The sequence below is a fragment of the Shewanella sp. 10N.286.51.B7 genome, assembly GCF_002873615.1.
Lineage (GTDB): Bacteria > Pseudomonadota > Gammaproteobacteria > Enterobacterales > Shewanellaceae > Shewanella > Shewanella electrodiphila.
Genome location: NZ_MCUF01000030.1, coordinates 1 through 57671, shown reverse-complemented (window position 1 = coordinate 57671; position 57671 = coordinate 1). Strand labels below are relative to the sequence as shown.

The 57671-nt window shown below is 40.6% G+C and carries 52 protein-coding genes; 25 read left to right on the top strand and 27 right to left on the bottom strand.

Annotation, left to right across the window (positions count from 1 at the left end; genetic code table 11):
- Positions 1-25 precede the first annotated feature (25 nt).
- Positions 26-1405, top strand: a complete 1380-nt coding sequence (locus tag BCU84_RS09045; RefSeq protein ID WP_102527759.1) for a sodium:alanine symporter family protein — start codon at positions 26-28, stop codon at positions 1403-1405.
- 49 nt (positions 1406-1454) lie between these two features.
- Here BCU84_RS09045 and BCU84_RS09040 read toward each other — a convergent pair whose 3' ends face one another.
- A complete protein-coding gene (locus BCU84_RS09040) occupies positions 1455-2195 on the bottom strand; it encodes a transporter substrate-binding domain-containing protein (protein ID WP_241906399.1) in 741 nt (246 codons plus the stop codon).
- 315 nt (positions 2196-2510) lie between these two features.
- Here BCU84_RS09040 and BCU84_RS09035 point away from each other — a divergent pair, with 315 nt between their 5' ends.
- On the top strand, positions 2511-3998 hold the full coding sequence (locus BCU84_RS09035; RefSeq protein ID WP_157936211.1) for a BCCT family transporter: 1488 nt from the start codon (positions 2511-2513) through the stop codon (positions 3996-3998).
- A gap of 73 nt (positions 3999-4071) precedes the next feature.
- Here BCU84_RS09035 and BCU84_RS09030 read toward each other — a convergent pair whose 3' ends face one another.
- The 3 genes from BCU84_RS09030 to BCU84_RS20705 all read right to left on the bottom strand — a co-directional run bounded on the left by BCU84_RS09030 (position 4072) and on the right by BCU84_RS20705 (position 7235).
- A complete protein-coding gene (locus tag BCU84_RS09030; RefSeq protein ID WP_102527757.1) occupies positions 4072-4980 on the bottom strand; it encodes a cation transporter in 909 nt (302 codons plus the stop codon).
- A gap of 385 nt (positions 4981-5365) precedes the next feature.
- The gene (locus tag BCU84_RS09025) at positions 5366-6244 is read right to left on the bottom strand and encodes a LysR family transcriptional regulator (RefSeq protein WP_102527756.1); all 879 of its coding nucleotides are present in this window, start codon (positions 6242-6244) and stop codon (positions 5366-5368) included.
- A 91-nt stretch (positions 6245-6335) separates the two neighbouring features.
- Positions 6336-7235, bottom strand: a complete 900-nt coding sequence (locus BCU84_RS20705) for a hypothetical protein (protein ID WP_157936210.1) — start codon at positions 7233-7235, stop codon at positions 6336-6338.
- 405 nt (positions 7236-7640) lie between these two features.
- Here BCU84_RS20705 and BCU84_RS09015 point away from each other — a divergent pair, with 405 nt between their 5' ends.
- Entirely contained in the window at positions 7641-8003 is a 363-nt protein-coding gene (locus BCU84_RS09015) for a response regulator (RefSeq protein ID WP_102527754.1), read from the top strand.
- Positions 8004-8235: 232 nt separating this feature from the next.
- Complete coding sequence (locus BCU84_RS09010) at positions 8236-8835, top strand: GNAT family protein (RefSeq protein ID WP_102527784.1); 600 nt, start codon at positions 8236-8238, stop codon at positions 8833-8835.
- A gap of 131 nt (positions 8836-8966) precedes the next feature.
- On the opposite strand, the gene BCU84_RS09005 is transcribed toward BCU84_RS09010, so the two are convergent.
- From BCU84_RS09005 to BCU84_RS08975, 7 genes are all read right to left on the bottom strand, one after another.
- Positions 8967-11033 (bottom strand): S9 family peptidase, encoded by a 2067-nt coding sequence (locus tag BCU84_RS09005; RefSeq protein WP_102527753.1) that lies wholly within the window; start codon positions 11031-11033, stop codon positions 8967-8969.
- 245 nt (positions 11034-11278) lie between these two features.
- A complete protein-coding gene (locus tag BCU84_RS09000) occupies positions 11279-11794 on the bottom strand; it encodes a hypothetical protein (RefSeq protein WP_102527752.1) in 516 nt (171 codons plus the stop codon).
- Positions 11795-12031: 237 nt separating this feature from the next.
- Positions 12032-13120 (bottom strand): hypothetical protein, encoded by a 1089-nt coding sequence (locus BCU84_RS08995; protein ID WP_102527751.1) that lies wholly within the window; start codon positions 13118-13120, stop codon positions 12032-12034.
- Between the two features lie 433 nt (positions 13121-13553).
- Complete coding sequence (locus BCU84_RS08990; protein WP_102527750.1) at positions 13554-15041, bottom strand: PQQ-binding-like beta-propeller repeat protein; 1488 nt, start codon at positions 15039-15041, stop codon at positions 13554-13556.
- On the bottom strand, positions 15041-15790 hold the full coding sequence (locus BCU84_RS08985) for a GDYXXLXY domain-containing protein (RefSeq protein WP_133146631.1): 750 nt from the start codon (positions 15788-15790) through the stop codon (positions 15041-15043). Before BCU84_RS08985 ends, BCU84_RS08990 begins: the two co-directional genes overlap by 1 nt.
- The gene (locus BCU84_RS08980; protein ID WP_102527749.1) at positions 15783-16940 is read right to left on the bottom strand and encodes a DUF4401 domain-containing protein; all 1158 of its coding nucleotides are present in this window, start codon (positions 16938-16940) and stop codon (positions 15783-15785) included. Before BCU84_RS08980 ends, BCU84_RS08985 begins: the two co-directional genes overlap by 8 nt.
- Positions 16937-18010, bottom strand: coding sequence for a DUF2157 domain-containing protein (locus tag BCU84_RS08975; RefSeq protein WP_102527748.1), 1074 nt, complete (start codon positions 18008-18010; stop codon positions 16937-16939). The genes BCU84_RS08980 and BCU84_RS08975 overlap by 4 nt, the downstream gene beginning before the upstream one ends.
- A 393-nt stretch (positions 18011-18403) precedes the next feature.
- Here BCU84_RS08975 and BCU84_RS08970 point away from each other — a divergent pair, with 393 nt between their 5' ends.
- Both BCU84_RS08970 and BCU84_RS08965 read left to right on the top strand, forming a co-directional pair.
- Entirely contained in the window at positions 18404-20404 is a 2001-nt protein-coding gene (locus BCU84_RS08970; RefSeq protein ID WP_133146630.1) for a hypothetical protein, read from the top strand.
- A gap of 407 nt (positions 20405-20811) precedes the next feature.
- Positions 20812-21063: a DUF2999 family protein gene (locus BCU84_RS08965; RefSeq protein ID WP_102527746.1), complete on the top strand. Its 252-nt coding sequence runs from the start codon at positions 20812-20814 to the stop codon at positions 21061-21063.
- 69 nt (positions 21064-21132) lie between these two features.
- Here BCU84_RS08965 and BCU84_RS08960 read toward each other — a convergent pair whose 3' ends face one another.
- Positions 21133-21267 (bottom strand): helix-turn-helix domain-containing protein, encoded by a 135-nt coding sequence (locus BCU84_RS08960; protein ID WP_267869180.1) that lies wholly within the window; start codon positions 21265-21267, stop codon positions 21133-21135.
- Positions 21268-21276: 9 nt separating this feature from the next.
- Between BCU84_RS08960 and BCU84_RS20985 the strand changes: the two genes are divergently transcribed.
- From BCU84_RS20985 to BCU84_RS08945, 4 genes are all read left to right on the top strand, one after another.
- Positions 21277-21447: an SDR family NAD(P)-dependent oxidoreductase gene (locus tag BCU84_RS20985; RefSeq protein WP_241906403.1), complete on the top strand. Its 171-nt coding sequence runs from the start codon at positions 21277-21279 to the stop codon at positions 21445-21447.
- 30 nt (positions 21448-21477) lie between these two features.
- On the top strand, positions 21478-21687 hold the full coding sequence (locus BCU84_RS20980; protein ID WP_241906398.1) for a hypothetical protein: 210 nt from the start codon (positions 21478-21480) through the stop codon (positions 21685-21687).
- A gap of 37 nt (positions 21688-21724) precedes the next feature.
- Positions 21725-22744 carry an alpha/beta hydrolase gene (locus BCU84_RS08950; RefSeq protein ID WP_102527744.1) on the top strand — a complete coding sequence of 340 codons (1020 nt, stop codon included), beginning with the start codon at positions 21725-21727 and terminating at the stop codon, positions 22742-22744.
- Positions 22745-22943: 199 nt separating this feature from the next.
- Entirely contained in the window at positions 22944-23984 is a 1041-nt protein-coding gene (locus BCU84_RS08945; RefSeq protein ID WP_102527743.1) for a polysaccharide lyase family 7 protein, read from the top strand.
- A gap of 74 nt (positions 23985-24058) precedes the next feature.
- Here BCU84_RS08945 and BCU84_RS08940 read toward each other — a convergent pair whose 3' ends face one another.
- Positions 24059-25219 carry an MFS transporter gene (locus BCU84_RS08940; protein WP_102527782.1) on the bottom strand — a complete coding sequence of 387 codons (1161 nt, stop codon included), beginning with the start codon at positions 25217-25219 and terminating at the stop codon, positions 24059-24061.
- 402 nt (positions 25220-25621) lie between these two features.
- Positions 25622-26332: a hypothetical protein gene (locus tag BCU84_RS08935; RefSeq protein ID WP_102527742.1), complete on the bottom strand. Its 711-nt coding sequence runs from the start codon at positions 26330-26332 to the stop codon at positions 25622-25624.
- A 307-nt stretch (positions 26333-26639) separates the two neighbouring features.
- On the opposite strand from BCU84_RS08935, the gene BCU84_RS08930 reads away from it, so the two are divergent.
- Positions 26640-27848, top strand: coding sequence for a conjugal transfer protein TraF (locus tag BCU84_RS08930; RefSeq protein WP_157936209.1), 1209 nt, complete (start codon positions 26640-26642; stop codon positions 27846-27848).
- Between the two features lie 80 nt (positions 27849-27928).
- Here BCU84_RS08930 and BCU84_RS08925 read toward each other — a convergent pair whose 3' ends face one another.
- The 3 genes from BCU84_RS08925 to BCU84_RS08915 form a co-directional block, all read right to left on the bottom strand.
- Positions 27929-28747 carry a hypothetical protein gene (locus BCU84_RS08925; RefSeq protein WP_241906397.1) on the bottom strand — a complete coding sequence of 273 codons (819 nt, stop codon included), beginning with the start codon at positions 28745-28747 and terminating at the stop codon, positions 27929-27931.
- Positions 28747-29913, bottom strand: coding sequence for a BamA/TamA family outer membrane protein (locus BCU84_RS08920; protein ID WP_102527740.1), 1167 nt, complete (start codon positions 29911-29913; stop codon positions 28747-28749). Before BCU84_RS08920 ends, BCU84_RS08925 begins: the two co-directional genes overlap by 1 nt.
- A gap of 155 nt (positions 29914-30068) precedes the next feature.
- On the bottom strand, positions 30069-31751 hold the full coding sequence (locus BCU84_RS08915; protein WP_198589553.1) for a diguanylate cyclase: 1683 nt from the start codon (positions 31749-31751) through the stop codon (positions 30069-30071).
- Between the two features lie 374 nt (positions 31752-32125).
- Between BCU84_RS08915 and BCU84_RS08910 the strand changes: the two genes are divergently transcribed.
- Positions 32126-32653 carry a thioredoxin fold domain-containing protein gene (locus tag BCU84_RS08910; RefSeq protein WP_102527738.1) on the top strand — a complete coding sequence of 176 codons (528 nt, stop codon included), beginning with the start codon at positions 32126-32128 and terminating at the stop codon, positions 32651-32653.
- Between the two features lie 147 nt (positions 32654-32800).
- Positions 32801-33247, top strand: a complete 447-nt coding sequence (locus BCU84_RS08905) for a YHS domain-containing (seleno)protein (protein WP_102527737.1) — start codon at positions 32801-32803, stop codon at positions 33245-33247.
- A gap of 200 nt (positions 33248-33447) precedes the next feature.
- Here BCU84_RS08905 and BCU84_RS08900 read toward each other — a convergent pair whose 3' ends face one another.
- Positions 33448-33852, bottom strand: coding sequence for a hypothetical protein (locus BCU84_RS08900; RefSeq protein ID WP_102527736.1), 405 nt, complete (start codon positions 33850-33852; stop codon positions 33448-33450).
- A gap of 427 nt (positions 33853-34279) precedes the next feature.
- Here BCU84_RS08900 and BCU84_RS08895 point away from each other — a divergent pair, with 427 nt between their 5' ends.
- Positions 34280-35953: a SulP family inorganic anion transporter gene (locus BCU84_RS08895; protein WP_102527735.1), complete on the top strand. Its 1674-nt coding sequence runs from the start codon at positions 34280-34282 to the stop codon at positions 35951-35953.
- A 310-nt stretch (positions 35954-36263) separates the two neighbouring features.
- A complete protein-coding gene (locus BCU84_RS08890; protein WP_102527734.1) occupies positions 36264-36755 on the top strand; it encodes a TIGR00645 family protein in 492 nt (163 codons plus the stop codon).
- A 183-nt stretch (positions 36756-36938) separates the two neighbouring features.
- Here BCU84_RS08890 and BCU84_RS08885 read toward each other — a convergent pair whose 3' ends face one another.
- Both BCU84_RS08885 and BCU84_RS08880 read right to left on the bottom strand, forming a co-directional pair.
- A complete protein-coding gene (locus tag BCU84_RS08885; RefSeq protein ID WP_102527733.1) occupies positions 36939-38240 on the bottom strand; it encodes an anaerobic C4-dicarboxylate transporter in 1302 nt (433 codons plus the stop codon).
- A gap of 460 nt (positions 38241-38700) precedes the next feature.
- Positions 38701-39681, bottom strand: a complete 981-nt coding sequence (locus tag BCU84_RS08880) for a helix-turn-helix transcriptional regulator (protein WP_102527732.1) — start codon at positions 39679-39681, stop codon at positions 38701-38703.
- A gap of 594 nt (positions 39682-40275) precedes the next feature.
- On the opposite strand from BCU84_RS08880, the gene BCU84_RS08875 reads away from it, so the two are divergent.
- Together BCU84_RS08875 and BCU84_RS08870 are read left to right on the top strand one after the other, a co-directional pair.
- Positions 40276-41253, top strand: coding sequence for a DUF1852 domain-containing protein (locus BCU84_RS08875; protein WP_102527780.1), 978 nt, complete (start codon positions 40276-40278; stop codon positions 41251-41253).
- A 162-nt stretch (positions 41254-41415) separates the two neighbouring features.
- The gene (locus tag BCU84_RS08870; protein ID WP_102527779.1) at positions 41416-42453 is read left to right on the top strand and encodes a methionine synthase; all 1038 of its coding nucleotides are present in this window, start codon (positions 41416-41418) and stop codon (positions 42451-42453) included.
- A gap of 103 nt (positions 42454-42556) precedes the next feature.
- Here the strand turns inward: BCU84_RS08870 and BCU84_RS08865 are convergent, their stop codons facing one another.
- From BCU84_RS08865 to BCU84_RS08845, 4 genes are all read right to left on the bottom strand, one after another.
- A complete protein-coding gene (locus BCU84_RS08865; RefSeq protein ID WP_102527731.1) occupies positions 42557-43387 on the bottom strand; it encodes a sulfite exporter TauE/SafE family protein in 831 nt (276 codons plus the stop codon).
- 312 nt (positions 43388-43699) lie between these two features.
- Positions 43700-44302, bottom strand: coding sequence for a DUF1240 domain-containing protein (locus BCU84_RS08860; RefSeq protein WP_241906396.1), 603 nt, complete (start codon positions 44300-44302; stop codon positions 43700-43702).
- Positions 44303-44307: 5 nt separating this feature from the next.
- Positions 44308-45231, bottom strand: a complete 924-nt coding sequence (locus BCU84_RS08855) for a hypothetical protein (protein ID WP_102527730.1) — start codon at positions 45229-45231, stop codon at positions 44308-44310.
- A gap of 261 nt (positions 45232-45492) precedes the next feature.
- Positions 45493-46257, bottom strand: coding sequence for a zinc metallopeptidase (locus tag BCU84_RS08845; protein WP_241906395.1), 765 nt, complete (start codon positions 46255-46257; stop codon positions 45493-45495).
- A gap of 159 nt (positions 46258-46416) precedes the next feature.
- Here BCU84_RS08845 and BCU84_RS08840 point away from each other — a divergent pair, with 159 nt between their 5' ends.
- From BCU84_RS08840 to BCU84_RS08825, 4 genes are all read left to right on the top strand, one after another.
- Positions 46417-47427 (top strand): nuclease-related domain-containing protein, encoded by a 1011-nt coding sequence (locus BCU84_RS08840; protein WP_102527727.1) that lies wholly within the window; start codon positions 46417-46419, stop codon positions 47425-47427.
- A gap of 87 nt (positions 47428-47514) precedes the next feature.
- Positions 47515-47760, top strand: a complete 246-nt coding sequence (locus tag BCU84_RS08835) for a GntR family transcriptional regulator (protein ID WP_241906394.1) — start codon at positions 47515-47517, stop codon at positions 47758-47760.
- Between the two features lie 417 nt (positions 47761-48177).
- Positions 48178-48420: a hypothetical protein gene (locus tag BCU84_RS08830; protein ID WP_102527726.1), complete on the top strand. Its 243-nt coding sequence runs from the start codon at positions 48178-48180 to the stop codon at positions 48418-48420.
- 59 nt (positions 48421-48479) lie between these two features.
- Positions 48480-49850 carry a hypothetical protein gene (locus tag BCU84_RS08825; protein WP_102527725.1) on the top strand — a complete coding sequence of 457 codons (1371 nt, stop codon included), beginning with the start codon at positions 48480-48482 and terminating at the stop codon, positions 49848-49850.
- Between the two features lie 243 nt (positions 49851-50093).
- Here the strand turns inward: BCU84_RS08825 and groL are convergent, their stop codons facing one another.
- Together groL and BCU84_RS08815 are read right to left on the bottom strand one after the other, a co-directional pair.
- Positions 50094-51737 (bottom strand): chaperonin GroEL, encoded by a 1644-nt coding sequence (gene groL / locus BCU84_RS08820; protein WP_102527724.1) that lies wholly within the window; start codon positions 51735-51737, stop codon positions 50094-50096.
- A 49-nt stretch (positions 51738-51786) separates the two neighbouring features.
- Positions 51787-52077 carry a co-chaperone GroES gene (locus tag BCU84_RS08815; RefSeq protein ID WP_055022857.1) on the bottom strand — a complete coding sequence of 97 codons (291 nt, stop codon included), beginning with the start codon at positions 52075-52077 and terminating at the stop codon, positions 51787-51789.
- 224 nt (positions 52078-52301) lie between these two features.
- Between BCU84_RS08815 and BCU84_RS08810 the strand changes: the two genes are divergently transcribed.
- Both BCU84_RS08810 and BCU84_RS08805 read left to right on the top strand, forming a co-directional pair.
- The gene (locus tag BCU84_RS08810) at positions 52302-53693 is read left to right on the top strand and encodes an MATE family efflux transporter (RefSeq protein ID WP_102527723.1); all 1392 of its coding nucleotides are present in this window, start codon (positions 52302-52304) and stop codon (positions 53691-53693) included.
- Between the two features lie 158 nt (positions 53694-53851).
- Positions 53852-54214, top strand: coding sequence for a hypothetical protein (locus tag BCU84_RS08805; protein WP_102527722.1), 363 nt, complete (start codon positions 53852-53854; stop codon positions 54212-54214).
- A gap of 212 nt (positions 54215-54426) precedes the next feature.
- Here BCU84_RS08805 and BCU84_RS08800 read toward each other — a convergent pair whose 3' ends face one another.
- On the bottom strand, positions 54427-55050 hold the full coding sequence (locus BCU84_RS08800; RefSeq protein ID WP_102527721.1) for an FxsA family protein: 624 nt from the start codon (positions 55048-55050) through the stop codon (positions 54427-54429).
- 369 nt (positions 55051-55419) lie between these two features.
- On the opposite strand from BCU84_RS08800, the gene cutA reads away from it, so the two are divergent.
- Together cutA and BCU84_RS08790 are read left to right on the top strand one after the other, a co-directional pair.
- Positions 55420-55743 (top strand): divalent-cation tolerance protein CutA, encoded by a 324-nt coding sequence (gene cutA / locus BCU84_RS08795; protein ID WP_102527720.1) that lies wholly within the window; start codon positions 55420-55422, stop codon positions 55741-55743.
- Positions 55740-57602, top strand: a complete 1863-nt coding sequence (locus BCU84_RS08790; RefSeq protein ID WP_102527719.1) for a protein-disulfide reductase DsbD — start codon at positions 55740-55742, stop codon at positions 57600-57602. The genes cutA and BCU84_RS08790 overlap by 4 nt, the downstream gene beginning before the upstream one ends.
- The last annotated feature ends 69 nt before the right edge of the window (positions 57603-57671 follow it).

Here is a 57671-nt window from a genome sequence, read left to right as displayed (position 1 = left end):
TGTTGTTTAATATTCGAGGAATATCATGAATTTTCACGCGCTTTTAGCCGATATCAATGCCATTGTTTGGGGCCCTATTACCCTTTGCTTACTTGTTGGTACAGGTCTTTATCTCACTATTCGCCTTAAACTTTTGCAAGTTTTCCAGCTGCCTTTTGCCCTTAGTTTGTTATTCAAACCCGCTACTGGTAAAGGCGATTTATCGTCTTTTGCAGCCCTATGTACAGCCCTATCCGCCACTATCGGTACAGGTAATATTGTTGGAGTTGCAACCGCCATTAAAATTGGTGGCCCAGGCGCATTGTTTTGGATGTGGTTAGCCGCCTTTTTTGGCATGGCCACTAAATATGCTGAATGTATGCTCGCAGTTAAATACCGCACCACAGATGCTAAAGGTAATATTGCTGGCGGGCCAATGTATTACATTGAGCGTGGTTTAGGCCTCAAGTGGTTAGCCAAGATCTTTGCTGTATTTGGTGTTGGTGTGGCCTTTTTTGGTATTGGTACTTTTGCACAAGTTAATGCCATTAGCGATGCCATGACCATCGCCTTTAATGTGCCAACCTGGGTCACAGCGTTAATACTAACTACCATGGTTGCTGCGGTAACATTAGGCGGGGTAAAACGTATTGCTAACGTTGCTCAAAAGTTAGTACCTACTATGGCCCTAGGTTATGTGCTTGCGTGCATTTGGATTTTATTTAGCTTTTCAGAGCAAATCATTCCCGCTCTCGAATTAGTCATTCACTCAGCCTTTACTCCTATTTCTGCTGCGGGCGGATTTTTAGGTGCGACCGTTGCCCAAGCGATTCAAATTGGTATTGCCCGCGGGGTGTTTTCAAATGAATCGGGCCTAGGCAGTGCGCCAATTGCGGCTGCGGCAGCCAAAACCAACGAGCCCGTGGAGCAAGGGCTTGTGAGCATGACAGGTACCTTTTTCGATACTATTTTAATTTGTACCATGACAGGTTTAGTGTTGATCATTACTGGCGTGTGGAATGGTGATACTGCCGGTGCAGCAATGACCAGTGCCGCTTTCGCCTCAGGCGGCTCTGTGATTGTCGGTCAATACATTGTGACTATTGCGCTAGTGTGTTTTGCCTTTACCACCATTTTAGGTTGGCACTATTATGGCGAACGTTGCTGGAATTATCTGACTAATCAGCGCTTAGGTGACAAAGGAATTAAGATTTACCAACTGACTTTTTTAGGGTTAATTGCGGTAGGCGCTTTCATTCAATTAGATTTAATTTGGATGCTGGCTGATACCGTCAATGGCCTGATGGCAATTCCTAACTTAATTGCACTTATCGGCTTAAGACATGTAATTCTGACGGAAACAAATCACTACTTTGAAAACAAAAAACGTCAAGTTTCTCAACCTCAAACAGCTAATAGCAACTAAACGCACACAATAGATTTATTCGTTTTCATTACCGATGTGCAATATCAGTTTATTGCTGATATTGCTCATTTTTAGTGTATTTATCCACAATAGCTTGAATGGTGCCATCATTTTGCAACTGGGCAATAGCCATATTAATTCTCGGCATCACGCTACTGTGTTCTTTACGCAAGCGCATCACTAACACCCCACTTGAATGTACCGCAGCAAGCGCTATGGGTAATTGCAATTGCTTCGCCCAATACAATGCAGGTAAATCACCTGATATCGCCGCGCTAACGCGATCTTTATGTAACGCTTTGATGAGCTGTTTTTCAGATGCGAAATCGACCCGAGTAAATATGTCATCATCATGGTAAAGGTAGCCGCGCACCGTTCCAATAGACTTGCCTGTTATCTTGTCTATGTCAGACCACTGAGACTGGTTTTTTTCAAGCGTGATGATGTTTTCTTGAATAGATAAGATCGCGGAAGATTGAATAAACTGATCTCCCATATCACCTTTAGGAAACCAACTAGGACTAACAAAATCAAAATCCAGCAGGCCTTTTTCTAGCGCTTGATTAGTGCGCTTAGGCGGAAAGTTATGTTTTTCGACTTCAACTTCGGCAATGGATAAAATTTTAGGGACCAGTTCACCCAAAATCCCCGAGTTTTCAACTTTATTAGGAATATAATACGGCACCCAACTGCTTGAACCATTCACATTATATTTAAGAGTAGTCGCTATACTTATTGAAGAATAAAACAATACAAAAGCCGTCACGGCAATAAGTCTGATTTTGTTCAAATAATTATCCCCCATACAGTACAACAACAAATAAAAACCAATCATTTATTCTTTTATCAATAATTTACACTAGAACAATTTATTAACATAGTTAAGCTTTTATTCGTTTATGATGCTAAAAACATCTTCCTTATATAGCGACAAATTGATTCGTCACTCAGGTTTAGTCCTTTAAATCCCCCTCAGATCCAGCTATGACGCATCAAAAAACAGCTTAAGCTAATACTAAAGTTCTGTTTAAGACTTTAAACTGATAACTAATTCAGTCATAGTGAAAAAACTGAATATAGCTTCGAATACTGGATAGCGACTAGATTGGAATCACGTAATACAAGCCCACGTGCAAAGTCTGAAACACCGCCATTGCTGACGCCTAAACTCAGCTTTTATATACCCGTCATAATCATTGCGGGCTTGTTGTTGACCTTCCCTCACAAAACGTTGGCAACATTCAGCTTATTTACTCAGTTTTTTCTTGAACATTTTGACTCTCAATTCATTCAGCTTTCGAGTTTATTACTTATTTTTGCTACAGCAATATGCTTCAGTCCTATTGGCAAAATACGTATTGGCGGAGAAAAAGTGCAAACCGAGTTCAGCTTTACCAGTTGGATAGCCATGCTATTTACTGCAGGCATGGGATCGGGGCTCATTTTTTGGGGCGTTGCAGAACCTGTATATCACTATGTTAACCCACCTGCATTTTTACAAGATGACTTCTCATCGGTATCTGGCGCGTTAGCGATTACCTACTTCCACTGGGGTTTGCATGCTTGGGCGATATACGCCATGGCTGGCTTAGTCATGGCATGGTTTGCATATAATCGTAATCGCAGCCTGAGGATCAGTGCCAGTTTTAGCGCAGAAAAACCTAAATGGCTTAGCGTATTAGATTTACTTGCGGTCATTGCGATTATTTTTGGCATGGCTGGCACCTTTGCCAATACTGTCGCCTTAATTCAAACAGGGATTGAGCAAGCGATTGGACTTGATGTGGCCAGTGTCGGCTTTAGAATTGGGCTAATTTTGTTTATTGCAGTGCTATTCACCTTGTCATCCATTGCTGGATTAAATCAGGGAATTAAACGATTAAGCCAGTTTAATACCTTTTTTATGGTGGCTATTTTGGTCACGGTTATTGCTTTAGTTGATCCCTTCAACAGTCTACAGCTCATGTTTGAGTCAAGCGTGAGTTATTTGCAGTTACTGCCAAAAGTCTCTTTTAGTGTCGGAGACCCCGCTAATTGGAGCCAAGGCTGGAGCGTCATTTATTTGATTTGGTGGATTGCTTGGGCGCCTTTCGTTGGGCCGTTTATCGCTCGAATTAGTAAAGGCCGTAGCATCAGGCAATTTTTAGCATGTACCATTTTACTGCCAACACTCACTTCAATTATCTGGTTTTCTGGCTTTGCTGGTAGCGTGTTAACTCAACCCTTTGCTGCTGAGGTTATGGCTGCGGTCAATCAAGAATACACCTTAGGCTTGTTTAGCTTTTTTAATCAGTTAACCCCAAATGGTTTCCCCTTGGGCAGCATTTTATCGGTTGCCGCAATACTACTGTTAATCACTTTTCTTATCACCAGTGCAGATTCCTCCATTTACATTACCAGCATGCTCACTGGCAGTGAAAGTCACATTGCCAAAATGCTCTGGAGTCTTATTTTAATTGCGATAACAATTGCACTAGTGACCATTAACGACGTGGATTTAAACAAGCAAATTGCGATTGTTGGCGCCATTCCATTTACCTTGGTCATGTGCGCTCAAATAGCTTTTTGGATTAAGGATGTACTGAAAAGATAAGCAGGTCATTAGTCTTAGATAAGCATATCGAGAGTCAAATCAATGAGGCACTCGATTTAGGATTAACACATTGTTATTTAACGTCAGTAGCGATATCGAGATTCAACTTCACATTCAGCGATAAACGCGCAAGTTTACGGTTCAATAATTCACGAATATGTTGAACATCAGCCAATAATTGATGTGATTTTTTAGGATCGACATTAATGTTAACCATCAATTCAGGTCCTACTTTGGCAATGCCGGTTAACTTAAGGTTTTGCGGTGATATACCGTTAGCTTCAGAAACACTTTCACGCACAAGTGAACATATTTCTTGATCAGGTTTCATCATTAACAGCTCGCGTAATGCATTGGTTAACATAACAAAAGGCACTTTTAGGAAGTACAAACCAATACACAACATCATTAGAGAATCAGCATACACCGCGTAATGAAACAAGGGCGTCATCTCAAGAATCACGGCAATAATTAAGCCGCCACATACCGCTGCGCTCAGTACCGTATCCATTTGCCATTGCTTTTCTTCAGCGGCCAATAAGCCACTTTGTTGCTTTTTAGACTGGTTTTTATGTTGCAGCCAACGCCACACTCCCCAACAACCAACTAAATTGATAAAACCAAAAATAGCTGCAAACGAAGTATCAATTGCTTGACCACCATTGATAAACACATGAAAAGCACTGAATAAGCTGTAACCCAGTAACATCAAAATCACTAAGCCTTTAATCGCAACAACTAACGGTTCCATCATGGCTTTACCAAAAGCGAAGTGAGAACGTGAAGAACCATGCATATAGCCAGAAGCAGCAAGAGATAACATTGTCAGTAATAAGCTAATGAGTGAGTAAACACCGTCAAAAAGAATGACAATAGATCCACTTAACAGGCCAACGATGACCCCGAGGATTGCAAAGCTAAAAGCAGCGACTGCTGACAGCTTAAGTAATTGTTTATCTTGTTTGTTGCTCTTTGCACACATTCATTATCACCTGTTAAAACCTAAGAAAAGTATGGCGTTAACAGCGAAAAACCTCAATGTCGTTAAGGTGTACATAAAGTGAACTTAGATGGGGAATATATGATTACATCATTATTTCAATGAGTTACCAACCTTCTATAGCGTCAACTAATTTGACGCTCAGTGATTGTGATATACAAGCCCATATTTGAAGAGTTCAAATATAACGAGCGCTAACATGAAAGGCTTTAATATGAAGAACTTTAATATGAGAGGCTTAAGTTGAAGAGCTTTAATATGAAGTACTCTAATATGAAGTGCTCTAATATGAAGTGCTCTAATATGAAGCCTACGAGTTAGGCTTAGCAAATAACAAGTGCCAATTAATTAATCAAAGTCAGCACCTTTAAAACTTAAACAAATAGTCGCTCACTTGATCTGATAACCAAGAAATCGGTGCTGGTATTGCATTACCGGGAGCTGAAAATAAACAATAATCTTGATGGGTTAATCCATAAGTATGCTTAATAACAGCCAATTGCTGTTGGCGTAAATGCTGCCTAATCAATGGTTCAGGTAACACACCCCAGGCTTTTTCAGACAATATTGTGTTGAGCATATATTCAAAGCTCGTAAAGCCAATATGGGTTAATGAAAAAGGCTGCAACTCAGGATTATCTTTATCATTGAGATACACCATCACCGCTTGCATAGATTCACGCAGTTGAATATCTGACACACGGCGAAGACTGGCTAACGGGTGGGTATGTTCACACACCGACATCATTCTTATGCGCCCGAGTGGCAAATAGTCAGTATTGGCATCATCCACTCGCTCAAAGTCGACCCCAAAAGCAAAATCAACTTGCTTGGTATTCACCAAGTTAGCTAAGTCGCCACTGGATGCCAGCACGGTGTTCACTGTGGTTGCCTTAAAATTATTATTCAGTTGATGAATGAAATCTTGCCAAACCTCATCAGGAAAGGAGTCGTCACGCGCGAGCCAAATCTCTGAACGAAATTTCTCTGACGTTTGTTCGCAGGTTTGCTTTATTCGCTCGCAGGTAGACACCACGCTTTCACAATCTTTATAAATAGACTTACCGACTTCAGATAACTCTAGGCTATTACCAGAACGGACAAATAATGTCGCCTGCAAATTCGACTCAAGCGCCTTAATCGCCATGCTTAGCTGGGTGCGATTACTGTTAAGTTGCTTAGCGGCTGCAGTAACAGAACCCGTATCCGCTACGGCGCAAAAAATCTCTAATTGCTTTAGATTCATAGATTATCCATTGTGATAACTCACCCAGCTATCCTTCAGTATAAGTAGACTTTTATAACAGGCTTTTAATAACAGGCTGCTAATAATAGGTTTACTGCTGGCGCTGCCTTAACTCAAATTGTTCTTTCGCCAACTCATTGTATTGGGCTAATAAACTTAATTCATCAACGTTAGCTAACAAGGTATTTAAGTCGATTTTTAATTGCCCTTGATTATCAAACTGACTCGCAAACGTGCCCATATTAATCATATCAATCTGCCAATCAGTGAGTTGCCCAATAACATAATTACCATATTGGAAAGCCTCAAACTCATTCAACAACGTAAGGAAGTCACTAAATCCAAACCCCTTGAGTTGTTTTTGCGCCTTAAAAGCGGCTAAATACCCAGCGGATATCGCTACAATTTCACTGTCACTGTCACTGTCACTGTCACTGTCACTGTCATTAGCATTAGCATTGGCATTAGCATTTAATGCTTGCTGGAATTGGTAAGAGTGCCGAGTCTCATGAATCAAAAAAGCCAGCGAAGCATAAGCCTCTTCTTCGGCTAATTTATCTGGATTTAAGTACACAATTCCATTGCCACCCGCTTCAATATCAAAGTCAAAATACACCATTTTGTTGGCATAGCTATGATTATCAATAATCAGTTGCGGCGCCTTAGTACCAAAGCTTCGCACTTCTAACGCAAACACTTTTTTAAGCCATGGTATTTGTTGCTCAATAGTCATCTCAGGCCATTGCTGAATTGCGTTAGTCAGCGCTTTATCTTCTGCGATTAAGCCTAATAAACGATCGCCATCTTTTATTGTTAATGCATAAGCTGACACTAAGAAGTCGTGAGCTTCAGGCTGCAATGCAAATGCATCAGGTGCCTGTCGCTGCAAAGTTTCATTCGCATAAAAACCATCGGTTAGGCTTGGAAGTGATAACCCCATAGCCAGTGATAAAAACGCTCTGGCGGCGAAAGTCTGAAAACGAAATGTCATGATGCGAATGTCCTTTAAAAGAGGATTATTTTTGTTGTTATCTCACACTATTATCGCAGCACTTTATCACTTATCGTGACGCCCTTCACGTAAAGCTGAGCTAGAATATAAGCGTATCATTTCATTCTTCTCGCGCTTTAACACACGAACCACAATGGCAGGCTATGTAAAAACATTAAACGGGCTTGGATAGAAACGGAGTGATTGAAAAGTATCGTCAATATAAAATCTAGAAGTGGTGAACTAAACCACAACACAATAGTCGAAATTGTTTGTAGTTATTAATAATTAGCACGACGACAACCGAGTCACCTCCCAAGGACTCAACTTGATTAATACGCTATAAGCCATTAAGGTTATCGTTAGTATAATAGTAGTAATATCCACACCTTAAGTGAGGTAACAATGGACAAGTCCAAAATATTAGTGATTGATGATGACCCAGTTTGCACCAGTATGCTGCTCGCTATTCTTGGTGATGACTACTTGGTTATGACCGCTAATTCTGGCGACGGTGCAATTGAACTATTGTCTTCTGTAGAACCTGATTTAATCTTCCTTGATATCACCATGCCGGATGTAAACGGTTACCAAGTGATAAAATACGTCAAGAAGCATAGCCTGAACCAGCAAGTGCCGATTGTTGTGGTCAGTTCTTTGATTGAGGAGTCGGATCAAGATTTCGCGTTAAAGCTCGGTGCTGACGATTACTTAACCAAACCAATTTTGCCGAATAATGTTCAGAAAATGGTAGATAAATACCTTTAATCGCTTAAGTAGTCATCGATGAAAACATCAGTAGTTAAAGTCGATAGTTAACATCGATAGCAAACACTGATTTTGAGTTCACACCGATGGTTATGCCATCAACATAATGCCTGCAACTGCAGGCATTATTTGATCTTACTCATATGAAACCATCACATTGTCGTAAATGTTCAATCCTGAGCAAGCACTATTGGCTATGATTTACCTGAACTCACATGACAGGTCACAAGCAATGCCTTTTAATTTTAATGCCTTAAAATCTGGTCAATCAATTCCTTTGACGACCACACTTACCATTTCCTTGATCAAGCAAGCTGATTTGATTGATATTATTCAGATGTTCGATAACCCCAATGTGACTCAATATCTATTTTTTGCCCCTGCGCCAGTTGAAGTTTATCAAGATTTCTTTACCCCGATTATCGACAATACCCAATCAGCAATTGATGCCGAAAAATGGCCAGATAATCCAACCATCATCATCAGAGATCACAATGGTCGCTTTATGGGCATGGCTGGTTTACCTGCTGTGATGTTTTTAGAAGGTAATTATGAAGTCGGTTATCAATTGCCTGAATACGCCTGGGGACAAGGTATTGCGAGCGCTGCTTGCCAGCTGCTGACTCACCTTGCTTTCACTGAACTTGGCGCGCATAAAATCACCGCAGATTGTTATCGCAGTAATATAGGATCATACAAGACCATGGAGAAATGTGGCTTTGTATTAGAAGGAACCCAGCAAGATTATTTTAAACTGGGCAACAAGTTCGACGATCGCGTTTTTTATGGGATCACTAAAACACAGTTTCTAACCATGTCATCATGCGATTAGAGCCTATTCGGCAATATTTAGGCAGCAATGAATGATTAACCGTTAACAACAAAAATGCCGAGCAATCAGATTGCTCGGCATTACTTCTCACCATCAAGTTAATGAGTATTTTAACCAAAAACTAAGCGAGTTTACTTCGCCCCTGGCTCAGCATGTTGGTTCATCCACTTTTCAACTTCGTTGTACCAATAAATTGAATTGTTTGGCTTCATGATCCAATGGTTTTCATCAGGGAAGTAAATCATCCGCGATTCGATCCCTTTAGTTTGCAAGGTGCGGAACAGCTCAAACCCTTGACCCACTGGCACGCGGTAATCTAATTGACCGTGTACCACTAGGGTTGGAGTGTCAAAGTTTTCAGCGCCGTAATGTGGAGAGATCGATTTGTAGATCTCTGGGTTATCCCAGTAATCGCCAAAGCGAGTGCTGTGGACCGAGAAATCAGCGGCCATTTGCGAATACATGTTATACACAGCAGCATGGATAAACAGCGCATTAAACGGCTGATCTTTTTGACCGAGAATAATCGACGATAAGTAGCCACCGTAGCTTGCACCGCCAGCCACTAAACGCTCGTTATCAATCCAATCTTTAGCTTTAAACCAATCGGTTGCTTTAAACACATCCTCTAATGATTTGTTTTTCCAATCTGGGTTAATGCTGTCAGTATAATCTTGACCAAAACTGTTTGAACCATGGAAGTTAGGCCAAGCCGTTACATAGCCCCAAGAGGCAAATGTTTGCGCATTCCAGCGGTAATGGAAACCGTCAGAAATCGCACTGTGTGGGCCACCGTGAATAAGCATCATTAACGGATATTTTTTGCTTTTATCAAATCCTGGCGGGTAATGTACCCACATTTGCACATCTTCATCGTTGTAACCTTTATAAGTTACTGACTCATAAGTGCCCATGTCGACGTCTGCTAAAACATCATCGTTAAAGCTATCTAAACGAGTGGTTTTGCCATTCTTAGGATTAATTTTCACTAAACGTGCAGGGTACAAAAAGCTATCATTTGCCGCAACGATAGTACCGTCATTAGCAATCGCTGGTGCGCCAAAGTTGGTTTGCTTAGTGATCGGTTTTACTTTGCCATTTTTAGCACTGATATGGAAAATACGGCGGGTTGCAGCATCATCAATAGCGGCGTAAAAACCTTTGTTATTTACAGTCCAGCTAAAGCGAGCCACTGAGCGATCCCAGTCAGTTGTGATCACTTTTTCAGAACGTTTTTTCACATCTAGCAGTACTAGGTTCGCTGTGTCAGCGTAAAAACCATGAATAAGCTGACGCGTAAACGCTAAAGTTTTACCATCAGGGCTAAAGGTTGGATTGGTATCTGGCGCTTCATTTTTAGCCGTTAAGTTTTCCACTTTACCACTGCCAATTGTTGCCATAAAAATATCAATTTTAGGGTCAACTTGGTTATCCCAGCCATTACTATTAAACGCAATTAACTTACCGTCTGGCGAAATATCGTAGTTGCCACTACTTTGCGATGAACGTGGTAACTGCTTGTTTAATGGCTGAGTAATAGCCGCAATGTCACCGCCTTTAGCAGGAATACTAAATACGTGTGCTTCACGGTCTTCGTCAATCCAATGATCAAAGCTTGAGAATGGTAATGCATTCCATTGGTGTGCAGAGACTTTAGTATCTTTGTTGGCTTTTAATTGAACCGACATTTCGTCCCAGTTTTTATTTGGGAACACATTACTAATAAAGTAAATATTGTCGCCAACCCACTTAATGCCTTTTACACCACCAGACACTTCAGTTACGCGCTGCGCCTCACCTGCTTTGTCCATTGGTAATAAATACACTTGGCCAGCTTCGTCTTTATCACGCTTGCTAACAAAGGCTAATGTCTTACCGTCAGGTGAAAACGTCGGTTCGCTCGCTCTCAGCCCTTTAGCTGTTATAGGGCGTTGGCCTTTACCGTCTTTATCAAACAACCATAGTTGAGTGGCACCTTTATCTTCAGGCACATCGTATTGGGTTACTGGCGCAATAATAAACTCACCGTTTGGTGAAATAATTGGATTGCCGATTCGGCTTAGTTTCCACAACACATCCACTGATAATGTGGTGTTTTGCGCTGCTTTTTGAACTGATTGTGTTGATTTGATTTGCTCTGCAGCCATTGACGCTGCTGGCATCAACAAGCACATAAGCACTATCCCGACTTTCTTCACGAGAGGTCTCCTTGATCTAGTTATTGTTATTTTTATTCCGCTGCCATCATTAGTAAATTGCGGCAGTAAGTTAAGCTAGCGATGAATGTTAATCGAATTAACACCGAGAGAACGGAACAACCATCACCCTTGTTACATCAACATAAATCCATTGTCATGGTTAACAATTAAATAAAGCTTAATGAATGCTAGCTAAAGGCAGTAAAGGGATAATTAAATAGCAATAAAGACAAGCCTTGAAGTAATTACAGTTTTGCCCTCAATTCATTTAATGCAGCAACTGAAAAACCTTGGTCATAAAAGTAGATGATTTTTCCTTCTGCATTTAACAATACCACCCGAGTATTATTCGGGTTTTCATTACCGGTAAAGGCTTGCACTTGTTCGCCATCTTCATAAATGGTTACCACGCCTTTCCACAATGGTTTTGGAATACCCGCGCGCATACCATTATCGATTAAGGTACTGAACATTCTTGGAAACATGCCTTGAATCGTCGGCAACTCATACACCGCAACTTGGGTTTGAGTCATGTCCAAACCAATCAGCCAACGGTCAATATCAAACTGTGAGTCTTGCTTGTAGCCAATTAACAATAGAGTCACTTGGCCACTCACATCCTCAGGAAAGTTCATCGCAGTTTGCGCTAAACTCTCACCTGACACCGACGGAAACACCTGCCCCGTCACCTGCTGATTTGGATAAGTGGTACTGCATGCACTCAGCAGCAATACCACCACTAACATTAATATGGCTCGCATTTTACAATCCTTTAATTATTTCATTCGCTAAATCAATAATTAACCATACGTAGCCCAGAGGAATATAGATTGGAATTTTGAAGGTATTTTTATCACAAACAAAAATGCCTTACTTATCTCACTTAAACAGTGTGATAGTAAGGCATATCTTGCAGCTAAAGAGTGCTTTATTCCTATTTATCCATTTCCTGTATTTACCAAATTCAGGCCTTAGACTATAGGCTCACAAATGGCTGTTTACTGTCTATCTTCAATTGTAAAACCATGCGGTATTTGGAACTGGCTATCATGTACTAATTCTTCAGATACTGAAGTAATTTCATATAAGTAACGAACTCGGGCATCTTTTTGCCATTCTGCAACCACCTTATCAACGGCCTTATCAGCTTCATCTTTGATAATATTACCAAAGAAACTAGTCGCTGCATTACCTAGCCCTTCAGAGAAATCAAGGTTGTTATCTGAACGCTTTTTCTTAGCTGAAGGGCAAGCTTCATTTTTTTGAAACCATTCCATTTTTATCGATAATGGATAACCTTTAATAACTGATAATTTTTGGCTAATCATATTTTTCTGCTGACTATCACTGCTCTCAACATCGCCACTAAAGCCTTGAATAGCTTTAAAACCGTCTTCACCTAACAAGCGTACTAAAGCATTTTTATCACCGACCTTACTTAAATAGTTTTCAGTCGATTTCTTATGCACTTTCCAAGCAGCAGTCATTTCTTCATTTGGAGTCGTAGTCCAAAATACAAATTGAATTAAATTAAGGTCCACTTTACCATTTTCATCTTTGAACTCAGTGGTCCAAGTTGCTTTAAATTCTTCAGAAAGTAAGCCACTGATACGACGCTGTTGATTCGTAGCAGCAATCGTAAAATCATTTTTAACTAATTCGACATTACAGCTTTTATCTGCATAAGTTTCATACTCTTCTTCATCATCAGAAGACTCTTGTGCTTTTGCCATAAACTCATCAAAGCCGGTTGTACATCCGCTTAACGGACATTCACGATATTTTTCTTTATCGTTATCGATTTGCCACAATAAATTGTCTTCAATTCTAAAAACTGTGGTGTAATCGAAATTTGCCCATCGCATGTAAAAGCTATCAAATTCAGCAGTTTGATCAATCGCACGCATGTTCTCACGAGTATAAATGGTTTGTGTACCCTTATTATCAGGCATATATAATCCATTTAACGTCGTTTTGGCAGTTACAACGGTGGTAAGATTTTTTGGTGAATTATCTACAGGGGTAGAAGAACAAGCAGAAAGTATTGCAGCAACGGCAACAGCCGACACTTTACGAACAAGATTCATTTATATTTCCCTTATTAATGAATTAAGTTTTATTTTTATAGGTGAGTTAAGCTACAAACAAAAAGTCCAAAAGTGCTTATATTAACCAAGCCTTACAAACTCATCTATGCTTTATCAGTAACTTAGCTAGCATTAGCGCTAACCCGTGGACATACTACTTAGGTATTTACACAGATGCACGCTTGATTTCTTCCTTTCCAGTTAGTTTCTCATTAATAATCAATATAATGCCCCGTCATTAATCTTATCATGACTATATTGGTTAAGGTTTTAGCCTGTTTCAAGTGAGACTTGTTGTAAATGGCTAAAGCACCAGTGCTACTCTTCTGCTGCTATTTGAGGTTCAAGCTTATTCAGTTCAGCATCAAACATATTGGTTAATAGCACTTCACCCTGTTGATTGACTCTGAACTCACCGCCTCAGCCACTTCGCTTAAGCGTTAAATTTAGTAATCAATTGCACGGGTTTAAATTTATCTGTGCAGGCATACATCCCTTTGCCTAAAATCTCGTGTTCATTCCAATGGGTAAAGCGCTTTTCCATCATTGCTAATCTTTCTAAAACAAGGCCTTGATCTTCATTACAACCACTGAGAATAAATCGAATAACACCATTGAATGTAGGAGTCGGTTGGCGAGTTCCATATGTTCTGCCGCCATGATTGAACCCGTGATGACTTGCTGAATCACGAGTATAGATTTCACCAAAACGTAGTGCGTCATCTAAACTTGAAGAATGCATATTAATAACGATTTCATGCTCTAATTCGTCACTTGCAGTCGCAACTAATTCAATTGTTTTTTCGGGCTCTTTTTCAAATTCAATTTGGGTACTTAAATTTAAAGGGTCAACTTCAAGACTTGGAAAATCTGCAACATCTTGAGTGCGATTATCCAAGGTAAAATAGTGTTTTCCTGTATTGGGATCAGTAAATTGATGTCCCTTAATACGGTAACCTGTTGGCATTGGGACGGTATAAAGCAGCGCATAGCTGTTGAGGTCATATATCAATAACAGCTCGTCTTCTGCATGGGTAAAATAGATGTAGCTGTCATCAACAAATATATGTGCAGCACTCACTCTGTAGCCTGGTAGTGAGGTCTTGGTGGCAATACTTGCTACTACATCACCGCTTTGGGGATCGACAATGAGTATTTTGTCATAGATGGCGACATAAATTTTACCGTGATACAGGCCTATATCATCTATCGCTTCTGGTATGGGAAGTTGCCATATTATATCGCCGTTATCATCGTTGAACCCTGTGAGTGTTCCACCGCTTTGTTTATATTTACTTATGGTATTTTCCATATAAAATTGTGATATTTCAGGGCCAATAAAACTAACCACGGTATTATGAGATTTAATATTCGAAATAGCCGAAGTTGCAGAAGTAATGACTTCTTGCTCCCAAACTTTATTAAGTTTTATATCACGCTTGATATAGCAATGTTTTTTATCATCGTAGCCATAAATAAAGCCATCCATTAGTTTAGAATAATATTTATCTAAACTTTCTGATATCACATTATTGTCTAAGCAATTAAACACTATTGTATTCAACTTCCAATCTGAATTAAAATCTCTAAAAACATATACATCCTGACGTTTCGGATAGCCATAATTAAAAGAAAGGGACATTTTTTTTATAAAACGTTGAGGCAGTATTAACTCCTCTCCTTGACCATTTATTAATAAATAGGTTATCTCATCACCTGAACTTATTTCTATCCGCCGATAAGTTTTACCGCCTATACAAAAAAAACGCCCTAATGTTCTGTTCACTTCATAATTTTCAAAGCTTAATTTTCCATTATCAAAAAATAAACTGTTCCCCTCGCTACTATTAACGTAGATTTTATTGTCATCCAGTGATTTTTTATGGAGCACGCATCTATCAGCAGTTTTGTATATTTTCATTACTTTGAAATCCCTTCAACATTTGTAGTATCACCAGCAGCTTGATATTCAAGCTTATTAAGTTCAGCATCAAACATATTGGTTAATAGCACTTCACCCTGTTGATTGACTCTGAACTCACCGTACTTTGCAGCTTCATAGACACTGGCGTGACCTTCTTGAAAGAAAAATGCATTGGTGGCAAATTTGATCCTGCCATCTCTGACTCGATACTGTAAGCGCATTTCATCTGCTGCTAGCTCCTGCCCATCATATAAGGCTTTATAAGTCGCGATATTGCGTAAATCGAAACTCACCACCACGTAGCCGTCACTATTAGCCAATTTTCGCCATTGTCGGTCAGTTTCAGCTTGTTCATTGGTTGCAGAGCTAGTGCTTCGGTTAGCACTTGAATTATCATTTGAATTAGCAGTTGATTCCGCTTCAGCAAGGTTCTGCTCTGTTTGAATCTGTTCTTCTTGAACCCGTTCTTCTTGAGCAAGCTCCTCTTTACGCAGCTCTTCTTGACGCAACTTGAGCGCACTACGAATATCGTTACTCATTTGAAATCGCAGCGCCATATAATCCCCCTGCATTAACGAGCGAGGATCTACCGGTGCCAGTTTAAGATAAATTAACTCCCCATGGCGTATATGCTGCTCTTTTTGAAATATCTGCCAATTAACTAAAGCTAAAATCAACACCAAGGTGCCGACTAAGATAATGGTATTGAGGTTTGTCATGATTGCGGTTTTAGAGAGTTTAGGCATTGGCTGGCTCCCTTTGTTTGGTCACAAATTTGAGCATGGCCCAGCGCACAGCCAGTAAAAAAACACCCATTAACATCAGCGTGTAAGATTTATCTAATAGGCTGAAATCTAAGAAGTAGTAATATGCTGATATGAAGGTCACTAAAGCTATAATCCCTAAGCCTAACAGTAATCTATTGCTGGCTGAAAAACCCAACACCATAATTAAAAAGCCAATATTAATTCCATGAGCTTCAAACGACAGCACTGAAATCAACAGGCTGATTACGAGTACGCTATAACGCACTTTAACCGATAAATCTGGGTATCGATTTACTATTTGCCACACCACATATAGCGACACAAAAGCCAATAAAACATCGCCCATCCAGGGCGCAGTAAGTGACTCAGTTGATAACAACTCACTTTCAATTAAGCCATACCAAGCATATTGAAATGACATAAAACATGTTTGCACTAAAGGCGCTAATAGCAAACCATAAGCGATTGGCCGCTTATGCAATAAAACCACTGAAAAAAGACTATTTATCAGCGGGTTGTTAGTTTTCCCTTTACGCTCAAACTCATGCAGGAAAAGCCAGCAGGCAAGCAGTAATATGATGCTAGTGGCAATAAACGGCAGCTGAAAAATGGCTAAGGTGACGATAAAACAACAGGCAGCAAAGAAGGCTGAACAAAAGCGATGAATGTCATTGGGCATAATAGCCATCAGACTAAATTGCAATATTGTCGCCAGCAACCAGCAGGTGTCATCATCAAAGTGCTGAATAAAGCCATAGACAATTAATATCTGCCCACTAAAACTAACCGCTAATGACAGATGTTCGATAAATTCATTTTTATTGAGTGTAAATAATGCATAAGCACCTAGGGTCAGAATTGCCCCGACAATAAAAGCACCTTGGTCATTATCAAAAATAAACTCCATCCCTAGAGCTAAAAAACCAAGAAAGAACAGCGCGGCAAACCAACCAGAAATAGCCAATAACAGTTTTACAAACCACGGCGATTGGATTTCTGCTTTAGCGGGTTGCTCACCTGATACCACGCCGTGGTGCAATAAGCTTTGCCATAACGAGGTTTGGTTATGAGCTTTTTCTTGGGTCAGTGACTCTGAGCCGAATTCCTCAGGGGTTAATGACTCATTCATGACTGCCACTCCTTATTGATTTTACGCAGCCAAATAGCCGAACCTGCTGCCATGGCGATCATCATATTTGATATCAATAACAGGCCAATTTCTTCCAATGTTTCAAGCCAATATGCCGAAACATAATTGATAATGACAATGTTGGCTGACAATAATGTTCCAGCCAGCATAAATAAGTCTTTTTGATAATGGCGATAACAAACATACATTGCCAGCAACCAAAGCGGCCAAATGGTGATGGGTAAAAATCCTAGTTCTTTAAAAGCAGAATGAAGATATGAATCATGAGTAAAGCTCCAAATACTGCCTACCATTAGCCATGTAATGCAAGCGCCACTGACGACAGCCAGCAGCCTTGGTGCCCAACGCGCCTTTAGCCAATGGTAATGACGACTGAAACCTTCCCAGCAAGCTAACGCCACGATATTGAATAACAATATCACCCATAAAGCATTCAGTTCTTGGTTGATAAACCAGCCTAGCCTGCCACCAAAATTTAGGTAATACTGCAAGATAGAGACATTGATTAAGACAACCCACAACATCCAAAGTGCGCCAAGGCGGCCAATGACAACCCAAGGAAGGATTAATAAAGCCCAATTAAAAAATAACTGCCAAGGGTCGGCGCCTGTTTGATAGGTTTGTCCAAATAAGGCTAATAACACCCCAAAGAAAACGGCGGCCATAAATAACGGCACTTTAACAACCGACTCAGATACTGTTGGAATGATGGACTTTAGGGGATGAGGATTTGAATCATCTAGTGATTTCGATGTTTTCTGAGCGAGCTTGTTTAACTGATAATAAGCAACAACGGCGAATACAATCAGTATTTCCACCAGCGCAAACTTGGCAAACTTACCCATCTCATGCCAGTTAAAAGCAATAAAAAACAGCACAGAAAAAGTGATCGCAAGACCACCTAACCAGGCTAATAGTTGATTAAAAAAGTGAACCCAATGGTGTTTACTTGGTTGAACCTTACTGATGATAAGGGCATCGTTTATTTTGCTCTCATCAATCGCATTTTGTTCAAGCAACCCAATCAGTTGCTGTCTATTTGATGTCATGTTGAATCCATTCGCTTACATCTGTCTGCGTTGTAATATACCAAAGCTCATTCGAGATGCTAGTAAAATAACTAATGAGGATAAGGTGTTAAAAAACAAAATACTAAGCTTACTAGATCATCGTCAACTTCAGAGTTTTACTCTCTAGGTTGATTCATTATGTTTCAGCCCATGATTTTCTAACTTCCAAGCAATTCATCAGATTCATTGGCAATTTTTTACACTTTTTCTTTTAATCAAATTAACAAGCTTAAACATTTCAAAAATACATTCATCATATGTTTGTTGTTTTTCTGTTAACTTTATGTACACTCAAACAAACAAGTTGATTGTTCTTTGAGCGGAACAAAGGGGAGAACTTCCGTTTTTTTGATTGAAACTATGGGGATAAAAATGAGAAATATAAATAACTACATCGTAAATATGCGTCATAAAAAACTGGCGATTGCCTGCTTTTTGGCCATCACGCCACTAAGCGTATATGCCGATTCACAAGGACAGCAACACGGGCAGTCAGAACATCACAGCCATGGGTGGCAATTTGATGAACGCCAACAACGAGGGGAAAGTGAAAGCCGCCGTGCAGATTACAGTAATAAATGGCGCGGCCATAAATCAGCGGGGAAAAAATGCAATAAACACCGCAAACATCATGGTCATCGTCATTGCAAATTTGAGCGACACTTTTGCCAAGGTATACCTGTTGTCGCCGAAGAAGACTTACCAACAGACACAGACTTAAGCGGTTATGAGGGGGAAGAAATTGGCTTTTTTGAAAACAAAGTCTTTGATGATGAACCTGAAGTTCTATTTGCCTCTGATAGTTTTGATGAAACCGTCAATGACACGACTCGCTTAAAGAAAGCGCTTCGTTTTGCCGCTAAAGAAGAAAATGGCGGTGTGGTAGTTTTACGTGCATCTGAAAATGGCAGCAATAATCGCTATAGTTTGGCGCATATTGTGGTGCCATCAAATGTCCGTATTGAGGTCGAACCTGATGTTGTCCTCGAAATGCGCGGAATTAAAGAAGACACCTATCCAACGGGTAATCCAAGTAATAGACCCAATCGACAGTTCTTATTTTCGTTTGGTCGCAGCATTGGCCCAAGTAAGTTATCCGCTGAACGCACAGTGAATGTGCAGATCACTTCAACCGATCCGAGTAGAAATTTCACCGTTGATGCTAAAACCAACATGCCATACAACTATGGCGAAATGCAGGGTGGCAATGGTGGCGGCTTAGTTAACCTCACCCGCGCTATTCCATTTGGGCTTTTTTATGTTGAAAACTTCTCGGTATCCAATGTCACCATTGAAGATAACCATACTGAATCAGTATCGGTACAAATGTTTGCTGATGCCGATTATAAAGATGGATCATACACTTATCGCTTTGGTTCAGCGCCGCTTTATCTACAAGACAGATATGTGAAAAACCCAGAAGGATCACCAAGCTTAAATAGACCGATGAATCCAGTCAATGTACCAGTTCCAACCAATGAGAATGGTGATTTTATTGATGATGAAGGCAATATAGTGCCGGACATGTTCGCGATTCAACGCAACCCAACTTATGCCCGCACACCGATTAAAGGCTCAGTGAAAAACATTAAATCAATTAATGCCCATACGGGCTATGGCGTAGTGCAAGTTTACGGTGGAGATTGGATTGAAATTGATAACATTGAAGCATTCAATGGTATTGGTGTGCGAGTGGAAGCAGGTAATGGAACCAATAAAGACAACTTTAACCGTTCAGGCCCTTACTTTAGCTCAGCGAATAAAATCAAAATCTCTAATGTGAAAGTGACTAACGGCTTTACTGGCGTTTGGTTAAAGCCACACAGTAAAATCATGAAGGACATAACTGTAGAGAACATTGAAGCTATTGATAGTGGCTCTGCCCTTTTAGTGGGTAAAGGATCGTTTGCATGTAAAAGCAGTTGTCGTGATTTAACCCGTGGTCGTATCAATAATCTATCAGTGAGTGGCGATATTATTTTACGTCAAACGGTTTATGATGAGCCCGTTGCTGAGGTCGGTAACGTTGCCACTTACTTTATGAGTGAGTCAAACCGCGAATATTTAGCCGAGCAAACAGGTAAAACCATTACTGAAATTTCTCGTGCTGACATCGAGCGTAATTTATCAGGTTCACGTTGGTATTTAACTTTCCCTGCAGCGCCTATCTTAGCGTTATCACAACTGTCAGCCACAGAAATTGGCGACCAATCTGCCTATGAAGGTTTTTATGGGGTGGATTATTGTAATGCGAATATCATTCAAGATGGCCTAGCCCTAACAGATGGTGAAAAGTCTCGTCCTGATATTCTTTATATGGGCGATGCACACACGCCAAATGGTGAAATTGCTACCGATTATATTAATAAATAAATCCTAGCACTCTAGTTGGTTTATTAGTGATAACAAAAGACGCCAATATAAAAAGCCAGTAGCCCGCGCTACTGGCTTTTTAATTATTGATTATGGATTGCTGAATATTAATTAGTGAGTATTAATTAGTGAGTATTAATTAGTGAGTATGGGTTGGTGAGTATGGATTGTTGAAGTAAATAACACCGTTTAGATTTTTCACCTTTGCCACATAGCTACACCTTTGCCACATAGCTACAAATACATAGCCTTATTATTGTTTTAGCTACAGACTGCATGATTTAACATTTTCAACTTCCCCCTTAAATCGACTCTGGGATCACAGCCGAATTTTTCACTCTGCAAAACTAAGATATAAATGGTAAAATAGGCTGATTATCCGTCTCAATTAACCACAAGGTCTAGCAATGAATCCAATTATTGCCCTGTTAAAAGAACACAGTGTCAGTGATGAAAAAATCAGTGAAGTGTTTCAAGCATTAACTCAAAACCCAATGATGGCGATGAATATCATCGGTCAACTTGGCATTCCTGCTGAAAAGCTACAACAGCTAATGGCGATGGTAATGCAAAACCCAGCGTTGATTAAAGAAGCTGTACTCGAGTTAGGCTTAGATTTTTCAAAAGTTGAAGCGGCTAAAGCGCAAATGCAGCCTTAATAAACTTCTCGATCTTCTGAGTAAGTAGTGTGCAAGACCTTTAAAACGGCCAATCTATGATTGGCCGTTTTAGTATTGTTTTTTTACCTGCTTTCGATATTGGCTCGGGGTGATATTTTTACATCGTTTAAAGCTATGACTGAAATTAGCGCCATCGTAAAAGCCTAACTGCAAGGCTACCTCTTCAAGCGGTATGGATTTCAATACTTGCCTGTGCTGCCTTATTTAAAACAAAACCACACTAGCACCATTATCAATATGTCATCTGCAAGCAGTGATTATGGTGTGCCTGAGTTAGCAAGCTACTCCGCCAGTAAATTTGCAGTAAAAGGGCTCACTGAAGCACTTGAGTTAGAACTTGCTCAATATGGAGTTCGGCTATGAGAGGTGCTGCCGCCATTTATCGCTACTAAAATGCTTAATACACAACAAAAAACCGCTAAAGTGATGACAAAACTAGGTCGGCATTTAACCGCTGAAGAAGTGATTACTGTGATTGAAAAGCAAGTTAATCAACCTAGAACCCATAGAACAGTCGGGTCGCTTTATAGTATGTTACATTGCTTAAGTAGTGTTTCACCTCCTGTTATCAACCGCTTGTTTATGAAGGTGTTAAGTCGTTAATTGGTCCAAACTGTAATTTATAAAAAGGAATGAATAAATGAGTCAAAGCGCCACATCGATAAGATTACAAGCGCCAAAGTTAGAAGCTAAACAACGAATGGCAGCCAAACTGCTGACCTTAGCGCCATTACATAAATTGCCACCAAAAGTATTTAGACATGTTTATAGCACAATGGACAGATTATTGGGTTTAAGTAAGATTGAAATGGCGAAGGTTATCGACTCAAGTATCCCTGTGACCACACATACTGACAAAGAGAGCTCAATCAAACTCCGTGCATATTATCCTGTTTTCGAGCAAAAGATTGATGCTGACTTAGTTAAAACTGCGCAAAAAACACTGGTGTACTTTCATGGTGGAGGCTGTGTGATTGGTAGTTTAAATACCCATGATCGTTTTTGTCGGTACTTGGCTAAACATGGCAACATGAATGTTATTGCTGTCGATTATCGCTTAGCCCCTGAGTATAAATTCCCTACCCCAATTTGTGATGCCATTGACGCATGGAACTATATTAACGACCACCATCAAGAGTTGCATATTCAAGCTGAACATATTGGAGTCGGTGGTGATAGCGCAGGTGCATACCTTGCTTGTATTATCGGCTTAAAGCAGCTGCAATCAGCGTTACCGTCTATTGCTATAGCAAAACCTACATTCCAGTTTTTAATCTATCCGATGCTTGATTTACAAGGCTTAACTGAGTCCTACCGTGGCTTCAATAAACAACTGCTCCTAACTCGAACCTTAGTGGATTATTTTAGAGGGCATTACCTCAACTCATTGAATGAAATCGCATTACCTTTAGCCAGCCCTTTGTTAACAGATGACATTAGTGACTCACCAAATACCTATATATTAACCTTAGGTTACGATCCTTTAAGGGATGATGGCATTGCATACGCAAATCGTCTCAAACAAACAGGTATTAGCACTCATCATCAGCATTTTGACGACTGTATGCATGGTTTTATCTCCATCACTAAAACCAGTGCCCGTACTATGCAAGCTACCCATGCGATTGCCATGGCTTTAAATAGATTCAACTCGCTATAAGTAACTGAGTAAATGGGTAAGTGGTTAAATGACTGGTTAAATGAGTCGTTAAATTAGTGCATTTGATTCAAGTCGGGCTGTATTTCAATAATATTTTGCTCAATTGATCAAATCATCCAACTCGATCACAATATTGTAATACAATATTATTGTAGTATCTTAGGTAGACTTTAATGGCATGTTCCAGAGGAAAGGCTCAATGAGAAAACTCCAACTTAGTGTTTTGATTGCAACTATCGTTGCTGGCTCTGCAGTGGCATCAGTTGAAACTGATACCGCCAAAAAATTTAACCTTGATCCAGCTAAAGCACCTGCGCAAAATTTTGATTTAACCAATTGGAAAATTACCTTACCGGAATTAACCAAAACAGGTAAACGCAAAGGCAAAGCACTAGAAATTGATAAAACTCAACTGGGCAATACCGAAACGCCTTATGCCCACCCTGAATGGTTCTACACGAATAAAGATACTGGCGCCTTGGTGTTCGTTGCGCCAAATGAAGCACCGACGACACCAAATAGTAAAAATACCCGCAGTGAATTGCGTGCCATGTTAGCCGAGCATTATGGCGAGCCTAAAAACAACTTTGTGGTTGCCTCTCACCCTGACGCCAATGAATATGGCGCTATTGGCGGCCAATTAAAAGCGACACTGTCGGTTGATCATGTCAGTGTCAGCGGTAACCCTAAAAAGAACGGGGCATACTCGGTCGTAATTGGCCAAATTCACGGCTCTGATAATGAACCATTAAAGATTTCTTATCGCAAACTACCGAACCATGAATATGGCTCAATCGCATGGAACTATGAGTTAAACCCGATTCCAGAGCTGCAAGATGCCAAAGATGAAAATGGTAAAAAGCTGCGTCAAGATATCCGTCATAATGTATTTGGCGAATACAACCTACGTGAGAATGCTGCCGATCCACAAGATGGCATTAAACTCGGTGAAATATTCTCTTATGAGGTCAATGTAACGGGCGACACCATGCACCTGTTATTTACTAAAAACCCTGGCACCGACAACGAAGTAACAAAAACCTTCGCGGTTGATTTGGCTAAAGGTCAATACCAAGGCCACGAAGTGGATGAAGGCTACGGCACTGACTGGATGTATTACAAAGCAGGGGCTTACAACCAATGTAATACCAAGAAAAACAGCTCAGATTGTCAATGGCGTGGCATGGAAAGTGGCGACTATACACAAGCGACTTTTTACCAGTTAGAACTGAATCAATAAGCCTTGTTAGTTGGCTAGCATAACTGATACTCGAACTCCTAATGCCTATTAGGAGTTCTTCTTTTCAACTCTATCTACCCAGCAATCGGCTTTTGACCTGATGAAATGGTTTCTGCGCTCTTAAGCAGCATATAAATACAAGTGGTAATTAAACACACACCTAAGTAGATAATTAAACCGTTACTTGCCTGAGTAAATGTGGTCGCTAATAACGGGCCTAATACTGAACCTACGCTATAGCACAACAGCATCATCTCGGTAGCAGACACCATTTTTTCAACGGGTAAGCTATCGCAAGCTAACGTAATGGCTATTGGGTAAAGGGCAAAACTGCTCGCCCCTAGCATTAATAAGCTTAACGCCATCATGACAACACTCGTTGACTCCAATACGCCCATGACAGCCAAGCAACCCAATAGACAAAAAATAGCCATCAGTAAGCTCTTGCTCATGCGAGTCGACATGGCACTCGCCGCAGGTTGAACTAGCATGCCGCCCAGTATAATACTCGCCATTAATAACCCCGTATGCTCAGCATAAGCACTTGAATGGCTAAGATAAGACGGCATCAATCCATAAATAGGCCCCAATAATAATCCCGACACAATACAACCAATAATCGCAGGACGACTAATATGGCGAATTTCTTTGCGGTTAATCGATTGTTGGTCATGACTAATCGGCTGACCTGAACGAATCAATACAGGCGCCAGAGTCGCTAAAAACAGTAGTCCTAATACATACAGATAAGGTTGTATGCCTTCGGTGCCTAAGACAGAAATAGCCAGTTGCCCTACAGCACTACCGCCATAAAGCGCCGCCATATATAAACCTAAGCGCTTTGCTCGTTGCTTAGGACAATTAGCCATGAGTAACCACGATTCAACCACCACAAATACCCCTGCTACAGCCATACCTGCAATAAACCTTGCAGCGAGCCAAGTCACCTGATGAGGAATGAGTAGCATTAACGCCACAGTCAAACCCACAAGAGATAAAAAAATAATAAAGGCGCGTCGGTGCCCTAGCTTTTTAATGACCCCTTGAATACAAGTTGCCCCTAACAGCAAACCAAAATAAAACACACTGGCAAGCCAAGGCGTTAAAGATTGATTGATACCAAAATGAGCTAATGACAATGGAATAAGGCTCATTAAAAAGCCCGATGCGACAGCGAAAAATGTTAAACCAACTACAGGGGTAACAATGTTGTTTTCAACATTGCCATGCTTGATTATCGTCAATTTCGTACTACTTAATGTAAGATTTTGGAAGGGTAAAGCGTTCTTGTCGGCTAAAGGTGAGAAAGCCCTATAGACTATTTTCGGCGAATGTATTCCTGAAGCGAAAATAAGTAAAGATAAATTTTATCCTGATGCTAAATTGTGCAAATAAATATCAAATATTGCTGTTTAGATCATATTATTGCTCAGCAAGCACTCATAAACTGCAAGCAAACAGAGCAGCATCATCCATCTAAAACGCCAAGGATAAAAATGGGCAGATGATAAAAGACACCATATCCCCTAAATAAACCATTCATTATGAGCAACTGAGACCATATCAACACTCAAGTGAAACTTTTAATAGTTTATGGATTTTTAGTGTCGATAATAACTTGTAATAAAAGACACTGATTAATCGCGCTTTAAGCCCAGATTTATTAAGGTTTGTCCAATGAATATGACACTATCAAGGTAAAGGGCACTACCTGAATCAATTGCATTATCGAGTGTTTTTCCCTTTTCAGTGTATTGTGACCAGTGATAACAAATAAAAGCACAAAACAGATAAGCACCAAACCAATGCCAAAGGCCATGAGAGGAATCAAGTATCATCATCCATGTTATTTCGGTCACAATTAAACTGACTAAAATACCAAAGAGTATGGCAATGAAGGATTGAAACAAAGCAGGTAATTTGGCTGATAACAGTAAAATAATACCCAGCATGAATGCAATAAATATCAAACCGTCGCATAAAGGTAGAAGAATTTCTTGGGGGAGAATATAACTGAGTAACAAGGTCGGCCCTGTTGTCATCAATGTATAGCCAATAAAGCTATATAGGGGTTTTTGAGACTTAACGCCCAATAGCACGCCTAATACAATAATGCTTAAATACCCCCCCATGACCCAAAGCACCCCCGCTTTTAATAAGTCATGTTGCGGCATATAAGTAATCACAGCATAAATACAGCTAATTCCCCACAATAACACTAAGCCTAAGACAATATTAAATGCCCATGAACTTAACTCGCGGTCCTTATAAAATAACCATCGAAAATACTCAATTACGCCTCTATCTTGCATAGTGCCACCATCATCAAATCTGACTAAATCATTCATAAAGCGGTAGTTTACTTAAGCTTAAATACAGCAAAAGCTTACTCACAGTAATAAATCAGACCTAAAGAATATTTCTAATGGAATTTTTACAAAAAGTGACATAAATCAGGTTATGTTCGCCATTGAAAAGAGACCTAAAAACCTAAAATGAAATAACTTATCTACACATGATACAAAGTTTAACAAAAACAGTGTGTTAATGATTGATATTTGCACGTTTCATGAAAAAACAAAAACCATTTACTGTTATTATCTGTTGCGAAAAAATTAAAAATAACAATTTATATCATAGTGTTACAGGATGAACATGTTTAAAATAACTAAAAATAATATGCTTAAGTATTTACCTATTTGTATCGTTGCCGCCTTTGCTACTTCAGCTCACGCAAACAACCACAGTTTTGACGCCCGCGCTCTTGCCATGGGTGGTGTAGGCGTAAGCACTGCAGATTACCTCACTGCCCCTTTTCACAACCCAGCGCTAGCGGCGAACTTTAAAGAAAATGACAATGTCGGTTTATTGATCCCTTCACTGGGCGCACATGTTAACGACCCAAGCGATCTTATTGAGAATGTTGAAGATTTTTCTGATGTGTATGATGATTTCAAGTTCTTGGAGAATCCCACTGAAGCCGACGCCCAAGTAGTGATTGCTCAGCTTAAAAAGGTGCAAGGCAACTATGCTCAAGTGCAAGCGGGCACCCAGTTAGCCATTGCTATTCCAAGCAACCTTGTTGCGGTTAATTTATTTGCTCAAGCCTATGCTGACGCCTTAGTATTTGCTGATATTGCCGATGAAGATCTCGATCCAAGTAACATCATCAATCAGGATATCAATTCACAAGCGCTAACAATGGGCGTCATCATATCTGAAATAGGCGTTAGCTTAGCAAACTCGCATCAGTTTGAGTCTGGTAGCCTTTTTTATGGTGCTTCACCTAAGTACCAAACTGTGAATACCATCAATTATATTACCGACATTGAAAACTTCGAGTTTGATGATTGGGATGATGATCGCTACCAGAATGATGATAGTAACTTCAACTTAGATGTAGGTATCGCCTTTCAACACAAGGATGGTTATGGATTCGGTTTTGTCGGTAAAAACCTAATCAAAAATAGCTATGACACTGAAATAATTGAAGGGGTAAAAGGACAGTACGAACTCAGTCCGACTTACACAGTCAGTGCAAATTATCAAAATAGTTACTTAGTAGCAGCTATTGATGTTCAGCTTAATGAGTCTGAAGGTTACAGCGAGATCAGTGGAACGTCGACCTTGTTTGATGCCACCCAAGATAATCAACAAATTGCTGCAATTGGTATCGAATTTTTCCCAGATAGTTGGGTAAAATTACGAACGGGTTATCAAACGGACTTAAGCAATAACACTGATGATAGTATTACAGCAGGTATCGGCTTATCGACCTTCAGCTTATTCCACTTCGACTTATCAGCAAGTTACAGCGATGAGAACAATATGGGCTTTGCTATACAGACTGGATTTACTTTCTAGTTCGATTACATAGTTCGTTCAAAAATAAGCTGATATTGCATCAGCTTATTTTTATCACAGCAAGCTTTAGTAGCAAGCAGTTATTGTGTCAGTCGCTCACATGTTGAGTTGTACTCGTTAAGCTCAATAACCCCTTGTAAAATGAAACCATGATAGCGAGCTCTGACTAACTGATAGTCCATATCCGGAGCAAAGTAATAGGTCACTTCCTCAGCTCCTGACTGCTCAACAGGGATCAATTTCATTTCCCCCCATGGTTCAATTGTTGCCTTAATCGTGGGTTTAACATACAACTGATACGGCTCGATATCATCTGAAGCTTGTCTAACTAACGCAAACTGACTGCGACCTTGCATTAACAATTGACGCATTTGAATCGCTAAAGTATCGACATCTCTTAGCGGTATGTGAGCCGATTTATAGCGGTCGATATCGCCATCAATATCCACCTCTGATTCAAGCCCGTCCTTACTTAAAGAGACTTTCATATCCCTTGCACGAAACCCTGTGACTAACTGATGAAATCGCTCAATGATCCATTCTTCGGTCGTATCAGACCATGACAGTTCTGCTCGTTGATCATATTGAGTGCCGATCCCTAAAATGCTCGCTTTACTTGTCGAGGTAACCACCGCTGACTTACCCTGCCAATTTTCCGCTCTTTTCATTGTGCCAGTATGAATACCACTGAGATAAATGTCGTAATTGGCATGACGGGTGCACTGCTTTTTTGTAGATAGCTTTTTTGTAGGCTGATTTTCTACTAACTGACTTTTTACTGATTGATTTTCTACTAACTGATTTTCTTCAAGCGCAGCAATAACCTGCTGACTGAAAGACAACATTAAGACTATGGCGAGCAAACGCTTAAGCGGAAAAAAATCAATCGGCAAGATCATCAAAATACTTCGTTCACATTTAAGTAAAAGTTAGTTTCGTTTTCGCCCACACCAACATCAAAACGTAAGTTAATATTGTCTTTGATTTTAAATCGGAAACCTGTGCCGTATGAGGCTAATAGCTCTTCAGTTAAGTCACTGACATTAGGTGCAACACTGCCAACCGCGCCCCAAAATACCATGCCATAGCGTTGGAAAATCGGTAAACGATACTCAACTTGTCCCATCATCATTTGCTCGTCACGGTATCGGCCTTTAATGAAACCACGCATGGCACTAGAACCACCCAAGTCAGGCAACATATTCCAAGGCACATCACCACTGGTAAAATTACCTTGGACTTGCCAAGCAATTAGACCAGGAGCATTAGCTAAAATAGACGTTGAGCTTAAATCAATATAGTTGGCTAACTCGATATTATAGGTCGAAAAAGTAGAATATTCGCTGTTTTGATAAAACCCTGCATCAATTTGAAATAACCAACCTTTAGTGGCATTCAAACGATAGTCACGGGAGTCGTAAATACTGGTGACGACAACACCAGAACTAAAGTTACTCGGCAATAGGCTGTTTTCGTCAACCGGCTCACCAGTTTCAACTAATTCCAGTTTTTCAGCACTAGAATAAGTAAAATCAGCTCCAACACCTAAAAAGTAATTGTCAGCAATTTCTGTCATCCAACGAGGTTTAAAGCCATAAGCTTGCTCTTCATACTCATGGTGATTGGCATCGATATTGCCATCTTCAATGCCTTGGCCATAGTAGACTGCAGCTTCATTGTATAGCTCTAAATCCAGTAACAGCCTTTGTTTACCACCATTGAAAAACGTCATGTTTTCAACTTCAATACCATAGGAGTTATTCATCGACACAAAAGAGTTCAGCACCAACGATGAAGGCTGCTCTTCCGATGTAGAACCTTCGGTTTTATATAAGCCTACCATCAACAATCCCACGCCAAATTTTTTCTCAGGCGTGTAATAAGCAGTTGGTAAGTAACTCATATCAATCGGTTTGCTGTCATCAAATTCACCATCAGCACCAAACACAGATAAAATGTCATCGACCCAAGTCGGCTCCATATCTTTTGGTGTTTCAAATAGTGGTTCAACAGCAACTGCAGCACTTGAAAATGCTAATAAGGTAGGTAATAAAATCCGTTTCATAATGACTCTAATCTGATATGAAGCAAAGCGGGATGAAAGCCTTGTGGCTTGATTGCGCGCATTCTACCATTACAAGAGTATTCGACCATTAATTTTTGTTTAGCTAATGATATTTCTAGCTGTAAATCAGTGTTCAACAAGCGAGAACTTGAACGTTAACTCACTATTCTGACTTGGTTTTTACCGCTATATTTGGCGATATATAATGCTCTGTCTGCATTTTTAATCATAGGCTCAAACCTTGCTAAAGTTAACGGGGTATCCTCAAACTGATTGGCTACTGAACCTGCCACACCAAAACTAGCGGTTAAGGTTAACGAAAGCTCTAGCGCTAAAAATTCAACTTTTTCTATCGCTTCTCTTATCACTTCAGCTTGAGTAATGGCACTATCGCGAGAGGTATGAGGTAAAAAAACAATGAACTCTTCACCGCCCCAGCGCGCTGAAATATCACCTTGGCGGCAGGATTCAGAAATCACTTTCGCAATGGCTTTCAACACCTCATCACCAACACTATGACCATGAGTGTCGTTAACATCTTTAAAAGAGTCGACATCGATTAATAATAACGATGCGTCACCCTTCTGATAAACGATCTGCTGCCAAAGGGGCTCAGTTAATTCTTGAAACCCTCTACGATTATTTAACTCAGTCAGTGGATCGGTGCGGGCGTATTTTTCAGCAATTAATTTATCAATCTGAGCAACTCTAAATTGGCGCGCCAAAATCGAAGCTAACAAAATGGCTTCGAACGCCATGCCGACTTCAATAGCCTTAAAGGTGTAGTCGTTATAAGGCACTAACACCCCCGCAACTGCCAATGTTGAGATAGTGATACATATGGCGGCAGTGACAGAGGAAAGAATAAAAATCACTGCAAATGGTTTTTTAGCATTCAGCGCTTTAACGCCCATGGCGATAAATAGCACCACAAAACAGGTGTTAAGTAAAAACGCTAGCACCATGGAGAAAAACAACTGATTGAAAATAAAACCAATCAGCATTCCGAAAGGAATGTATAAGGTAGTGCGTAACACAAATCGATCTAATCCAGGAGCATACTCCTTTGTTTGCAGTAATGAACGAGCAAAATGCAATCCAGCTACGCTGTAAGTAATCATGAGGAATATATCGAGCCAATCTTGAAAGTAAACACCAAAATCATAGGTAATAATGGTGTGTAATTGGCCCGTATAAGACAGACTATTAAGCACAAAACCTAGAAGATATAAGCCGTAAAGACAATATTCTCTCTGTCGAATAAATACAAAAAGCACCAAATTATATAGCGCAAGCGCCAGCATAATGCCGTATAAAGCGCCATATTGATAACCGCTATTAATATCACGATGAATGGCTTGTTCTAATGAGCTAAATTGTATCGGCAGTGCCATCGGGCCTTTTGTTTCTACGCGCATAATGACTTGGGTTTCACCCGAAACAAAGGCGTGTTCAAATGCGTAAAAACGATATTGCATGGGTCTTGACTCAAAGGACAAGCCATCGCCACCAGCAATATGTTGCGCCACTTTTCCATCTTGTATTAGCCAAGTATCGATGTAATCAATCCAGGGTGTTTCAACTGATAGTCGGTAAGGAGTTGGCGCATGTGATGTGTTATTGACCGTAAACATCATCCAGACTGGAGTTACATCAATGCCTAAAGAAATAGAGTTACTGCTGCCACGAGTGAGCGAGCCCGTTTCAAAATGCTCAAGGGCTTGGCTCAATGAAAGCTTGTTATTTTGCTCTCTAAAGTACTGAGTTTGCTTACCCAGGCTGCCTTGCTGGAACTCAGGAATAACGATGGTATCAGCTTTAACAGAAGTACTCAGCACACAAGCACACACAACAAAAGTGAGTAACAGCCCCCAAAGGAGAGAATGTAAACTTTCGTTACTGAGCGCTATATTATTATCGTTTTTTAAGTCGCTAAGCTTGGGCATAAATGACGATGTGAAATTATTGTTATTTTATTTATAGTAGCATTTAACCCAAAAATCTTCGATATGAATAGTGTAAGAATAAATGCAGCACTGAAATTGCAATATCTCCACTGAAGTAGGCACGACATAGTCCAGCAACAATAACATCAAGGTCTATGGCGGTTTATCTAATATCTTCAACTACACCCAAATAGAAGAAGGTGAATCACCACTGTTTTATGATGCTGATGGCGGCTATGACGTAGCTTACATCTATGGTCCACTTCATGGTCGAGAATTCTATGTTGCCGTTGAAGGCAAGCTTTAACTGCCTAGTGCTACTGACAGCTTTAGCTGTCGGTAGCACTGCCAGTGCAGATCATGCGAATACCGCACTTTCTGTGGCGCAAATCCAATTAAAGGATTTGCGCACCAGTCAATCCTCGGTGAGTTACCATGCAGAAAAACCTACCGTGTTGATGTACTTTCAACCCGATTGCAGTTGGTGTAAAAAGCAGGGCAAAATAATCACAGAGCTATTAGGCGAATGTGGCAATAGCGTGCACTTTACTTTAGTCGGGGATAAAGGCTCTAAAAGCCAACTCAAACGCGAATTACGTCATTTTTCAGCCGATATACCCTCTAAGCAAAGCAATAAAATGTTTGTACGTAAAAGCGGTGGCGTGAAAGGCTTTCCAACCACTTTAGTACTTGATACCCAAGGACATGTATTGGCTAAACGCCGTGGTTTTACCTCTGAAACCATGTTACGCAGATTAACCAACGAACTCAGCCAAGGTGAATGCGCATTGTAATCACAATTTGTATTTAAATATTCTTGGCTATTTCACTCTTTCTGAAATGATTTACTGCTTTATTAGGTCTCATTCTTTATCAAGATAACCAGCGAGACCAGTTGTACTTTACAACTGAATAAGGCGAAGTCTTCCAAAGGATATGAGATGAAATTACTGACGACACTATTACTGCCACTGATATTATTCATCATGGCAGGCTGCACCAGCTTAAATAAACACCCCATCTATAATAACGAAGGTTACGCTGTTTCTGGATATGATGTTGTCGCTTATTTTACTGACAATAAAGCCGTAAAAGGTGACCGCCAATTTCAGATTGAATACCAAAGCACACAGTGGTTGTTTGCCAGCCTGCAGCATCTACAGTTATTTGAACAATCCCCTGAGCGATATATACCGCAATACGGAGGATACTGCGCCTATGCCATGAGCAGTGGCTTTGTGGTCAGTAGTGACCCACTCGCTTTTACCGTATTTGAAGACAAACTCTACTTAAACTACAGCTTGAGCGTGAGAGAAAATTGGCTTGGAAACAAACACCAATTCATCAAAGAAGCGGATGAACATTGGCTTGAGAAAACCAGCCACTAATTCGTCAACAAAAAGGCCAGAATAAAGCTATTCTGGCCTTTTTTAAGTTGTGCTAGGGGTTGGACTTTGCTGGTTGAGTTTTTCGAGATAAAAACGGATTAAGCGCCGCAAGTGGATTACCGCCTAGCAATCTAGGCAAAAATCGCGAAAAATAACCTTGAAAGCTCAACATCTCCTAATTATGCACCCCGATAAATTCGCTACTTAACCCAGCGCATAAGCTCATTGGCATTCATTAATGCATACTGCCTTTTCACCAACTTACCTGCTGGCTCAAAAAGGAGTACCTCAGCAGGTCTGGCTTGATACTTGCCAATAAACTGGTCACCCTCTGGGGTACCGATCCTTGCAATAAGAAAAGCAACATCATCACCTAATGCACCACGAGCCTCATTCATTTGCTCTGTCTGGCTATTACTTACAGCAAGGTTGGGATCATAGACAAATACGACTGCAGAGATACCCGAACCAATATCCTCATGGGAAGTTTTAAAACCTTTAGGCAAAACCGAAAAAACTACCGCAACCAATACGATAATAGCAGCGACAATACCCAAGCCCACTAAAGGCTTGCGGCGAGTAGTGTTTGAATTAGAAGTCCCCATAATAGCAATGCTCTCTTTAAGTGTTGAATTAATTGACGTCGTAACAGACTGTAACAACCCTACCTGAGGCCAAGATTAAATCAATATAATGAGCTTGAACTTAGCAGTAATTTATAATTTGTCTGCTTTAAAAATCGGTTCACACTGTCCAACATTCAGATAAAGAAGCACTACGGCGGCCAAGCTTAAATTAACCCAAGCTTAAATTAACCCAAGCTTAAGAAGCTATATTTAAGAAGCTAATAACTCTAAAAGACATGGCCTTATTTAGCGAAATTCTGCCTAAAAATGTAATCTCATGCAACAAATCTCATTTGCAAAGCAGGCTCGCAAATTCAATTACATTTGCGACATTGATCCCATTAATGTATTCACTATACAATGCTGCAAAAATTTTGTGTTGCTAACGTTTTAGGTGGTATTCGCTTTGTTTAAACAACGCTTTCAAGATGTCAGTCTAAAGGGAGATATATTTGGTGGTGTTACTACTGCCATTATTTCATTACCACTTGCTCTCGCCTTTGGTGTAGCGTCAGGTGCTGGCGCAGAAGCGGGGTTATGGGGCGCCATTCTCGTTGGTTTTTTTGCCGCATTATTTGGCGGTTCTTCGACACTAATTTCTGAGCCTACGGGCCCAATGACAGTGATCATGACGGCTATTTTGACCACCATGGTGGCCAAATACCCAGAATCAGGCGTAGCAATTTCATTTACCATTGTAATGATGGCTGGTGCATTTCAGTTTTTGCTGGGTATGCTCAAATTAGGTAAATATGTCACCCTAATGCCCTACAGCGTAGTGTCTGGTTTCATGTCTGGCATTGGTATCATTCTTATTATCTTACAGTTGTCGCCACTTTTAGGCCATGCAGCTCCTGCTGGCGGTGTTATTGGGACACTTAATGCGCTGCCAGAGACCTTAATAAACATAGATTTCAAAGAACTATTTTTAGGCATATTAACCCTAGTCACTTTATTTTTATTCCCACAAAAACACCGTAAATATGTCCCCGCACAACTGGTCGCGTTAATCGCAGTCACATTACTGTCGATCATATTTTTTGATGATGACAGCATACGCCGAATTGGCGAGATCCCAGCAGGCCTTCCTTCAATCGTCATCCCGCATATCAATAGTGAAATCTTCACCACCATGATTATTGATGCCTTAGTGCTCGGAACTTTAGGCTGTATTGATACCTTACTGACAGCCGTGATTGGCGACTCATTAACCCGTAAAGAACATGATTCAGATAAAGAATTACGCGGCCAAGGTTTAGCTAATATGTTGGCCGGTTTATTTGGCGCATTACCCGGTGCAGGCGCAACGATGGGCACAGTAACCAACATTCAAGTAGGTGCGCGCTCACCGGTTTCAGGCATGACTCGTGCGCTGGTTTTGGCCTTAGTGGTACTTGTCGCAGGTGGATTAACCGAACCTATTCCGATGGCGGTACTGGCTGGTATTGCTGTCTATGTGGGCTTTAACATTTTAGATTGGAGCTTTATTCAGCGCGCTCATAAAGTCAGTGTTGCAGGCATGGCCATCATGTACGGCGTTATGCTGCTTACTGTGTTTGTCGATTTGATTGTTGCGGTCGGATTAGGGGTGTTTATCTCAAACATCATCATTATTGAACGCCTTAGCCGTGAACAAGCTCGCCAAGTCAAAGCCATAAGTGATGCAGACCAAAACACGGTACCACTCACGCAAAGCGAAAGTGATTTATTGGATCAAGCCAACGGCAAAGTGTTGTTCTTTTATTTGTCGGGGCCGATGATTTTCAGCGTATCGAAAGCAATATCACGTCAGCACAACAGTATTAGCGAATATGAAGCGATGATTTTAGATTTAACCGACGTCCCCATGATTGATGTGACAGTCGGTTTAGCACTAGAAAATGCGATTAAAGATGCCCAAGATGCTCATTGTGAAGTGTTTTTATTGTGCCCAAATCCGCAAACCCGTGAGCAATTAAATAAGTTCCGTGTGATTGACTCCTTGCCTGAACAAAATACCTTCTTATTCCGCTATGAAGCGCTACAAGCGGCGTTGAAGCATGTGGGCCTTAACAATCAAGCCAAGGTAGGACATAGCTAGTAATAACTAATAGCCATTAGCGCAAGGCACCTCAAAGCTAAAGTCGTGCGCTATTAGCATCAGTAAAATGGCAATGGATTTGCCAAGCAAGAAAAAATATCTACAGCTTTGAAGTGCATCAATATCAATATTTGTTCTACCTACAATTAAGTTAGCGCCTTGAATTTAAGTAAACTCATCAGTGCCGATAAATAACCTAAACTTATTATCTTGATGAAAGATAAAATGATGAGTGTGGATTAGCATCATTGTGGTATTGTTCGAAAATCGCTGATGAGTAGCGATTTTTATTTTAAAGGTTGGATTACCAATGGAACAAATGTTTGAGAAATTGATGTATGCATCACGCTGGATCATGGCGCCAATTTATCTAGGATTAAGCCTGATTTTGATTGCACTGGGTCTGAAGTTCTTTCAGGAGATCTTTCATATCTTACCAATTATCTTTCAAATGAAAGAAGTTGATTTAGTGCTAATTGCCTTATCACTGATTGATATCACTTTGGTTGGCGGGCTTATCGTGATGGTGATGTTTTCAGGCTATGAAAACTTTGTCTCACAACTTGATGTCGCTGATAAAGATGAAAAGCTCAACTGGCTTGGCAAGATGGATTCTGGCTCGCTTAAAAACAAAGTCGCGGCCTCAATTGTCGCCATCTCATCGATTCATTTATTGAAGGTGTTTATGAATGCCGAAAATATCGAAAACGACAAAATAATGTGGTACTTACTTATCCATATCACTTTTGTGTTATCAGCCTTTGTCATGGGCTATCTCGACAAAATAAGCCGCACCAAATAATCACTATTTGTGCTAACTCATTAGAGAAATAACTAAGCAAATAACTAGATAAATAACTAGATAAATAACTAAGCAAATAACTAGATAAATAGCCCTGCAAATAATTGGGGTAGCAATAAGCTACCCCAAAAAATTTCAGCTACAGCTTGTATGACTAGATAATAAAACTAATCATACTTATGCCTATAAAATCATCTCAGCAAGTACAAAGCCTATAATTACTGAACTCACAATAGACACCACACCCGGTATCACAAAAGGATGATTAAATACCCATTGACCAATGCGGGTAGAGCCAGTGTCATCCATTTCCACAGCAGCCAACAAGGTTGGATACGTTGGCAATACGAATAACGCACTCACTGCTGCAAACGAAGCAATGGCCGCCTCTGGGCTAACCCCTAGCATAAATGCTGATGGCATTAACGCCGCAGTTGTTGCTGCTTGCGAGTACAGCAACATGCTAGCTAAAAACAAAATAATAGCCAACATCCACGAGTGCTCTTCTAACAAGCCACCCGATAGCGCTTTAATCTCTTCTAAATGCCCAGAAACAAAAGTATCACCAAGCCACGCTACACCTAATACACAAATACACGCGCTCATACCCGACTTAAACGTCGCAGCATTAAGCACCTCTGCCGTATCCACTTTACAAAACAGGGTAATAGCGGTGGCGGCGGTTAACATAAAGACCATAATGGCTTCATTTCGCGGTAATGTCGGATTCTCAATAAGTGCAACAGCATCACTAATCGCCGTGGCATAAAACACCACCGCCACAATAGCGACCAGAAAAACCATCACTGAACGCTTCGCGCTCGCAGGTAACTCAATGCTATTTGTTTCGCGTTTGCTCACTAAACCTTGCGCAACACGTTCTTGATAAACCGGGTCATCTTTTAACTCTTTACCCATAAATTGGGCAACAAAAGCACCGACCATACAAGCAAGAAAAGTAGAGGGAATACAAATCATCAATAAACTGATATAGCCCACGCCTTTACTTTCAAGCATGCCACTCATAAGCACAACTGCAGCTGAAATCGGTGACGCTGTAATCGCAATTTGAGAGGCAACAACGGCAATACTTAATGGCCTTGAGGGACGAATGCCCTGCTCTTTAGCGACTTCAGCAATAACGGGCAAAGTGGAAAATGCTGTATGTCCCGTACCCGCAAACAATGTCATTGTGTAAGTCACAACTGGGGCTAAAAAAGTTACCTGCTTAGGGTTTCGGCGTAAGATCCTTTCTGCAATATTAACTAAATATTGCAATCCACCCGCAACTTGCATCGCCGCAATCGCTGCGATGACTGACATGATAATCAAAATCACATCAATAGGAATGGTACCTGGGGTCATACCTAACCCAAGAGTTAACACCAACACACCTAAACCACCAGCAAAGCCAATACCAATGCCGCCAATCCGTGCGCCGATAAAGATGGCAGCTAATACCACCACTAACTCAATTGTTACCATAAATCCTCCCAAGCCATAATTGCGCGCACTCTACTGCAAAGCTAATAGATCTTATAGATGATTAAATCAATAAAACCTTAATTAGCAGAACAATTATCAATAAGTGTTAACTAGGGCGTGTTGTTCATTACGGGTTGAGTTTTGTTCGAGATAAAACCGATTAAGCGCGGCGAGTGAATTGCCGCCTAGCAATTTAAGCCCTCTTTGTTCGCAAAAAACGCTCAACAATGCAGAATCCGATTTAGCCGCCCCCTACGGGCAGCGTTTGTTGTCCATTTTTACGACGTTATCGGCTTTATTATGCAGAATAAAATGTGTTGTGCGCAGAAGAGGTTTACCCTTGGCGATTTACTCTGGGTTTCTTTCGGCGCATTAACTTCGTACCCTGATTTCCCAGGCCTTATTTCCCACACCTTATTTCCCACGTCTTGTTTCCCACATATTAATTCCCACGTATTAATTAAGGCGTGTCTTTGTGAAGTAATTCCATCAAGCCAACGAGTGCGGCAAACAGTACGGCGCCAACAGGCCAAATAATCCAAGTGATACCCCAAGCCATTGTCCAAAAGCTCCAGCCAAGATAGATAGCAATCAGCAAGGGCCAATAAAATCCAGCCAACTTCTCCGCTCGTTTAGTACGTCTAGTTGTCTCTGTCTCTTTAACGGCTTCTTTCAATACATTGCTATAGGCATCATATTTTGCTGAAACCGGTAAAATAATGAATAGGCCAACTGCAATGATAAAAAGCAGTACATCTATCATTAATAAAACGATATCTTGCTCAAAAGAAAAAATACTCACGCACAGCAGCGGAACAAAGCTAACAATAAAACAGAAGATACCTACAGATAAACGCAAATTATAAGCCGGTCTAAACTGTTTACGCTTTTCATGAAACACGCTGTGAACACCATAAGCGAGTTCAAATGGTTCATCTTCTATCGCCGCTATTTCATCTTGATATTGGTTTGTCTTGATAAAAAAGCTCACTCCAACTGACACCAAAATCAACACACTCACAATACCCAATGCCGCTGCGATATCACCCGTCATGTTTAATCGATTCGTTTCCGCCATCGCCATAAAGAAAAATAACGGCATTGCAGAACACACACACAAAACCACGCCTTTAGAAACAAGATTCGTCATTGCGATTTTATGCTCAACATACTCAGTCGCTTGCTCTAGGGTAATATGGTTAATGCCTGGTTCTTTGGCTTCCGTAGCAACTTCAAATTCCTCGTTCTCATCCTTTAGTAAGAAGTCTGTAGACACATCAAAAATCTGTGAAAGCATAATGATTTTATTTAAATCAGGAATGCTATTTGCCCCTTCCCATTTAGAAACAGACTGACGAGAAACATTCATTTTCTCAGCCAACTCTTCCTGCGACCAGCCCAGTTTCTTCCTTAATCTAATAATCTTATCTGCAAGTATCATTAGCGAGTCCTTTTAATCAATAATTGAGCAGCAAGCATAAGAAATCAGGCAGTTGCTCACTAGCAAGCCAGCTTGTTAATCTGTCAACCAGCAGTTGCGTTATTGATTATTAAGCCATATTTCAGCCATTTTTTGTATCTAATCGCTAAATAAGCACAGAATCTGAAACACGGTGCAAAATACTCTTCCACCCTATCGATATTAAAAAGCCCCGACATCTTATGCTGTCGAGGCGCTCAAATCTTGTCGCTTTATCCCTTCAGGTGACAAATCAGCAAGCATCATTTCAGGCATGGTTAACCAATATCGTGGCCACTAATTCAAACAAGTTACGCCTACCCTGACAGCTCCCATTATTAGCGTTTTAATACCGCGCTATCTCAGCCATTTTCTTCACTTAAAACTCAACATGAATAGCGCTCATGTTGTAGCGGAAATTTAATCAATTTTCATCAAGTAATGAAACACGTATAAATCAAACACAGCTTAGAAAAACTTGAAACTGCTGACTGGCAGTTATCAAAAAGCAGCAAAATACTAAAAATATTAACCAATATTCAGCTTTGATTACACAAGATGGGTTACCAGAACATCATGAATAACGAATTTACTTTTACGATTAAAAACATCTGTCTCGATGAGAACTACCAGCCATCAGACAGTACCCGTATTACCACTAACTTTGCTAATTTGGCCAGAGGTGAGAGCCGCCAACAGAACTTACGTAATGCGTTAAAAATGATTGATAATAGTTTTAATGCGTTAGCTTACTGGGACAACCCAAAAGCTGACCGATATTCAGTTGAACTTGAAATTGTCTCTGTTGATATGGAAATTGAAAACAGTGGCCAGACGTTTCCCTCCATTGAAGTATTAAAAACCCATATTATTGATCATCAAACCAACGAGCGTATTGAAGGCATAGTCGGCAATAACTTCTCATCTTATGTCCGTGATTATGACTTTAGCGTATTGCTGTCTGAGCATAATAAAGGCCAGAGCCAATTTAGCATTCCTGATACCTTCGGCGACTTACACGGCAAGCTGTTCAAGTATTTTGTTAATTCAGATACCTATATACAGCACTTTAAAAAAACACCCGTAATATGCCTGAGTGTGTCAGACAACAAAACCTATCAGCGCACGGGCAATCAACACCCATTATTAGGCTATGAATACCAGCCTAATGAGTCATCGTTAACCGAGCAATATTTCAAAAAGATGGGTCTACAAGTGCGCTATTTTATGCCGCCTAAAAGTGTGGCGCCTTTAGCATTCTATTTCTTTGGAGATTTACTCAATGATTACAGCAATCTTGAGTTAATTAGCACCATCAGCACCATGGAGACGTTTCAAAAGATATACCGACCTGAAATTTATAACGCGAATGCCGTGGCAGGTAACTGTTACCAACCTAACTTGAGCAATCAAGATCACTCTATCACTCAGATTGTTTATGACCGAGATGAGCGCAGTAAATTAGCCATTAAACAGGGTAAATTTGCCGAGGAGTACTTCATCAAACCGTATCAAGCCATTCTAGAACAATGGTCTGCGAGCTACTCGCTTTAATCGGCAGTGCTATTAACAAACACATGAATAATCAAGTGCATAAATAACTAGTACATGAATAACCCGCACCAATAACAAGTGCTAAAACAAGTACATGAATAAACAATCGCAATCGAAACAATTTTAGCCAAACGGACAGCAGCTCTTATGACGACGAATACAGTGAAAACATTACTGCCAACATCAACGGCTGGCAGTTTACCTAAACCTTCATGGCTGGCAGAACCAGAAGCGCTATGGTCACCTTGGAAATTACAGGGTCAAGAGTTGATTGACGGTAAGCACGATGCGCTGCGTTTGTCGCTGCATGAGCAACAACAAGCGGGTATTGATATCGTCAGTGATGGCGAACAAACCCGCCAACACTTTGTGACCACCTTTATTGAGCACCTAACGGGTGTCGATTTTGAACAGCGTAAAACCATTAAAATTCGTGACCGTTATGACGCCAGCGTTCCAACAGTAGTCGGTGCGGTTTCTCGGCCAAAGTCAGTGTTTGTTGAAGACGCAAAAATACTGCGACAACAAACCAATCAACCGATCAAATGGGCGCTACCTGGCCCTATGACCATGATTGACACTCTTTATGATGCCCATTATCAAAGCCGTGAAAAACTGGCTTGGGAGTTTGCCAAAATTCTTAACCAAGAAGCCAAAGAGTTAGAGGCCGCAGGCGTTGATATTATTCAATTTGATGAGCCTGCATTTAATGTATTTTTTGACGAAGTGAATGAATGGGGTATTGCTTGTTTAGAGCGAGCCATTGAAGGGCTTAAGTGTGAAACAGCGGTGCATATTTGCTATGGCTACGGCATAAAAGCCAACACAGATTGGAAAAAGACCTTGGGCTCAGAGTGGCGCCAATATGAGCAGGCTTTTCCTAAGCTGCAACAATCTAATATCGATATTATATCGCTGGAATGTCACAACTCCCATGTGCCCATCGAACTGCTTGAGCTTATTCGCGGTAAAAAAGTCATGGTCGGCGCTATTGATGTCGCTAGCAACAGCATTGAAACACCAGAAGAAGTCGCCAACACCTTACGTGAAGCGCTTAAATACGTCGATGCTGATAAGCTGTACCCATGCACTAACTGCGGCATGGCGCCGTTATCTCGTGATGTCGCAAGAGGAAAGTTACAAGCATTAACAGCAGGGGCTGATATTGTTCGAAAGGAACTATCAATGAGCGAACGATAAAAGCGTAAACCCCGAGTTAGAAAGGCTAATGGTAAGTGCTTAACCTGAGCACTTACACAATCCTCCTAAAGTGAGAAGCTAAACAGACAGCTAAATAAACAAGTTATAGAAAAGGTTGTATCAACATACGCAACCCCGTAAAGAGTAATACCAAAGCAAAGATCTTCTTCAATTTAGCAGCATCCAGTTTTGCCCCGAGCGATGCACCAACCGGCGCAAATAACACCGTCAAAGGGACAATACACATAAAGCCAAATAGGTTAACTAGACCCAATGTCCCAGCTGGCGCATCGCTTGGAGTGATCCCCAATATCAGCATAGTCAGTGCTGCAGGCAATGAAATAATGAGCCCAATCGCCGCAGCCGTGCCAACAGCCTTATGCGCAGGATAATTAAATAACGTCAGTAATGGCACAGAAATAGTACCGCCGCCAATACCCACCATCGAGCTAAAAAAGCCAATTGAAGTGCCCATCATCGTTTGGCCCGCTTTGCCGGGTAATTGTTGAAAAAGCGCAGACTTCCCCGTTCTCAATAACATGTTTAATGCTGATAAAGTTGCAATGATGGCAAACATCGCCGTCAAGATAGCGCCATCAACACGCGTCACAAGCCAACTCCCCAGTAAAACGCCGAGCAGAATAAATCCTCCCCAACGCTTCAGCAGTTCAAAATCGACATTGCCTTTTTGATTATGAGAACGAATCGAACTCACCGAGGTTGGCACTATGGTTGCCAGCGAGGTAGCAGTCGCAACCAACATAGCTGATTCAGCTGACACCCCAAAACCTTGAAACAAAAAATACAGTACAGGCACAATAACGATGCCGCCTCCTACACCCAACAAGCCCGCTAAAATGCCCGCTACGACACCAGTGGCAGCCAAAGCAATAATGGTAGACAGGTTTGCTGTTATAAATTCAATAATATTCATGCTCGTCGACTTCAATTTGTTTATTGTGACAATTCAACTAATTGTAAATAAACAGACTTAGTTGATGAATTGAATTGTATTCATCAATACATGAATCCAATTCAACATGAGTGGATAAGAGAAGAGCTGACATGTTGGGTTAGATTTACTTCATGATGATTTACAACATCCAGCAACTAAAAAGCCCGATACCTTTTAAGTATCGAGCTTTCAATTATCACCTTCATAATATGAATAAGATGAAGCGATATGATTCGATAGATTTTTACTCTGTTCCTGGTGAACCCTCTGCTATTTAACCCAAGCAAACCTTCAAAGGCCATTAATATAGCCTTCACGCACTTGCTTAGCTTCTGCAATAAACATTTCAAGTTCGGCTAGTGTTGGTGCAGTACCTTCTATATTGTAATCTTCAAAGAACTCTTCAATATCACTGCGTATTAATGAACCAGACTGCAAACATAACGTCTCGTTTTTCAACCATACATCAGGGGCTCGAAATGAAGGGCCTGTGTACCAGGAACAATAACTATAACCTTTGGATGTAAGTTTATTCTCTACGTAATAATTAAATAAAAACACACTAATGAAGAATATTGGTAGAACTATAGCAATACCTTTTATAAAGTACTCAGTGGCTAATTTAGGGCAAAAGTTAGTTAACCTTTGAATCGAAGCGAGCAAAAAGAAACAAAATGGAATTAAAAGCAAAATTAACGGTACTCTACCGCTATTTTCTTTAATAAAAATGGAATCTCCAATATTTGACATTATCCTAACTTCGCTATCAAAAACATTAGCTATTGCCATGCAAATAAACGCAATCAAAAATGGAAGCACTATACATAGAGCAACTTCTTTAGGTTGCAGTTCTGAAAGCTTTTTTTCTGCTCGCTTCCACTCAATCAACTTCATAATAACTATCGCCCAAACTCTAATTGTGGAATACCTAAAAATCGACTCAATACTCTATAGGGGTTTTCCTGATATTGTTTACTGACTTTGATCAACTTATTTTTCTCACTAAGTAAACCACTATTCAAACTCTTCTCTAGCTGAGTTAATTCAACTACAAGAAAATTAGTATATTGAGAAGTATCAGAAAAGCTATAAGCGAAAACAACTCCAACAGCAACAACAACTAGAAGTGGCGTAATAGCCGCCCCAGCTATAACACTTCCCGTAAAAATTCCAATTCCGGTTATAATAGCTTGGCTGGTTACAATAGCAGCTCCTGCCACAGCCATATCTATAGCTATCCCTGCGACAAAGTGATGCCAAGTAGCATTATCATTAAGTACCTGCTCTACAAAATGAAATGCAACAGAAAACACGATACTTACGACAAAGCCACCCTTAATCGCTTTATTAGCACTAAGTTTACCGACTCCGATGGTAAATAGCTTTGGATTGCTGGCAAGGTAGCGGGTACCGCTTAAGTGCCCCTGAAGGCCAGGGTAACTATTAATGAATACAGCGGGGGCATTACCATAGACTTTGATTTTAAATTTGCCAAACACATTACCTTGACGTTTCATCTCTGTGGCCAAAACAGTAAGTGCCGCCACATCATCAAGAACAGGATATAGACCTCCTGCAGTCTTTAACTTATCTTTATGCTTAGCCCAAATAGCTGGGCGCGAGTTATGCTTTGCTAACAGTGCATCAAGTGATTCTACTGCTTCCACTCGAGTCATTCCCTGCTTCATTTTTATCGATATGACATAATCAACAAACTCAGCTGAGCTCATCTGAATCAGGGTGTGATTATTGCCTGATAATAGGCTCTTGATTTGATGTTGACGTTGTCTCTCGGCAATTGCCCGACGAGCATAAGCTGACATAATACAATCCTTTTATGTGTAATCATTCCATTGATGCAATGCCTCTTATTTTACTGAGTTGAACGCAGTTGTATATTATCAATAAGAATAGTTTTTCCATCAAAAACTGCCCCGTCACAGAGGTGGACGGTGATGATGATGGCATCCCTTGTGAAAGACTGTGGTGTAATTGAATTTCGTGAATAGTTGAAGTGTTAACTCTGACCTGGTTTACTCGACTTATTTCAGATAGCCGACCACACTGCTCTTTGATAAAAGCTATTAGCGACGCAGCACCGCTATCCAGCGGCCAAGATTGAGTAAGCTGGCCAACGAGCCAGCCACGTAGGTTAGCGCCGCCGCTTTGAGAATCTTCTCCGCATGCTTTAGGTCACCGTCGTGCAGGTAGTTACCCTCTTTTAGTATGGGCAGCGCCTTGCCATAACTGGCGTCAAACTCCACCGGCAAGGTCACCAGATGCACAACAGTGCTTAACCCCATCGACAGCACGCCGATTAATATGGTCAACGCGCCAGCCTGCGGTATACGGGTGAGAATAAAGACCACTGGCGCCGCGAGCATCATCATGCCGGCAATACGCTCACCGACCATCGCGGTTCTAGCCAGCTTCTGTCGCATCAAAAACAAAGACTCGCCGCGAGAATCCTGCAGAGCATGCCCAACCTCGTGGGCGGCGACAGTCACTGCAGTCAGGGAGTAACCGGAATAGTTATCCGGCGAAAGGCGAACAGTCTTAGCCCCGGGATCATAATGATCGCCGTCAGGCGTCTCTTCAACCTTTACGTCATTTAGGCCAAAACGATCTAGAATATGGCGAGCAAGTTCACCACCGCTACCTTGATGACGGTAGCGATCAGTGGGCTGTTGGTACTTGCTCATGATGTGCTTAACCCACAAGCCAGGCAAGAAAACACAGCCCGCAATGACAATAATTAGAATGATCCATAACATGAAAACCAGTATGCCATAATCCTTGGTATAACTCTCACGGCATTTAAAGCCACTACACCACAATATTAATGGCATAGTTACCACTTGAATAATCAAACAGCTTTATGATCATCATAACTATAAGGAATGAAGTTTTAACTTACTTTATAGGAAATCATTTTATCGCTTTCAAACCCAGTTTATGAGTATTATAGTACTGATTATTATCAAGTTATGAATGGATGCTGTTGATAAATGATTCTCAAAACGAAAACCCTGCAAAACACCACTTCACCGCAAGCGATAGCGGGTCAAAAACAAGAGCAAAACGTGGCCTTCTTTTTACGCCGCGCCTTTAAAGACAACCCCGAAATACTGGTGATCAATGATTTCAAATTTAGTTTTAATGATGAAGTCGCCCAAATCGATCACTTGATCGTTTACCCCTATGGCTTTGTATTAATCGAATCAAAAAGCATTAAAGGCCATGTAAAGGTCAATCAGCAACAAGAATGGACTCGCAGCTATAACAACCAATGGACAGGCATCCCCTCACCCATCAAGCAGGTAGAGTTACAGCAAACCCTGCTTAAAGAATTACTCAAGCACCATAAAAGTGAAATGTTAGGAAAAGTGCTAGGCCTTCAACAAGGATTTAATGGCCGTTGTTGGGATCATCTCTGCGTAGTATCAAGTGATGCGGTTATTGATAGAAACACCATGCCGAAAAAAGTGTCTGACAAGTTAGTCAAATCTGAGTTTTTGGTGGATAAACTCAACGAAATAATGAAACTAAGAAATAAATTTTTACGGCTGGTCAATATTGAGGTTTCAAGACCTGATTTTAATCAAGAAGAACTCGACTCAATCGGTCAGTTCATCATAAGCCAGCATATCGATGGCAATAACCAAGCAAGTGCAGTGGTCGCTAAAGCCCCTGAGCCACTACAACAAGCACAACAACCAGTGCCAAAGCCAATACAACAGCAACAAACTCAAACAACAGCTCACAGCAATACCCCATTAGCAGACACTCAATCAGCAGCTCAAGCGAACCTAAGTTGTAAACATTGCGGTGAATCAACAAATTACATTCCAATGTACGGTAAGTTTGGTTACTACATTAACTGTAACCAATGCACTAAAAATACACCAATGAAACAGCCCTGTCCGCAGTGCCAAAGTAAAAATACTAGAGTCACCAAACGCAGTGAAACATATACCCTGCACTGCCAAAATTGCAGCGCAGAAAATCAGTTGATTTGAATGTTGTGGGGAATTACAGGAGGTTGAAAAGTTTACTCTGCCTCTACTTATTCGAAATTAATTATAGTAATTACATTGGGAACTAAAATGACAGTAGAGACAATAAGATTTGAAAAAATGCTTGAGTCAGATCCTGCACTTAAAGAGTTAGTTGGATACCTTAAAATCAACTTTAATGTTGGAGAGAAACTTCCAAGTGAAAGAGACTTAGCAGAACTGATTATAGGATATAGTCGCCAAAAAATTAGAGAGGCTCTTATTCGTTTAGAATGTTTTGGTTACGTTGAAATCAGTCATGGGAAAGCAAGCATATTATTAACAGAATTGAGCTAGAGTAAAAATGTCTGTGCAAAATTTATTGAAACAACTCTTAAGCAGCTAAAATCAGAAAGCCCCGATACCGTTAGGTATCGGGGCTTTCAATTTTCTATGCTTTAAGCTTTAAAAAGCTTTAGACCAGCAATCAATTGTGCAATTGGGGTGTAGGATAAATTGGGTTAGGTCAGAATAAAGTTTACTCTGACCCTGACGGATCCCACTTGACGGAACCCACTTATTTATGACCCCACTTACTTTAAGATCAGAGTCTAATACCTCCATTTTTACACCTTAGAATAAAAAATAATCTAAAAATATTGCTATATATAAAAAAATGTTGATAATATTGCGACTTCACAACAAAAAATTTAGCGGCTTCGCCTTGGAAGATTTAGTCTACAATTGTAAATGTGAAATAAAAAAGGATAAATTATGCCAACAATTCTAATCATCCTGACTGTAATTGGTTTTACTATTGCTGCAAATATTTTTATTTCAGCCTTCTGGAATCATAACCAGCGTAACAAGATGAAAAAGAAAGAAAGTGATTTGCGTAAAGCTGGCATCACTCCGTATGGTTCAACGTTATCACACGGAATGTGTATTGACACTAGAACAAATAAGTTAATTTCAGACCAAAAAGAATCAATCATGTGGTATAAGAGATTGATTTAATAATAAGAGTCACCGGAAAAGCTCACTATTAAGTGAGCTTTTTTTGTTTTGAGGGAAATATGAATTACACCCATATAGGCTGGACGCCTTGTATCAATGGTCATTTAAATTTTGGCCTTATGACCCCTGGTATTTTTGGCAGTTTTACTAACAGTACCGTTGCTGATAAAAAAAGAACGACCATTAATTATGGTTATAAATATCAAGATGATCACCATGCCAGAAGGATTATTCTTCAGTCTAAAGTTGATTGGAAAGACACTAAAAATGCACTGAGCGATGGCGAGTTCAGAGTCATTTTAACTGCAGAAGCTAACGAATCTAATAACCTTGATAATCGAAGTATTAAGGGCTCTGTTTACATTTATCCAAGAAATAGCGAGCCATCAAAAGTTGATGATAAAATTGACTTACCTTGGTTTAACCTTATTCACCCTGCAGATAAAACTCTTACTGCATACAGGGAACAGGAACAAAGTACTAAGACTGCAGAGTCGTGGCAAAAAGTTCAAGAACAACTAAATAAAGCTTTTGAAAGCCTAGAACAGGCCTTCATTAATGAACATCCCATAAAAGAACATTACTATAAAATTAACTTTACAGTTAACAGTAGAGGGATCACCTCACTTCTCAGCGACAATTGCCAAGATAAAACCACAGAATATATCATTTTAAGACAAGCTTTTTACTATATTAAATACTCTTTACATTCGCATAAGCACCATCATGCTGAAGAGGACTCACTAACTACTATTATTCAAAAAAATACGAGTGACACCGAGAAGGATGAAGTAGGTCTACGCTTGATCGGGCAATTGAAAAGAGAATTAACAAGTATAAAAAGAACGTACTCAAGTGGAGGCAGTAAGGTTTTTTGTGATGAACAAGGAATTATCGCCTACATGAACTCATTTTATACTTCATTGCATAAAGATCAGTATCTATCTGATGAACTTTATAAAAGAGAGATTATTTATTTAGAATCAATGAAATCATCGTTTAATGTGCAGACGAATAAACAAAATCAAAAAGATCATAAAACAGTTGAAATAAAGAATACTTATCGAACAGTTTTAGCATTAACTCTTTCTGGAATCTCAATTTTATGGCTAACTGTACTACAACATTTCACTCTATTCTCTGAAAATACAGTCAACTCTACTCCATTGGAATTCATTGAAAGTATCATAGTTTTTATCACTATATTTGTTTGCTTGATTTTCACTTATGTTACACAAGTAAATAGAACAATTGAAAACACTTTGGACACTGAAGGTCTGAGAACTTGGGTTGAGCAATACTACGTAACTCAGGATGATGATTTTAAAAAGCAATATCGATATAAAAAACTGCAAGCTATATCAATAGCATTAATAACTGCACTGATATTTTTTGGAGGCCCATTACTAGTAAAGGCTTTAATCATATGATTAACTAAGACAAAATCAGCTTTTATTAGCCTTTCACTTTTATATGCTAAAAAGCCCCGATACCGTTAGGTATCGGGGCTTTCAATTTCTTTTGCAACAAATTTGGCTTCAGCTTTGAGCTATAAACCGCAGATGTTTTTGCGCAGGATAAAACGTTTAGTACAAGGCGCTGCGAGCGTAGCATACGTTGTTTGTATGTGAGCGAGCAGCAACGCCGTAATCAACGTTTTAGACCAGCAAAAATTACATCATGCCGCCCATTCCACCCATACCACCGCCCATGCCGCCCATATCTGGCGCTGCAGCGTCTTGTGGAATTTCAGCTACCATTGCTTCAGTCGTAATCATTAGACCTGCAATTGATGCGGCAAACTGTAGTGCACTACGGGTTACTTTAGTTGGGTCAAGAATACCCATCTCTAGCATGTCACCGTAAGTGTCGTTACCCGCGTTGTAACCGTAGTTACCTGTGCCGTTTTTAACTGTGTTAGCCACAACTGACGCTTCTTCACCTGCGTTAGTTGCGATTTGACGTAGAGGCGCTTCCATTGAACGTAGTGCGATAATCACACCGTGTTTTTGGTCTTCGTTGATCACTTCAACTTCAGAGATTTTAGAAGCAACACGTACTAGTGCAACCCCACCGCCAGGAACAACGCCTTCTTCTACTGCTGCGCGAGTTGCATGTAATGCATCTTCTACGCGAGCTTTTTTCTCTTTCATTTCAACTTCAGTCGCTGCGCCAACTTTGATTACTGCAACACCGCCAGCTAACTTAGCCATACGCTCTTGAAGTTTTTCTTTGTCGTAGTCAGAAGTTGATTCTTCAACTTGAATCTTGATTTGCGAAACGCGGCCAGAGATTTGCTCTTGCTCGCCGTTACCATCGATGATGGTGGTGCTGTCTTTAGTGATAACAACACGCTTAGCTGTACCTAAATCTTCTAGGGCTGCTTTTTCAATCTCTAGACCGATTTCTTCAGCGATAACAGTACCGCCAGTAAGAATCGCGATGTCTTGAAGCATTGCTTTACGACGGTCACCAAAGCCAGGTGCTTTAACAGCAGCCACTTTAACGATACCGCGCATGTTGTTGACAACTAATGTTGCTAATGCTTCGCCTTCAACGTCTTCTGCAACGATAAGCAATGGCTTACCTGTTTTAGCTAACGCTTCTAGGATTGGTAATAATTCACGGATGTTAGAGATTTTCTTATCAACTAATAAGATAAATGGTGCATCTAACTCAACGCTGCCAGTTTCTGGCTTGTTGATGAAGTATGGTGATAGGTAACCACGGTCAAACTGCATACCTTCAACAACGTCTAATTCGTTTTCAAGCGCTTGGCCTTCTTCAACGGTAATAACGCCTTCTTTGCCAACTTTTTCCATTGCAGTTGCAATGATTTCGCCGATTGATTCGTCAGAGTTAGCAGAAATAGTACCAACCTGTGCAATGGCTTTAGAATCTGAACACTCTTGAGAAAGCGCTTTAAGTTCAGCAACAGCAGCAATTACTGCTTTGTCGATGCCGCGCTTAAGATCCATTGGGTTCATACCAGCAGCAACTGCTTTTAGACCTTCAACCACGATTGATTGTGCTAATACTGTTGCAGTAGTTGTACCGTCACCAGCAGCATCATTGGCTTTAGAAGCAACTTCTTTCACCATTTGTGCGCCCATGTTTTCGAACTTGTCTTCTAGTTCGATTTCTTTCGCTACCGATACACCATCTTTAGTGATTAGCGGTGAGCCAAAGCTTTTGTCTAAAACAACGTTACGACCTTTAGGGCCTAAAGTTACTTTTACTGCGTTAGCAAGAATGTTGACGCCGTTTAGCATTTTAACGCGGCCGTCACTGCCAAATAATACTTCTTTTGCTGACATTTTCATGTTCCTTAAAATTTGTTGATTGAAAGCGATTTAATGGCGCGGATTAACCTACAACTGCCATTAAGTCTGATTCAGATAAGATAAGTACTTCTTCACCATCAATCTTTTCTTTCTTCACGCCGTAGCCTTCGTTGAAAATCACTACGTCGCCTACTTTAACGTCAAGCGCTTTCACTTCGCCGTTTTCTAAGATGCGACCATTGCCTACAGCTAGGATTTCACCACGTGTTGATACTTCTGCAGCACTACCAGTTAATACGATGCCACCAGCTGAAGTTGACTCAACCTCTAAACGTTTTACGATTACGCGGTCATGTAATGGACGAATATTCATCTACGGACTCTCCTAATGATTGCTGCCCACAAACGAGGCGGTTTTAAACAAATGATAAGGGCATTTACCCTTTGATGTTTGATATATGGGGGTTGATGATCACAGTTCCAAGGGTATTTATAAAAAAACTGCGATTTTTTTGTAAAATTTGTCGCTAGTATTTATTAAACGATAATGAATACTGATAGAATTTGTCTCCCGTTTTCGTGTTTAAGTCCAAATTGATGAATGATAAACATGGGTTGCTCAGCGCACCAATAGGTCGTGTGCTTTTCAATATGAGCCTCCCCAACCTTATCGGTATCCTCACCATTTATGGTGGCAGCCTTATAGATACATTCTTCATTAGTCAGTTAGGTACTGATGCGCTTGCTGCTGTCAGTTTCACTTTCCCTGTCGCCATTGTGTTTGCCAGTATCGCCATTGGTATTGGCGCTGCCACATCGACTAACCTTTCTCGATTGATTGGAGCGGGCAATACAACCAAAGCTAAAAGCTTCTTATTTGACGCTATGCTGCTGACCTTCATCTTGATCAGTATATTGGTCTCTATTGGCATTATGGCTATTGACCCACTGTTTACCTTGATGGGGGCAAATGAAAAAAGCTTGCCGCTGATCCACGACTATATGTTGATATGGTTTTGCAGTGCGCCGCTGTTAGTGTTGTTGATGGTGGGCAATCAAGGGATCCGCGCCACGGGTGATACTCGCTCGCCAGCGATTATTATGGCGGTAGCCGCAATTATTAACTTAATCCTCGATCCATTATTAATTTTTGGGATAGGGCCATTTCCCCGCCTTGAGATCCAAGGGGCTGCGATTGCGACCTTAGTGTCGTGGCTGGTCGCTTTTACCGTTTCGGGCTACATCCTCATTTATAAAAAACGCATTCTTGAGCTAATGACACTTTGCCGAGTTCGTATTACTGCAAATTGGAAAAAGCTCGGTCATATTGCTCGCCCTGCCGCATTAATGAATATGATGAACCCAATCGCTAATGGGGTCATATTAGCCATGCTTGCTAGAGCAGACCAAGCAGCAGTTGCCGCTTTTGGCGCAGGTATTCGCTTAGAAACCTTATTTTTAGTGGTCATAATGGCCATGACGTCATCGTTAATGCCGTTTGTGGGACAAAACTTAGGGGCTGGCCAACATAAGCGCGCCAAAGACGGCATGATGTTAGCGCTACGCTTTGCTTTAGTGTTTCAAACCTTGTTGTATATCCCGATTTACTTCAGCGGTAACACCATTGCCCAGTGGTTCAGTAGTGACCTTGCCGTTATCGATTCTTTAAGCTTTTATATTCATGTATTACCCGCAGCCTATGGGCCGTTAGCCGTAGTAATTATGTTTGCCACTTGCTTAAATGCCTACCACCGCCCAATGAAATCACTAGTGATTAACCTCGTCCGCCTATTTGTTTTGATGCTGCCTTTAGCCGCGGTTGGTTTATATCTCGGTGGAGTGAAAGGCTTGCTGATTGCATTGCCTGTAACCAATACCATCATGGGGATTGCCTGTTACATTATGGCGAGTAAACTCACTGAACCCGATTCTGCTCATCTTCACTACAACAATGACGAATTGAATAGTTCTGCTGATTCAACCTTATAGCTTGTATAAGAAGCATGGTTTACTAAGGCTGATGAATTAAGCTTAATTCATCAGCTCTTGCAGCGTTAAGGATTTAATGTTGTATTGAGTAAAATGCGACTAGCAGTAGTAAATAACAGTCGGCTGTATTAAATAAACTAAATGCCAAGGAAAGCCTCATGAGTAAGTCTGTCAATGCCACCCTATTAAATGCATTTGTTTGCCCTGGAGTTGGGCACTTATATTTAGGTAAAAAAGCCATTGGCTGGAGCATTATTGCAGCATGTTTTGTGAGCCTATGTGCCATCATGACCGTGGTCATGCAGCGCGCTCAAACCATTGCCGATGATATTGTTGCCGGCAATATTCCCCTCGATTTTTATAGCATTTATGACGCTGTGCACCAAAGTGTTACCACTAACTTACCTGCTTCACTGGATATCGCGGTATTGGTGCTATTAATCTGTTGGATTGGTGGCAGTATTAGTGCCTATATCATGGGCAAAAAAATCGATGAAGCTAATAAGCCTTCAAATCAATAAGCCTAAAAGTGAATAGACTTTAAGCAATAGCCCTTAAAATAAATAGCCCTTAAAATAAATAGCCATTAAAGCCGAATAGCTCCTTATAAACCGTCTCATTTTTACGTGTTTACTCTGTATTAACCCCCTCAAAAAACTAAAAAGCCGCTTGAGCATTATGCTTAAGCGGCTTTTTGTTATTAGAAAATAAGATTCGTAAGGTGCTAAGCTGTTTAGCGCTTGTCAGTTTTATCGCTGGCACTGTCAGTTGCAGATTGAGTATCGCTGGCTTCAGATACATCATCTTTTACTGGGGTAATATCTTTCATTTCAACCTGATGGGTTTCAGGCCTCATGTCATTCGGATCAAACTTACGCTCAAAGTCGCCATCGAAGGTATTTCTGTCATTGCGTCCTTGATCAAATGGGTTTTGGCCAAAACCTTGCTGACCAAATGGGTTCTGACCCGCTTGCCCCTGAAAACCGCCACCAGCAACCACGCGCATTTGCATACGTTTAAAGATGTAGCTCGCAATGGGTGAACGAGTAAATGGGGTTAATAGCAATAAACCAATCAAGTCAGTGACAAAACCAGGAAACAACAACAATAAACCTGCTGCAGCCAACATCATGCCTTCGACAATTTCCTTACCTGGCGCTTCACCGCGTTCCAGTTTAGATTGCACTGACATTAAGGTGCTTAAGCCTTGGCTACGCACCAATGACACACCAACTATTGCGGTTAAAAACACGAGTGCCACAGTATTCAATGGGCCAAACACATCTCCTACTGAGATCAACACTGATAACTCAATAGCAGGAACAAGAATAAAAACTAAAAACAAAACTAACAGCATGCTGGCCTCAATTATTTCATTGGGTATGAACAATATATGGGGGTAATCAGGTCTTAATTCAAGACGCATCAAAATTATTGTTATTCACAAAGGTATTTAGACCTTTTGCGGTCAAGATTTTTCGAGATAATGGTTACTACTGTTTGCTTATGACGATGTCATTAATGCTATCAGTATTAAATTAGCAACTAACGCTTACATAATTCATCTCGAAAGATTATCGGCCTCTAGTGAACTCAATGACAAAAAAACGTAAAGTAGTGCGCTATTGTTATGAATAAAAACAAATTCATAAGCTCTAGCAAGCACCTATTTTAGGTTATTAAGCTTAAGCTAACTTTAAGATAAACCAAAGATGATAAGCTCCCTATGTCAGCAAACTATTTATTAGTTATAACAACTTGTCCAGATATCGCCAGTGCAAAAAAGCTCGCAACAGCGTTAGTCAACGCTAAGGTCGCTGCTTGTGTGCAATTGTATCCTCAGGTCGAATCGGTCTATGTCTGGGAAAGTGAGGTTTGTCATAGTAGTGAAGTGGCTATGCACATAAAATGCATGGCAGATAATTATGATGCGATACAAAAAATAGTGATCGATTTGCATCCCTATGAAGTACCAGAGTTAATCGCTACGCCTATTACCCATGGCTTGCCAAATTATTTACATTGGATAAAAGAAACCTCTCAATCATGAATAAAATATTTGCGCTTATATTGACCAGCTTACTGCTGCTATCACCATTAGCACACAGTGAAGACATTTTTAGTAACAGCAACAAATTCAGCTTTTTACAAGACGAACCTGAATTAATGCCCGTTGAAGAGGCTTTCGTATTTGATTACAAGCAAGACGGTAATCGAGTCGCAGTTAACTTTGTCATAGCCGAAGGCTATTACATGTATCGTGACAAGTTGACCTTTAGCGCTGATGGCGCAGTCATTGGCGATATCGAATTGCCAAAAGGTAAAATGCACGATGACGAATATTTTGGCGAACAAGCCGTTTACTACTCTTATGTCGAGCTGCCATTGGCACTTAAAGAGGCTGCTGCTGGCTCAAAGGTGCAAGTCACCTTTATGGGCTGCGCCGAGGGTAAGCTGTGTTACCCACCTACCAAACGTGATGTAAATCTAGAAGCCGTTGCGGCCAACGATGGCAAACTTGCCAAGAAAAAAGCCATCATTGGCGATGACTACGCCGCAAAACAAGCAGCACAAAATGCCCCAGCCAACCCAGAATCACAAGCGCCAATCACGCAGCAAGATAGCTTAAGCCAAATGTTGGCTAACGACAGTCTGATGTGGACCTTAGTGATTTTCTTTGGTTTAGGCATTGGTTTAGCCCTAACCCCTTGTGTATTCCCAATGTACCCGATTTTATCAGGGATTATTGTCGGTCAAGGTAAGCAATTATCTACCGCAAAAGCCTTCACCTTATCGATGGCTTATGTTCAAGGTATGGCGATTACCTATTCGCTATTAGGCTTAGTGGTCGCTTCTGCTGGGATGAAGTTCCAGGCTGCGCTGCAGCACCCTGCTATTTTGATTTTCTTAGCAGTGATGTTTGTGCTGCTCAGTTTGTCTATGTTTGGCATGTACGAGTTACGCCTGCCGGGCAAATGGCAAGATAAAATGAACAACCTGTCGAATAACCAAAAAGGTGGCAACCTGATTGGCGTGTTCTTTATGGGCGTGATTTCAGGCTTAGTCGCTTCACCTTGTACTACCGCTCCGTTGTCTGGTGCATTGATTTATGTGGCGCAAAGCGGTGACTTACTGCAAGGGTTCTTAGCACTCTACGTATTAAGCATGGGTATGGGTGTGCCGTTACTTATTATTGGCACCTCTGGCGGTAAATTATTACCACGTGCAGGCGCTTGGATGGATATCATTAAAACCATCTTTGGCTTCTTACTGATTTCTGTGTCTATCGTAATGGTAGGTCGCATCTGGCCTGGGGTTGTCTCTGATGTACTTTGGTCGCTATGGGGCGTGGGCTTAACTGGCTACCTTATCCACCAAAACAAGCTGTCTGAGTTTAACTGGAAGCAAACCACTCGTGGCATTTTGCTTACGCTGACATTATTGGCAAGTTTCTCATACGGTTTCCAAGCGGTGATGTCTGCCATGGGGTTACAAGCGCCGTCGATCAGTAATGAAATCAATCAAAGTGCGCCTGTTAAACATGCCGAATTTAAACTGATTAAATCGGTAGATGACTTAGAAGTTGAACTGGATAAAGCCAGTATTAGCGGTAAAACCGTCATGCTGGATTTATATGCTGACTGGTGTGTGGCCTGTAAAGAGTTTGAGAACATTACCTTCGTCGCCCCTGAAGTGATGGAGCGTTTAGATCAAATGGTTTTACTGCAAGCAGATGTGACCAAAAGTGATGCAGTTGATGTTGAATTGCTCGAGCACTTCAGTGTGTTAGGACTACCAACACTCTTAATGTTCGATGAAAATGGCAATCAACGTGAAGATTTACGAGTAACGGGTTTTATGAACCCTAAACCTTTTGCTGAACACTTGGATTTATTACTTGTAAAATAATTTATAAATTTTTAACGTTATGAAAAAAGGCCAATTTATTTTTAAATTGGCCTTTTTGTTGATATAGGT

What these genes read in the sequence shown, in the direction of transcription:
- BCU84_RS09045 (WP_102527759.1), top strand. Translation starts at nt 26, where the DNA reads ATGAATTTTCACGCGCTTTTAGCCGATATCAATGCCATTGTTTGGGGC.
- BCU84_RS09030 (WP_102527757.1), bottom strand. Translation starts at nt 4,980, where the DNA reads ATGTGTGCAAAGAGCAACAAACAAGATAAACAATTACTTAAGCTGTCA.
- BCU84_RS09025 (WP_102527756.1), bottom strand. Translation starts at nt 6,244, where the DNA reads ATGAATCTAAAGCAATTAGAGATTTTTTGCGCCGTAGCGGATACGGGT.
- BCU84_RS20705 (WP_157936210.1), bottom strand. Translation starts at nt 7,235, where the DNA reads ATGACATTTCGTTTTCAGACTTTCGCCGCCAGAGCGTTTTTATCACTG.
- BCU84_RS09015 (WP_102527754.1), top strand. Translation starts at nt 7,641, where the DNA reads ATGGACAAGTCCAAAATATTAGTGATTGATGATGACCCAGTTTGCACC.
- BCU84_RS09010 (WP_102527784.1), top strand. Translation starts at nt 8,236, where the DNA reads ATGCCTTTTAATTTTAATGCCTTAAAATCTGGTCAATCAATTCCTTTG.
- BCU84_RS09000 (WP_102527752.1), bottom strand. Translation starts at nt 11,794, where the DNA reads ATGCGAGCCATATTAATGTTAGTGGTGGTATTGCTGCTGAGTGCATGC.
- BCU84_RS08995 (WP_102527751.1), bottom strand. Translation starts at nt 13,120, where the DNA reads ATGAATCTTGTTCGTAAAGTGTCGGCTGTTGCCGTTGCTGCAATACTT.
- BCU84_RS08990 (WP_102527750.1), bottom strand. Translation starts at nt 15,041, where the DNA reads ATGAAAATATACAAAACTGCTGATAGATGCGTGCTCCATAAAAAATCA.
- BCU84_RS08985 (WP_133146631.1), bottom strand. Translation starts at nt 15,790, where the DNA reads ATGCCTAAACTCTCTAAAACCGCAATCATGACAAACCTCAATACCATT.
- BCU84_RS08980 (WP_102527749.1), bottom strand. Translation starts at nt 16,940, where the DNA reads ATGAATGAGTCATTAACCCCTGAGGAATTCGGCTCAGAGTCACTGACC.
- BCU84_RS08975 (WP_102527748.1), bottom strand. Translation starts at nt 18,010, where the DNA reads ATGACATCAAATAGACAGCAACTGATTGGGTTGCTTGAACAAAATGCG.
- BCU84_RS08970 (WP_133146630.1), top strand. Translation starts at nt 18,404, where the DNA reads ATGAGAAATATAAATAACTACATCGTAAATATGCGTCATAAAAAACTG.
- BCU84_RS08965 (WP_102527746.1), top strand. Translation starts at nt 20,812, where the DNA reads ATGAATCCAATTATTGCCCTGTTAAAAGAACACAGTGTCAGTGATGAA.
- BCU84_RS20980 (WP_241906398.1), top strand. Translation starts at nt 21,478, where the DNA reads ATGCTTAATACACAACAAAAAACCGCTAAAGTGATGACAAAACTAGGT.
- BCU84_RS08950 (WP_102527744.1), top strand. Translation starts at nt 21,725, where the DNA reads ATGAGTCAAAGCGCCACATCGATAAGATTACAAGCGCCAAAGTTAGAA.
- BCU84_RS08945 (WP_102527743.1), top strand. Translation starts at nt 22,944, where the DNA reads ATGAGAAAACTCCAACTTAGTGTTTTGATTGCAACTATCGTTGCTGGC.
- BCU84_RS08935 (WP_102527742.1), bottom strand. Translation starts at nt 26,332, where the DNA reads ATGAATGATTTAGTCAGATTTGATGATGGTGGCACTATGCAAGATAGA.
- BCU84_RS08930 (WP_157936209.1), top strand. Translation starts at nt 26,640, where the DNA reads ATGTTTAAAATAACTAAAAATAATATGCTTAAGTATTTACCTATTTGT.
- BCU84_RS08925 (WP_241906397.1), bottom strand. Translation starts at nt 28,747, where the DNA reads ATGATCTTGCCGATTGATTTTTTTCCGCTTAAGCGTTTGCTCGCCATA.
- BCU84_RS08920 (WP_102527740.1), bottom strand. Translation starts at nt 29,913, where the DNA reads ATGAAACGGATTTTATTACCTACCTTATTAGCATTTTCAAGTGCTGCA.
- BCU84_RS08910 (WP_102527738.1), top strand. Translation starts at nt 32,126, where the DNA reads ATGGTCGAGAATTCTATGTTGCCGTTGAAGGCAAGCTTTAACTGCCTA.
- BCU84_RS08905 (WP_102527737.1), top strand. Translation starts at nt 32,801, where the DNA reads ATGAAATTACTGACGACACTATTACTGCCACTGATATTATTCATCATG.
- BCU84_RS08900 (WP_102527736.1), bottom strand. Translation starts at nt 33,852, where the DNA reads ATGGGGACTTCTAATTCAAACACTACTCGCCGCAAGCCTTTAGTGGGC.
- BCU84_RS08890 (WP_102527734.1), top strand. Translation starts at nt 36,264, where the DNA reads ATGGAACAAATGTTTGAGAAATTGATGTATGCATCACGCTGGATCATG.
- BCU84_RS08885 (WP_102527733.1), bottom strand. Translation starts at nt 38,240, where the DNA reads ATGGTAACAATTGAGTTAGTGGTGGTATTAGCTGCCATCTTTATCGGC.
- BCU84_RS08880 (WP_102527732.1), bottom strand. Translation starts at nt 39,681, where the DNA reads ATGATACTTGCAGATAAGATTATTAGATTAAGGAAGAAACTGGGCTGG.
- BCU84_RS08875 (WP_102527780.1), top strand. Translation starts at nt 40,276, where the DNA reads ATGAATAACGAATTTACTTTTACGATTAAAAACATCTGTCTCGATGAG.
- BCU84_RS08865 (WP_102527731.1), bottom strand. Translation starts at nt 43,387, where the DNA reads ATGAATATTATTGAATTTATAACAGCAAACCTGTCTACCATTATTGCT.
- BCU84_RS08860 (WP_241906396.1), bottom strand. Translation starts at nt 44,302, where the DNA reads ATGAAGTTGATTGAGTGGAAGCGAGCAGAAAAAAAGCTTTCAGAACTG.
- BCU84_RS08855 (WP_102527730.1), bottom strand. Translation starts at nt 45,231, where the DNA reads ATGTCAGCTTATGCTCGTCGGGCAATTGCCGAGAGACAACGTCAACAT.
- BCU84_RS08845 (WP_241906395.1), bottom strand. Translation starts at nt 46,257, where the DNA reads ATGCCATTAATATTGTGGTGTAGTGGCTTTAAATGCCGTGAGAGTTAT.
- BCU84_RS08840 (WP_102527727.1), top strand. Translation starts at nt 46,417, where the DNA reads ATGATTCTCAAAACGAAAACCCTGCAAAACACCACTTCACCGCAAGCG.
- BCU84_RS08835 (WP_241906394.1), top strand. Translation starts at nt 47,515, where the DNA reads ATGACAGTAGAGACAATAAGATTTGAAAAAATGCTTGAGTCAGATCCT.
- BCU84_RS08830 (WP_102527726.1), top strand. Translation starts at nt 48,178, where the DNA reads ATGCCAACAATTCTAATCATCCTGACTGTAATTGGTTTTACTATTGCT.
- BCU84_RS08825 (WP_102527725.1), top strand. Translation starts at nt 48,480, where the DNA reads ATGAATTACACCCATATAGGCTGGACGCCTTGTATCAATGGTCATTTA.
- groL (WP_102527724.1), bottom strand. Translation starts at nt 51,737, where the DNA reads ATGTCAGCAAAAGAAGTATTATTTGGCAGTGACGGCCGCGTTAAAATG.
- BCU84_RS08815 (WP_055022857.1), bottom strand. Translation starts at nt 52,077, where the DNA reads ATGAATATTCGTCCATTACATGACCGCGTAATCGTAAAACGTTTAGAG.
- BCU84_RS08810 (WP_102527723.1), top strand. Translation starts at nt 52,302, where the DNA reads ATGAATGATAAACATGGGTTGCTCAGCGCACCAATAGGTCGTGTGCTT.
- BCU84_RS08805 (WP_102527722.1), top strand. Translation starts at nt 53,852, where the DNA reads ATGAGTAAGTCTGTCAATGCCACCCTATTAAATGCATTTGTTTGCCCT.
- BCU84_RS08800 (WP_102527721.1), bottom strand. Translation starts at nt 55,050, where the DNA reads ATGCTGTTAGTTTTGTTTTTAGTTTTTATTCTTGTTCCTGCTATTGAG.
- cutA (WP_102527720.1), top strand. Translation starts at nt 55,420, where the DNA reads ATGTCAGCAAACTATTTATTAGTTATAACAACTTGTCCAGATATCGCC.
- BCU84_RS08790 (WP_102527719.1), top strand. Translation starts at nt 55,740, where the DNA reads ATGAATAAAATATTTGCGCTTATATTGACCAGCTTACTGCTGCTATCA.